Origin of the sequence: Streptomyces sp. NPDC005799 (assembly GCF_040630525.1) — a bacterium.
Classification (GTDB): domain Bacteria; phylum Actinomycetota; class Actinomycetes; order Streptomycetales; family Streptomycetaceae; genus Streptomyces; species Streptomyces griseorubiginosus_B.
On the sequence record NZ_JBEXXQ010000001.1, the window covers coordinates 1 to 57671 of the forward strand.

The 57671-nt window shown below is 70.6% G+C and carries 49 protein-coding genes and 1 tRNA gene (1 of these 50 running past the window's edge); 22 read left to right on the forward strand and 28 right to left on the reverse strand.

The features are described from left to right. Positions 1–73: 73 nt before the first annotated feature. The 4 genes from ABZ453_RS00005 to ABZ453_RS00020 form a co-directional block, all read right to left on the reverse strand. Positions 74–146: transfer RNA gene (locus ABZ453_RS00005), tRNA-His, on the reverse strand. Positions 147–261: 115 nt separating this feature from the next. Continuing rightward, positions 262–864 (reverse strand): oligoribonuclease, encoded by a 603-nt coding sequence (gene orn, locus ABZ453_RS00010; protein WP_208782675.1) that lies wholly within the window; start codon positions 862–864, stop codon positions 262–264. Positions 865–997: 133 nt separating this feature from the next. After that, complete coding sequence (locus tag ABZ453_RS00015; protein ID WP_359009914.1) at positions 998–2239, reverse strand: helix-turn-helix domain-containing protein; 1242 nt, start codon at positions 2237–2239, stop codon at positions 998–1000. Between the two features lie 378 nt (positions 2240–2617). Beyond that, on the reverse strand, positions 2618–2950 hold the full coding sequence (locus ABZ453_RS00020; protein ID WP_359009915.1) for a hypothetical protein: 333 nt from the start codon (positions 2948–2950) through the stop codon (positions 2618–2620). Between the two features lie 309 nt (positions 2951–3259). On the opposite strand from ABZ453_RS00020, the gene ABZ453_RS00025 reads away from it, so the two are divergent. Both ABZ453_RS00025 and ABZ453_RS00030 read left to right on the forward strand, forming a co-directional pair. Next, positions 3260–3787, forward strand: a complete 528-nt coding sequence (locus ABZ453_RS00025; RefSeq protein ID WP_359009917.1) for a universal stress protein — start codon at positions 3260–3262, stop codon at positions 3785–3787. A 150-nt stretch (positions 3788–3937) separates the two neighbouring features. Then, entirely contained in the window at positions 3938–4504 is a 567-nt protein-coding gene (locus ABZ453_RS00030; RefSeq protein ID WP_133040766.1) for a GPR1/FUN34/YaaH family transporter, read from the forward strand. 153 nt (positions 4505–4657) lie between these two features. Here ABZ453_RS00030 and glmS read toward each other — a convergent pair whose 3' ends face one another. Beyond that, on the reverse strand, positions 4658–6475 hold the full coding sequence (gene glmS, locus ABZ453_RS00035; RefSeq protein WP_359009919.1) for a glutamine--fructose-6-phosphate transaminase (isomerizing): 1818 nt from the start codon (positions 6473–6475) through the stop codon (positions 4658–4660). Between the two features lie 13 nt (positions 6476–6488). Beyond that, the gene (locus tag ABZ453_RS00040; RefSeq protein WP_133040768.1) at positions 6489–6746 is read right to left on the reverse strand and encodes a hypothetical protein; all 258 of its coding nucleotides are present in this window, start codon (positions 6744–6746) and stop codon (positions 6489–6491) included. Positions 6747–6921: 175 nt separating this feature from the next. Here ABZ453_RS00040 and ABZ453_RS00045 point away from each other — a divergent pair, with 175 nt between their 5' ends. Continuing rightward, positions 6922–8484, forward strand: coding sequence for a metallophosphoesterase family protein (locus tag ABZ453_RS00045; protein WP_359009922.1), 1563 nt, complete (start codon positions 6922–6924; stop codon positions 8482–8484). A gap of 68 nt (positions 8485–8552) precedes the next feature. Here the strand turns inward: ABZ453_RS00045 and ABZ453_RS00050 are convergent, their stop codons facing one another. Beyond that, on the reverse strand, positions 8553–9434 hold the full coding sequence (locus ABZ453_RS00050; protein WP_359009924.1) for a DUF4429 domain-containing protein: 882 nt from the start codon (positions 9432–9434) through the stop codon (positions 8553–8555). Between the two features lie 102 nt (positions 9435–9536). Here ABZ453_RS00050 and ABZ453_RS00055 point away from each other — a divergent pair, with 102 nt between their 5' ends. Further along, positions 9537–11108: a beta-N-acetylhexosaminidase gene (locus tag ABZ453_RS00055; protein WP_359009926.1), complete on the forward strand. Its 1572-nt coding sequence runs from the start codon at positions 9537–9539 to the stop codon at positions 11106–11108. A 73-nt stretch (positions 11109–11181) separates the two neighbouring features. Here the strand turns inward: ABZ453_RS00055 and ABZ453_RS00060 are convergent, their stop codons facing one another. From ABZ453_RS00060 to ABZ453_RS00105, 10 genes are all read right to left on the reverse strand, one after another. Further along, positions 11182–12951, reverse strand: a complete 1770-nt coding sequence (locus ABZ453_RS00060; RefSeq protein ID WP_359009928.1) for an IucA/IucC family siderophore biosynthesis protein — start codon at positions 12949–12951, stop codon at positions 11182–11184. Next, positions 12948–13490, reverse strand: coding sequence for a GNAT family N-acetyltransferase (locus tag ABZ453_RS00065; protein ID WP_359009930.1), 543 nt, complete (start codon positions 13488–13490; stop codon positions 12948–12950). Before ABZ453_RS00065 ends, ABZ453_RS00060 begins: the two co-directional genes overlap by 4 nt. Next, positions 13487–14764 (reverse strand): lysine N(6)-hydroxylase/L-ornithine N(5)-oxygenase family protein, encoded by a 1278-nt coding sequence (locus ABZ453_RS00070; protein ID WP_359009932.1) that lies wholly within the window; start codon positions 14762–14764, stop codon positions 13487–13489. Before ABZ453_RS00070 ends, ABZ453_RS00065 begins: the two co-directional genes overlap by 4 nt. Continuing rightward, positions 14748–16190: a lysine decarboxylase DesA gene (gene desA, locus ABZ453_RS00075; protein ID WP_359010560.1), complete on the reverse strand. Its 1443-nt coding sequence runs from the start codon at positions 16188–16190 to the stop codon at positions 14748–14750. The genes ABZ453_RS00070 and desA overlap by 17 nt, the downstream gene beginning before the upstream one ends. Positions 16191–16317: 127 nt before the next feature. Next, positions 16318–17151: a siderophore-interacting protein gene (locus ABZ453_RS00080; RefSeq protein WP_359009934.1), complete on the reverse strand. Its 834-nt coding sequence runs from the start codon at positions 17149–17151 to the stop codon at positions 16318–16320. A gap of 1 nt (position 17152) precedes the next feature. Beyond that, the gene (locus ABZ453_RS00085; protein ID WP_359009936.1) at positions 17153–18202 is read right to left on the reverse strand and encodes an ABC transporter substrate-binding protein; all 1050 of its coding nucleotides are present in this window, start codon (positions 18200–18202) and stop codon (positions 17153–17155) included. A 110-nt stretch (positions 18203–18312) separates the two neighbouring features. Next, positions 18313–19473, reverse strand: a complete 1161-nt coding sequence (locus tag ABZ453_RS00090; RefSeq protein ID WP_358593815.1) for an acyl-CoA dehydrogenase family protein — start codon at positions 19471–19473, stop codon at positions 18313–18315. Between the two features lie 8 nt (positions 19474–19481). Continuing rightward, a complete protein-coding gene (locus ABZ453_RS00095; RefSeq protein ID WP_359009938.1) occupies positions 19482–20414 on the reverse strand; it encodes a hydroxymethylglutaryl-CoA lyase in 933 nt (310 codons plus the stop codon). After that, positions 20411–22369: a biotin carboxylase N-terminal domain-containing protein gene (locus ABZ453_RS00100; protein ID WP_359009939.1), complete on the reverse strand. Its 1959-nt coding sequence runs from the start codon at positions 22367–22369 to the stop codon at positions 20411–20413. Before ABZ453_RS00100 ends, ABZ453_RS00095 begins: the two co-directional genes overlap by 4 nt. Positions 22370–22383: 14 nt before the next feature. Then, positions 22384–24000 carry a carboxyl transferase domain-containing protein gene (locus ABZ453_RS00105; protein ID WP_359009940.1) on the reverse strand — a complete coding sequence of 539 codons (1617 nt, stop codon included), beginning with the start codon at positions 23998–24000 and terminating at the stop codon, positions 22384–22386. Positions 24001–24096: 96 nt separating this feature from the next. On the opposite strand from ABZ453_RS00105, the gene ABZ453_RS00110 reads away from it, so the two are divergent. The 4 genes from ABZ453_RS00110 (at position 24097) to ABZ453_RS00125 (ending at position 27374) form a co-directional block, all read left to right on the forward strand. Continuing rightward, positions 24097–24693, forward strand: coding sequence for a TetR/AcrR family transcriptional regulator (locus ABZ453_RS00110; RefSeq protein ID WP_359009942.1), 597 nt, complete (start codon positions 24097–24099; stop codon positions 24691–24693). Between the two features lie 142 nt (positions 24694–24835). Further along, on the forward strand, positions 24836–25141 hold the full coding sequence (locus ABZ453_RS00115; protein WP_359009944.1) for a hypothetical protein: 306 nt from the start codon (positions 24836–24838) through the stop codon (positions 25139–25141). A gap of 173 nt (positions 25142–25314) precedes the next feature. Then, the gene (locus ABZ453_RS00120) at positions 25315–26472 is read left to right on the forward strand and encodes an acyl-CoA dehydrogenase family protein (protein WP_359009946.1); all 1158 of its coding nucleotides are present in this window, start codon (positions 25315–25317) and stop codon (positions 26470–26472) included. A gap of 35 nt (positions 26473–26507) precedes the next feature. Further along, positions 26508–27374, forward strand: coding sequence for an acyl-CoA thioesterase II (locus ABZ453_RS00125; protein WP_359009948.1), 867 nt, complete (start codon positions 26508–26510; stop codon positions 27372–27374). Between the two features lie 10 nt (positions 27375–27384). On the opposite strand, the gene ABZ453_RS00130 is transcribed toward ABZ453_RS00125, so the two are convergent. After that, positions 27385–28173, reverse strand: a complete 789-nt coding sequence (locus tag ABZ453_RS00130) for a phosphatase (RefSeq protein WP_359009950.1) — start codon at positions 28171–28173, stop codon at positions 27385–27387. A gap of 132 nt (positions 28174–28305) precedes the next feature. Beyond that, entirely contained in the window at positions 28306–29595 is a 1290-nt protein-coding gene (locus ABZ453_RS00135) for a transposase (protein ID WP_359009952.1), read from the reverse strand. Between the two features lie 28 nt (positions 29596–29623). On the opposite strand from ABZ453_RS00135, the gene ABZ453_RS00140 reads away from it, so the two are divergent. From ABZ453_RS00140 to ABZ453_RS00150, 3 genes are all read left to right on the forward strand, one after another. After that, positions 29624–29776 carry a YlcI/YnfO family protein gene (locus ABZ453_RS00140; RefSeq protein WP_359009954.1) on the forward strand — a complete coding sequence of 51 codons (153 nt, stop codon included), beginning with the start codon at positions 29624–29626 and terminating at the stop codon, positions 29774–29776. A gap of 245 nt (positions 29777–30021) precedes the next feature. Next, entirely contained in the window at positions 30022–30990 is a 969-nt protein-coding gene (speB, locus tag ABZ453_RS00145; protein WP_359009956.1) for an agmatinase, read from the forward strand. After that, on the forward strand, positions 30987–32669 hold the full coding sequence (locus ABZ453_RS00150) for a thiamine pyrophosphate-binding protein (RefSeq protein ID WP_359009958.1): 1683 nt from the start codon (positions 30987–30989) through the stop codon (positions 32667–32669). The genes speB and ABZ453_RS00150 overlap by 4 nt, the downstream gene beginning before the upstream one ends. An 80-nt stretch (positions 32670–32749) precedes the next feature. On the opposite strand, the gene ABZ453_RS00155 is transcribed toward ABZ453_RS00150, so the two are convergent. Then, a complete protein-coding gene (locus ABZ453_RS00155; RefSeq protein WP_359009960.1) occupies positions 32750–33556 on the reverse strand; it encodes an endonuclease in 807 nt (268 codons plus the stop codon). Positions 33557–33706: 150 nt separating this feature from the next. Further along, positions 33707–36025, reverse strand: a complete 2319-nt coding sequence (locus tag ABZ453_RS00160) for a glycosyltransferase family 39 protein (RefSeq protein ID WP_359009962.1) — start codon at positions 36023–36025, stop codon at positions 33707–33709. Positions 36026–36179: 154 nt separating this feature from the next. On the opposite strand from ABZ453_RS00160, the gene ABZ453_RS00165 reads away from it, so the two are divergent. The 5 genes from ABZ453_RS00165 to ABZ453_RS00185 all read left to right on the forward strand — a co-directional run bounded on the left by ABZ453_RS00165 (position 36180) and on the right by ABZ453_RS00185 (position 44356). Next, positions 36180–37040, forward strand: a complete 861-nt coding sequence (locus ABZ453_RS00165) for a serine hydrolase (RefSeq protein WP_359009964.1) — start codon at positions 36180–36182, stop codon at positions 37038–37040. A gap of 335 nt (positions 37041–37375) precedes the next feature. Continuing rightward, positions 37376–38428 (forward strand): esterase-like activity of phytase family protein, encoded by a 1053-nt coding sequence (locus tag ABZ453_RS00170; protein ID WP_359009966.1) that lies wholly within the window; start codon positions 37376–37378, stop codon positions 38426–38428. A 60-nt stretch (positions 38429–38488) separates the two neighbouring features. Continuing rightward, positions 38489–42193 carry an ABC transporter ATP-binding protein gene (locus tag ABZ453_RS00175; protein ID WP_359009968.1) on the forward strand — a complete coding sequence of 1235 codons (3705 nt, stop codon included), beginning with the start codon at positions 38489–38491 and terminating at the stop codon, positions 42191–42193. Positions 42194–42439: 246 nt separating this feature from the next. Continuing rightward, positions 42440–42829, forward strand: a complete 390-nt coding sequence (locus tag ABZ453_RS00180; RefSeq protein WP_359009969.1) for a hypothetical protein — start codon at positions 42440–42442, stop codon at positions 42827–42829. A 99-nt stretch (positions 42830–42928) separates the two neighbouring features. After that, positions 42929–44356 carry a S28 family serine protease gene (locus ABZ453_RS00185; protein ID WP_359009971.1) on the forward strand — a complete coding sequence of 476 codons (1428 nt, stop codon included), beginning with the start codon at positions 42929–42931 and terminating at the stop codon, positions 44354–44356. 25 nt (positions 44357–44381) lie between these two features. Here the strand turns inward: ABZ453_RS00185 and ABZ453_RS00190 are convergent, their stop codons facing one another. Beyond that, positions 44382–45017 carry a hypothetical protein gene (locus ABZ453_RS00190; RefSeq protein ID WP_359009973.1) on the reverse strand — a complete coding sequence of 212 codons (636 nt, stop codon included), beginning with the start codon at positions 45015–45017 and terminating at the stop codon, positions 44382–44384. A gap of 137 nt (positions 45018–45154) precedes the next feature. After that, positions 45155–46939 (reverse strand): glycoside hydrolase family 3 protein, encoded by a 1785-nt coding sequence (locus tag ABZ453_RS00195; protein WP_359009975.1) that lies wholly within the window; start codon positions 46937–46939, stop codon positions 45155–45157. A 518-nt stretch (positions 46940–47457) separates the two neighbouring features. Between ABZ453_RS00195 and aroA the strand changes: the two genes are divergently transcribed. From aroA to ABZ453_RS00215, 4 genes are all read left to right on the forward strand, one after another. Further along, positions 47458–48702, forward strand: a complete 1245-nt coding sequence (gene aroA / locus ABZ453_RS00200; RefSeq protein ID WP_359009977.1) for a 3-phosphoshikimate 1-carboxyvinyltransferase — start codon at positions 47458–47460, stop codon at positions 48700–48702. Then, positions 48692–49360: an HAD-IA family hydrolase gene (locus ABZ453_RS00205; protein ID WP_359009979.1), complete on the forward strand. Its 669-nt coding sequence runs from the start codon at positions 48692–48694 to the stop codon at positions 49358–49360. The genes aroA and ABZ453_RS00205 overlap by 11 nt, the downstream gene beginning before the upstream one ends. A 50-nt stretch (positions 49361–49410) precedes the next feature. Then, positions 49411–50046: a GNAT family protein gene (locus ABZ453_RS00210; protein ID WP_359009981.1), complete on the forward strand. Its 636-nt coding sequence runs from the start codon at positions 49411–49413 to the stop codon at positions 50044–50046. A 455-nt stretch (positions 50047–50501) separates the two neighbouring features. Continuing rightward, entirely contained in the window at positions 50502–51083 is a 582-nt protein-coding gene (locus tag ABZ453_RS00215) for an alpha/beta hydrolase (RefSeq protein WP_359009983.1), read from the forward strand. On the opposite strand, the gene ABZ453_RS00220 is transcribed toward ABZ453_RS00215, so the two are convergent. The 5 genes from ABZ453_RS00220 to ABZ453_RS00240 form a co-directional block, all read right to left on the reverse strand. Further along, the gene (locus ABZ453_RS00220) at positions 51064–51195 is read right to left on the reverse strand and encodes a hypothetical protein (RefSeq protein WP_359009985.1); all 132 of its coding nucleotides are present in this window, start codon (positions 51193–51195) and stop codon (positions 51064–51066) included. The two genes, ABZ453_RS00215 and ABZ453_RS00220, sit on opposite strands and share 20 nt — an antisense overlap. Positions 51196–51272: 77 nt before the next feature. Beyond that, positions 51273–52073, reverse strand: coding sequence for a sugar phosphate isomerase/epimerase family protein (locus ABZ453_RS00225; protein WP_359009987.1), 801 nt, complete (start codon positions 52071–52073; stop codon positions 51273–51275). A gap of 597 nt (positions 52074–52670) precedes the next feature. Further along, on the reverse strand, positions 52671–53603 hold the full coding sequence (locus ABZ453_RS00230; protein ID WP_359010562.1) for a helix-turn-helix domain-containing GNAT family N-acetyltransferase: 933 nt from the start codon (positions 53601–53603) through the stop codon (positions 52671–52673). A 155-nt stretch (positions 53604–53758) separates the two neighbouring features. Further along, a complete protein-coding gene (locus tag ABZ453_RS00235; RefSeq protein WP_359009989.1) occupies positions 53759–54556 on the reverse strand; it encodes a DUF4253 domain-containing protein in 798 nt (265 codons plus the stop codon). A 355-nt stretch (positions 54557–54911) separates the two neighbouring features. After that, positions 54912–55958 carry a LacI family DNA-binding transcriptional regulator gene (locus tag ABZ453_RS00240; protein WP_359009991.1) on the reverse strand — a complete coding sequence of 349 codons (1047 nt, stop codon included), beginning with the start codon at positions 55956–55958 and terminating at the stop codon, positions 54912–54914. Between the two features lie 291 nt (positions 55959–56249). Here ABZ453_RS00240 and ABZ453_RS00245 point away from each other — a divergent pair, with 291 nt between their 5' ends. Both ABZ453_RS00245 and ABZ453_RS00250 read left to right on the forward strand, forming a co-directional pair. After that, positions 56250–57401 (forward strand): Gfo/Idh/MocA family oxidoreductase, encoded by a 1152-nt coding sequence (locus ABZ453_RS00245; RefSeq protein ID WP_359009993.1) that lies wholly within the window; start codon positions 56250–56252, stop codon positions 57399–57401. Next, a protein-coding gene (locus ABZ453_RS00250; RefSeq protein ID WP_359009995.1) for a dihydrodipicolinate synthase family protein crosses the window boundary here: on the forward strand, positions 57398–57671 show its 5' portion. The gene runs 878 nt beyond the window's last position; 274 of the gene's 1152 nt are visible here — the first part of the coding sequence; the start codon lies at positions 57398–57400; its stop codon lies beyond the right edge, outside the window. The genes ABZ453_RS00245 and ABZ453_RS00250 overlap by 4 nt, the downstream gene beginning before the upstream one ends.

The window sequence follows — 57671 nt, forward strand, 5'->3', positions numbered from 1 at the left end:
CGTGGTTTGGCCAAAAAGATAAAAGAATCAAGGGGTTGGCCTGTTTTACCAGGTCAACCCCTTGATCATTCAGGGTGAGTGACGGGACTCGAACCCGCGACATCCTGGACCACAACCAGGTGCTCTACCAGCTGAGCTACACCCACCACGACCAGCGGTTGAGATCTGTGGTTTCCCCGACCGGCCGAGAAAAAGTGTACAGGGTCCGAAGGGGTGCTCGCGCACGGCTTTCGCAGGGGCCCTCCCTGGGCCCCGGGGACGCTACTGAGCAGGCAGGACGTGCTTCGCCGCGATCGTCCTCGCGGTGTCCGAGTCGGGGCCGGGCTGGGGTACGAAGATCGCCTCGCGGTAGTAGCGGAGCTCGGCGATCGACTCGCGGATGTCGGCGAGGGCGCGGTGGTTGCCGTTCTTCTCGGGGCTGTTGAAGTAGGCCCGCGGGTACCAGCGCCGGGCGAGTTCCTTGATGGAGCTGACGTCGACGATGCGGTAGTGGAGGTAGTCCTCGAGGGTGGGCATGTCGCGGAGGAGGAAACCGCGGTCGGTGCCGACCGAGTTGCCGCACAGGGGCGCCTTGCCCGGCTCCTTGACGTGTTCGCGGACATAGGTGAGGACCTGGTCCTCCGCGTCCGCCAGGGTCGTGCCGCCGGGGAGCTCGGCGAGCAGCCCGGACGCGGTGTGCATCTGACGCACCACCTCCGGCATCGTCTCCAGCGCCTGGTCCGGCGGCCGGATGACGATGTCGACTCCCTCGCCGAGTACGTTCAGCTCGGAGTCGGTGACGAGGGCGGCCACCTCGATGAGAGCGTCGTCGGACAGCGAGAGGCCGGTCATCTCGCAGTCGATCCACACCATGCGATCGTTCATGCGACCACCCTAAAGCGGGCGCTCGCTTTTGGGATGCCCGGTGCCGGGGTCGGCGTACCGGGGGAGAGGTACAGGGGGTGGGGCGCAGGGCCCCCGAACGCCGGGCGGGCTGGAATCCGCCCGGCGTTTCGAGTCAGGCTCCGCTGCGCTGGCCCGGCACGCTCGCCCGGCCGGTGACGTACATCTCGCGGCCGTTGTCCACCGACGCCGTCGCGGCGGTCGAGAGGGTCGCTCCCGAACCCACCGCGCTCGCCGCCGCGCGGCGGCTCTGCAGCGGGACCGGGCCCTCCGGGTGGAGGCTCGGACCCGGGGCCGCGGGACCCGGCGTCGGTTCCACGTCCGTAGGCTTGTCGCCCTGCGGGCGGCGGGCCCGGTACGCGGCGCGGTAGGCCGCCGGCGACGAGCCCAGCTGACGGCGGAAGTGGCCGCGCAGGGCCACCGGCGAGCGGAAGCCGCAGCGGCCCGCGACCTCGTCGACCGAGTAGTCGGAGGTCTCCAGGAGACGCTGGGCCTGGAGCACTCGTTGCGTGATCAGCCACTGGAGCGGGGCCGAACCCGTCAGCGAGCGGAAGCGGCGGTCGAAGGTGCGACGGCTCATGTACGCGCGTGCCGCCAGCGTCTCGACGTCGAACTGCTCGTGCAGGTGCTCCAGCGCCCAGGCGACGACCTCGGCGAGCGGGTCGGCGCCGATCTCCTCTGGTAAAGAGCGGTCCAGGTAGCGCTCCTGGCCTCCCGTCCGGCGCGGCGGGACGACGAGACGGCGGGCCAGGGCGCCGGCCGCCTCGTTGCCGTGGTCGGTGCGCACGATGTGGAGGCAGAGGTCGATTCCGGCCGCCGTACCGGCGGACGTCAGTACGTCTCCGTCGTCGACGAAGAGTTCCCTCGGATCCACATGCACCGACGGATAGCGCTTGGCCAGCGTCGGTGCGTACATCCAGTGCGTCGTCGCGGGACGGCCGTCCAGCAGGCCCGCCGCGGCCAGGACGAAGGCGCCGGTGCACAGCCCGACGATGCGGGCGCCTTCCTCGTGCGCCCGACGCAGTGCGTCGAGCGCCTCCTCCGGCGGCGGGGAGGTGATCGAACGCCAGGCCGGCACGACGACCGTCCCGGCGCGTGAGATCGCCTCCAGGCCATGTGGCGCGGTGAGTTCCAGGCCCCCTGTGGTCCGCAGCGGGCCTTCCTCGCCGGCCGCCACCAACAAGCGGTAGCGCGGCACGCCGGCGTCCTGGCGGTCAATCCCGAACACCGACAGCGGAATGGAACTCTCGAAGATGGGGCCGCCGCTGAACAGCAGCACCGCGACGATCTCCTTGCGGCGTCGCCCGGAAAGCTTCCGGGCCGCGGCTTCCGGCGCGGCAGTGGAGTCGTGGCTCATACTGCTAAGCCCCCCTCGGTGGTCGCGGCTCCTCGGTTGTGTCGCTCCTGCACGTTTCCCCTCGGTCCTGCACGAGTCCCCCGCCGTAAGACGTCAAGATCGAATCTACTGTGTCCCGTGGTGCCGGGGTGACCCAGTTCGGGAACCGGCACATTGTCGACATGGCAACTTGGCGTGAAGCATTCGATCACGAAGCGTTGCACTCGTGGGCCGTGCAGGGAAGTGCGCCTTGTCGCAGTGGCCAATCCACATAGGGTGCGCGGGGGCCCGTACCCCCTGTATGTGCAGGTCGAACGGGGGTTGGGGGGTGGTGCCGGGTGGCGACAAGCGGTCGTGTGAAGTTGGCTGAAAAGCGCCGGGCGCGTGCGCGGAAACCGGTCAGCCGACCGGTGTATTTCCACCAGTGTGACGAGCGCCTCTGTGCGCCCCCGTTCCGATCCGGTGCCGACGGCCGCGACGGGGCGCCCGCTCGTCGGTGAGCAGGCGTGCCGCGCCCCGCTCCGACTGGCGCAGCAGCAGCCGGCACGCGGCGGTGACGGCGGCGAGACCGAGGGCGGTGCCCGCGGCACCGGCGAGCGAGGTGCCGTACCAGAGGAGGACCACGGGGACCAGGACGCAGGAGAAGACCGCCCAGCGGACGACATCGGTCGCGGTGTCCTGGGGCGGGTCGGCCGCGCGGGGAGGGTCGGGGGTGCGGTGCGGTGCGGACATGCGTGCTCCCTGGGACGTGGATTACGGGGTTCAACGCGTGTTCGACCGGTCGGTCACTGTACGCCTGCCCCGGTCGGCCGCCGAGTAGGTGAATCCTGTGCGAACCGCCTGTACAGCGCAGCAACCATTGCGTTACGGGCGTCCCCTCGTGCATGCTCCCTGGAACCCCCACGGACCGTGGGCGGGAACTGGGCTAAGGAGGCGTGGCGCCGTACCCTTGGGGGTATGGGGCGGGAAAGATGATTCCCGGACACAGCTCCGCCGCACACTGTCGTCCCTCCCATAAAGGATCAAAACGCCGAGACAGCCATGGCCGGTCACGAATTCTTCGAACCCAGGGACCGCAAGCGGCCCGTCGCCGACCCCACGGCGGCCGAGCCCCTGGCGGCGGAAGAGCCACGCCATTCCTGCGATCCCGCCTTCAAGCACGGCGTGGTCGTCGGTTTCGACGGCTCCACGTCCAGTGAGCGCGCTCTGTCCTACGCCATCGGCATGGCCCATCGCTCCGGCTCGGGCCTGATCATCGTCCATGTAGCCAACCGGCTGCCGACCACGGTGTGGGCGGGCTGTGAGCCGCCGGTCTTCGTGGACGTGCCGGACCACCGCACCGAGGTGCTGGGACTCGAACTCGCCTGCGCCGACTATCTGGCCGAGGTGCCCTGGATCCTGGTCGAGCGCGGCGGTGACATCTGCCATGAACTCGAAGAGGTCGGGCGGGAGTACGAGGCCGACGCGATCGTCGTCGGATCGACGCACGGCATCGTGGGGCGCATCTTCGGCTCCGTCGCGGGGCGGCTCGCCAAGCGGGCGAAGCGGCCCGTCATCGTCATTCCCTGAGTGCCGGTCCGGTCTCCCGGCCCGCACTCCCGACTCACCGTCAACTCCCTGTGTGCAGCCAGAAACTACTCGTGCGTAGAGGTGTTTGTGCCCTTGTGAAGGGCATATACGGATCACCGCACAACTGCACATGCACGAAGGGAGCCCGCCGTGGACAAAGATGTCTCCGCCGGGAGCGCGACCACCACCGTGGTCGGCCGACTCGCCCTGGGAATCACCCTGTTGGCGTTCGGCCTCGGACACACCGACGTGATCAACGGGGTCTCGGCCGCTGACGCGGTGTCACTGGCCCACTATGTAGGCGGCGTCGCGCTGTTCGTCGCCGGTCTGTTCGCCTTCCGCGACCGTGACGCGGTGACAGGTACGGCCTACTCGGCGCTCGGCGCCCTGTGGTTCACCTGGGCCGTCACGGCCGGTAACGCGATGTCCGCCCACGCGGCAGGGCTGTTCCTGCTGCTGTTCGCCCTCGTCACCCTGACCCTGACCCTCGCCGGTGGGGACCAACTCGACCAGGGCGCCTACGGGTTGTTCTTCGTCTCCCTCGTGCTGCTCGCCATCGCGCAGTTCGCGACGAGCGGTTCACTCACGAAGGTCGGCGGCTGGTTCGCCGTGGCGGCGGGGGCCGTTGCCTGGTACGCGGCGACCGCCGCGCTCGCGCACTGGCCGACGGTGCTTCCGCGACGCGCTGCGGGCCGGGGTGTGACGGCCACCGGTTAGCTGCGCCGGCCGGGGGGTGGGCGACTTCCCCGGCGATATGGACGGACCCCCCGTGACTGGTGGCATCACGTGGGGGTCCGTTCTGTTGTGTGGCCTCTGCGGGGCGGTGGGGGCTTGTCGCGCAGTGCCCCGCGCCCCCAAAGACAAAAGCCTCTACTCAACCGTCACTGACTTTGCGAGGTTCCTTGGCTTGTCGATGTCGCGGCCCAGGGCCAAGGCCGTGTGGTAGGCCAGGAGTTGGAGGGGGATGCCCATCAGGATGGGGTCCAGTTCGTCCTCGTTCTTCGGGACGACGATCGTCTCGTCGGCCTTCTCCTGGCGCTGGTGGGCCACCGCCAGGATCCTGCCGCTGCGGGCCTTGATCTCCTCCATCGCGGCGCGGTTCTTCTCCAGGAGGTCGTCGTCGGGGACGATCGCGACCGTGGGGAGGGCCGGTTCGATGAGGGCCAGGGGGCCGTGCTTGAGCTCGGAGGCGGGGTAGGCCTCCGCGTGGATGTAGGAGACCTCCTTGAGCTTCAGGGAGGCCTCGCGGGCCACCGGGTAGCCGCGGACGCGGCCGATGAAGAGCATCGAGCGGGCGTCGGCGTACTGCTCGGCCAGCTTCTTGATCTCCGCCTCCTGCTTCAGGACCTCGGTGATCTGCGCAGGCAGCTTGCGCAGGCCCTCGATGATGCGCTTGCCGTCGCGCACCGAGAGGTCACGGGTACGGCCCAGGTGGAGGGCGAGGAGGGCGAAGGCGACCGTGGTGTTCGTGAAGCACTTGGTGGAGACGACGCAGACCTCCGGGCCCGCGTGGACGTAGATGCCCGCGTCCGCCTCGCGGGCGATCGCCGAGCCGACCACGTTCACGATGCCGAAGACCCGGGCGCCCTTGCGCTTGAGCTCCTGGACGGCGGCGAGGACGTCGTAGGTCTCGCCGGACTGGGAGACGGCCACGTACAGGGTGTCGGGGTCCACCACGGCGTTGCGGTAGCGGAACTCGGAGGCCGGCTCGGCGTCGGCGGGGATGCGGGCCAGCTCCTCGATCATCTGGGCGCCGATCATGCCCGCGTGGTAGCTGGTGCCGCAGCCGAGGATCTTCACCCGGCGGATCTGCCGGGCCTCGCGGGCGTCCAGGTTGAGGCCGCCGAGGTGCACGGTGGAGAAGCGGTCGTCGATCCGGCCGCGCAGGACGCGGTCGACCGCCTCGGCCTGCTCGTGGATCTCCTTGTGCATGTACGTGTCGTGGCCGCCCATGTCGTAGGAGGCCGCCTCCCACTCCACGGTGGTCGGCTCGGACGTCGTACGGGTGCCCTCGGTGGTGTAGGTGCGGAAGTCGTCGGCCTTGAGGGTGGCCATCTCGCCGTCGTCGAGGGTCACTATCTGCCGCGTGTGGGTGACGAGGGCGGCGATGTCGGAGGCGACGAACATCTCCTTCTCGCCGACGCCGAGGACGACCGGGGAGCCGTTTCGCGCCACCACGATGCGGTCGGGGAAGTCGGCGTGCAGCACGGCGATGCCGTACGTGCCCTCGATGACCCGGAGGGTCTCGCGGACCTTCTCCTCCAGGGTCTCGGCCTGGGAGCGGGCGATGAGGTGGGTGAGGACCTCGGTGTCGGTCTCGGAGAGGAACTGCACGCCGTCCGCCTCCAGCTTGCGGCGCAGGTCGGAGGCGTTGTCGATGATGCCGTTGTGGACGACGGCGACCTTGTTCTCCGCGTCCAGGTGCGGGTGGGCGTTGACGTCGGAGGGGGCGCCGTGGGTGGCCCAGCGGGTGTGGGCGATGCCGGTGGTGCCCTTGAAGCGGGCCGGGACCTTCGCCTCCAGGTCGCGCACGCGGCCCTTGGCCTTGACCATCCTCAGACCGGCGGCCTTCGGGGAGGTCACCACGATACCCGCCGAGTCGTAGCCGCGGTATTCGAGGCGCTGCAGGCCCTCCAGCAGGAGGGGAGCCACATCACGCTTCCCGATGTATCCGACGATTCCGCACATACAGATGAGTCCCTCAGCCGTAGACGATGCGGCGCAACTGCCTGAGCGTAAGCTCCGGCGGCGCGACCGCCCGGTATTTCAGGTCCGCCTCGATCCGTTCGAAGATCTCCGCGTTCACCAGGCCCTGGGCCTGCAGCTCGCGGTGGCGGCGACGGACGTACTCGGTGGTCGTCTCGTCGAAGTAGGCGAGCACGTCCTGGATCACCCGCAGCGCCTCGCCCCGGCTCAGGGGCGTGGACCGCGTCAGATGATCGACAAGTTCGTCGTGCACCCGGTAGATCCTGAGGTACCGGAGAGGGTTTCGCAAGAATCCTGCCCGATACCGGGCAAGCTGCTCCTGACGCTCTTTGGTGTTCTTATGAACCTCTGTTTGCGATCTGTCCATCCTGGGTCTTGTGGGCCGTTGCTCATGTGGACGAGTTTCAGTCGTCATGGACATACCTCGTATGGGAGTACCGGAGCAGCTGGCCGAGCGCATGAGCATGGCCGAGCAGCACGAGTACCTGCGCGCGAGATTCTCGCGGCGCAACCTGATGAGAGGCGGGGCCGTCACGATCGGCGCCGTCGCCGGTGGCGCGTTCGTGCCGGGTGCGGTCGCCCAGGCAGCCACGCCGACGCAGAGCCACACCTCGACCGAATACGTCGACGGCTCGCTCGTGGCCCCGTTCGGCCGGCACCTCGCGTTCGGCAACGACGCGAGCACCGAGATCACCGTCTCCTGGCAGGTCCCGGTCGCGGTGAAGAAGCCCTTCATCCGCATCGGCGCCCACCCGTGGGACCTCTCCCGCAAGATCGAAGCCGAGATCCGCACCCTCTACACCCCGGCCGGCGTCGGCGCGAGCGCTGACCACACGCAGTACTACGTGCACGCCAAGCTGACCCACCTGCGCCCGGGCCGGACCTACTACTACGGCGTCGGCCACCAGGGCTTCGACCCGGCCGAGCCGCACCTGCTCGGCACCCTGGGCACCTTCACCACCGCCCCCGACCGCAGCAAGCCGTTCACCTTCACGGCCTTCGGCGACCAGGGCGTCAGCTACCACGGCCTGGCCAACGACAGCCTGATCCTCGGCCAGAACCCGTCCTTCCACCTGCACGCCGGAGACATCGCCTACGCCGACCCGGCCGGGCAGGGCAAGACCGCCGACACCGGCTTCGACTCCCGCGTCTGGGACCAGTTCCTCGCGCAGACCGAGTCGGTCGCCAAGTCCGTGCCGTGGATGGTGAGTTACGGCAACCACGACATGGAGGCCTGGTACTCGCCCAACGGTTACGGCGGCGAGGAGGCCCGCTTCTCGCTCCCGGACAACGGGCCGGACAAGAAGAACCTGCCGGGTGTCTACTCCTTCGTCTACGGCAACACCGCGGTCATCTCGCTGGACCCGAACGACGTCTCCTTCGAGATCCCGGCCAACCTCGGCATCTCCGGCGGCACCCAGACCACGTGGTTCGAGGGGCAGCTGAAGAAGTTCCGGGCGTCGAAGGACATCGACTTCATCGTCGTGTTCTTCCACCACTGCGCCTACTGCACCTCCACCGCGCACGCCTCCGAGGGGGGCGTGCGACAGGAGTGGGTGCCGCTGTTCGAGAAGTACACGGTGGACCTGGTCATCAACGGCCACAACCACCAGTACGAGCGCACCGACGTGATCAAGGGCAACAAGGTCACCAAGAAGCTCCCGATCGGCGAGACCGCGTACCCCGAGACCGAGGGTGTCGTCTACGTGACGGCGGGCGCCGCGGGCCGCAGCCTGTACGCGTTCACCGCGCCGGACTCCTACGAGGGCCACCTGAACGAGGTCGACTCGGTCGCCTCCTTCATCAACACCAAGGACGGCAAGGTCAACGAGACCGTCGCCTGGTCCCGGGTGCGCTACCTCAACTACTCCTTCCTGCGCGTGGACGTCGAGCCCGCGCAGAAGGGGCGTTACGCGAAGCTGAAGGTGTCGGGCATCGCCGAGACCGGTGACCGCATCGACCACTTCACGGTGGCGCGCCGGGCCAAGTAGCTCCCGACGCATGGCAGTCCGTGTGCCCGGAAGGCGGGGCGCACACCCGGCAGGCGGTCCTCGTCGCGCTACATGCGCTTGAGGATCGCCTGTTTGGCCAGCTGGAACTCCTCGTCGGTGAGCACCCCGGTGCGGTGCAGCTCGCCGAGTTCCCGCAGCCGCCGCAGCAGCGCGTCGTGGTCGTGCTCGCGCTCCTCGGCGGGCCCGAGCCGCTTGGGCTCCGCGGGCGGTGCGTCCGCCACGGCCGCCGCCGACGGATGCGGCAGCCGGGCCTGTACGGCCGCGGCGACCAGCGCCATCAGCGGGTCCTTCTTGAAGCCCCACAGCTCCACCGAGTTGGGGTCGTACTTGGCCGGCGCCTTGGTCTGTCCGCCGCGTACGGTGAACCGCAGATGCCCGTTCTCCAGGCCCACCGCGGGCTGCCACTCCACGGCGAGGACGTCCGCGAGGGCCAGGACGCGGTTGCCGGCGGCGGCCTTGGCGTCCTCCGTCTTCCAGTTCCACTCCAGCCGTACCCGCTCGCCGTCGAAGCTCGCCGTGCCGTCCCCGGCGGAGACCGACAGCGGCACGGACGGACCCGGCAGCAGATACTCGTTCACCGGGTCGGAGGGGACCTCGTCCAGCAGCAGGGCGCTCCTGACCTCGTCCGTGAAGTACTCGGCGACGCCATAGCGGTCGGACTCGACGAGGAGTTGGTAGGGGTCGTTGGGCTCGGTGAGGCGTCCGCCGGAGGCGTGCAGGAGCGGGTCGGCGCCGTCGCGCAGCCGGAGTCTCAGCCGCCCCGACTTCTTGCCCTGCTCGAACGAGATCCCGGCCAACGCGCCGAGCGGGACGACGAGTTCACCCAGCGTACGGCGCAGCAGACTGACGTTGCGGTCCCGTCCGGGGGTCAGCCGCAGGGCGTCGCCGTCGAAGGCCCAGGTGCCGTCCTTCTGGATGATTTCCGCCATGGGGTGATTGTTTCACCGCTTCTGCGGGAGAGTGGTCTCTACCAATCCTGGCCCCTGTCGAAGGGAGCTCACGTGAGACGGCACCACAGAAGGGCACCGCGCATGGCCCGAGTTCTCGGATCCCTGCTGCTCGTGGCGGCCGCGGGCGCCTTCACCGCCGGCGCCGCGCCCGCACCCCCGGCGAAGGCGAGCCCGCTCGGCCGGGTGGTTCCGGCGCCCGCGTCGGTCACCCCGGGCGGATCGGCGTACCGCGTCACCCGGGACACCGCGATCCGCGTCCCCGACTCCGGCGCGGGCCGCCGTATCGGCACCTATCTCGCGGACATCCTGCGCCCGTCCACCGGCTACGCGCTGCCGGTGACGTCCCACGGACACCGCTCGGGCATCCAACTCCGGCTGGAGTCCGGCCCGTTCGGCACCGAGGGCTACCGGCTCGTCAGCGGGCGCGGCGGCGTCACCATCACCGCGGCCCGGCCCGCGGGCCTCTTCCACGGCGTGCAGACCCTGCGCCAACTGCTCCCGGCCGCGGTGGAGAAGGACTCGGTGCAGCCGGGGCCCTGGCTGGTCGCGGGCGGCACGATTGTGGACACCCCGCGCTACGCCTACCGGGGCGCGATGCTCGACGTCTCCCGTCACTTCTTCACGGTGGAGCAGGTCAAGCGCTACATCGACCAGCTCGCCCTCTACAAGATCAACGAACTGCACCTGCACCTCAGCGACGACCAGGGCTGGCGCATCGCCGTCAACTCCTGGCCGCGCCTGACCACCTACGGCGGCTCGACCGAGGTCGGCGGCGGCAAGGGCGGCTACTACACCAAGGCCGACTACCAGGAGATCGTCCGCTACGCGGCCTCCCGCTATCTGGAGGTCGTCCCCGAGATCGACATGCCCGGCCACACCAACGCGGCCCTCGCCTCCTACGCCGACCTGAACTGCGACGGAGTGGCACCCCCGCTCTACACCGGCACCGACGTCGGCTTCAGCTCGCTCTGCGTCGGCAAGGAGATCACATACGACTTCGTGGACGACGTGATCCGCGAGCTGGCGGCGATCACCCCGGGCCGCTATCTGCACATCGGCGGCGACGAGGCACAGTCCACCAGCCACGCGGACTACGTGAAGTTCATGGACCGGGTGCAGCCGATCGTCGCCAAGTACGGCAAGACGGTGATCGGCTGGCACCAGCTGACCGGCGCGCACCCGGCCAAGGGGGCCATCGCCCAGTACTGGGGCCTGGACGACACCGACGCGGCGGAGAAGGCACAGGTCGCGAAGGCGGCCCAGAACGGCACCGGGCTGATCCTCTCGCCCGCCGACCGGATCTACCTCGACATGAAGTACACCGAGGACACCCCGCTCGGACAGGACTGGGCCGGACTGGTGGACGTGAAGCGGGCGTACGACTGGGACCCGGGCAGCTACCTCCCCGGGGCACCGGCTTCGGCGATCAGGGGTGTCGAGGCGCCGCTGTGGACCGAGACCATCGTGACGGACGCCGACATCGACTACATGGCTTTCCCGAGGCTTGCGGGCGCCGCCGAGCTCGGCTGGTCACCGGCCGCCACGCACGACTGGGACGCCTACAAGGTGCGGCTCGCGGCGCAGGGCCCCCGGTGGGAGGCGCTCGGCATCGACTACTACCGCTCGCCGCAGGTCCCCTGGCCGGCGAAGTAGGGCCCCGCACAAGGGTCATGGGCTGAACGGGCACCCCGGAGGACCGTACTCCGGGGTGCCCGTCCGTTCCCGGTCAGAACCCGGCGATCGGGTTCTTCAGGTTGCCGACGAGCTGAAGCGCGCCGGAGGGGTCGGCCAGGTCCACCATCTGCCGGTTGTCGCGCAGCTGGAGCCGGTTGAGGCAGGACAGGGCGAACTCGGGGGCGAACAGGTCGTACCGCTCGAACTTCTCGGCGAGTTCCGGCACCGACTCCTGGTACTCGCGGGTGACCTCCGCGACCGTCCGCCAGAAGTCGTCCTCCTCCAGGATCCCCGCGGTGGCCAGGTCGGCCGCGAGGAAGCGGAAGAAGCAGTCGAAGACGTCCGTGAAGACGGACAGGAGTTTCTTGTCCTCGGGGACGTCGACCCGCAGCCGCTCGACCGTCGGCGGCAGCACCGCGTCCGGGTCCATCACGGCGATCTCCTCGGCTATGTCCTTGTAGACCGCCCGCTGCACGACACCGTCCTTCAGGACGAGGATCACGTTCTCGCCGTGCGGCATGTACACCAGGTCGTAGGCGTAGAAGCTGTGCAGCAACGGGGTGTAGTACGCCCGCAGATAGCGCCGCAGCCACTCCGTCGGCGGGAGGCCCGACCGCTCGATCAGGGCGCCCGCGAAACAGGCGCCCTCGTGGTCGACGTGGACGAGGGAGGCCATCGTCGCGAGCGACTCGCCGTCCCGGAGGGAGGCCACCGGGCTCTCCCGCCACAGCGCCGCGAGCATCTTGCGGTACGGCGAGTAGCGGTCGGTCGCCTTCTCGTACTCCAGATGCCGGTAGCCGACGGCGGCCCGCTCGCGGATGACGCCCAGTCCGGTCGACTTGAGCACCGGGTCGCCCTCGATCAGCTGGGCCAGCCAGTCGTTGATGGCCGGGGTCGCCTCCATGTACGCGGCCGAAAGACCGCGCATGAAGCCCATGTTGAGGACCGACAGAGCGGTCTTCACATAGTGCTTCTCGGGGTGGGAGGTGTTGAAGAAGGTCCGGATGGACTGCTGGGCCAGGTACTCGTCCTCGCCCTCGCCGAGACACACCAGGTGGCGGCGGGCGACCTCGGCGGCGAAGGTGACGGTGAGCTTGTTCCACCACTGCCAGGGGTGCACGGGGATGAGCAGGTAGTCCGCCGGGTCGAGACCCTGGTCGCGCAGGATGCCCTCGAAGCGCTCTACGGTCGCCGCGCCCAGTTCCTCCCGTACGAAGGACTCGTACTCGATGCCGACGCCCGCCGTGAACGCGGCACGCGACCGGTGGGCCGCCAGCCAGACGAGCCGGACCGGGCTCGCGGTCTCGGGCGCGTACGACAGGTACTCGTGGACGCCGAAGCCGAGCCGGCCGTTGTTGGCGACGAAGCAGGGGTGGCCCTCGGTCATCCCGGTCTCGATCGCCTGGAAGCCGGACCGGGCCAGCTCGGCGACCGGGATCTGCGGTTTGCTGAGTTTGTAGCAGGTGCCGGAGAGGGTGGAGGAGATCTCCTCGAGGTAGACCGGCAGGATCTCGTCCCTCAGGCCGAGGGAGTCCTTCAGCTCGATGAAGAAGTCCAGTGCGGCGAGCGGGAGTTCACTGCCCTCGCGGTGCCGGGTGATGGAGCCGGCGTCGACCTGCCAGTGGTCGAGGGCGCGGCGGGTGGCGGTGAAGCGGTAGCGGGTGAGGCCGTCGTCGCTGCGGACGACGTACGCGTCCCCGTCCCGCTCCGGTGTGATCAGCCGCTCGTGCGCGAACTCGGCGAGCGCCTTGCGCAGCAGGAGCCGGTTGGCCTTCTCCCAGCGCTCGGGGGAGAGATGGGCGACGGCGTCGGCGAGGGTCATACGAGCACCGCCTTCTCGAACCGCTCCCGGGTGCAGAAGCTCAGCAGTGCCTTCTTCTCCGGCTTCCGTATCTCCCGCTCGGGCACGAACCCGACGGCCGCGTTGAGCGCGTGGACGGCGGTGTTGGAGACGTCGGGCTCGACGACGACACGGTCCACCGCCGGATCCTCGAAGAGGTGCGCCATGACGGCGGTGATGACGGCACGGGTGAAGCCGTGCACGGGCGTGTCGGTCGGCGGGGTGAGGAAGTGCATACCGATGTCCCCCGGCAACGGCTCGTACAGTCCGACGAGTTCACGGTGGGCGGGGTCGTACTTCTCCATCAGGAAGACCGGTTCGCCGTCCCGGTCCAGGCCGAGCAGCGCGTGGTGGTGCTCGTCGGCCGCGATGTCCATGTAGGCGCGCTCGACGTCGACCAGGGTCGCCTCCTGCATCATCCAGAAGGCCGCCTTGGGGTGGGTGACCCAGGAGTGGAGGAGTTCGGCGTCCTTCAGGGGGTCGAGGGGACGGAAGGTGAAGGCGGCTGTTTCGGCGTTCATACGGCGAACTCCTGGAACGCGATCGTCTTCTCCACCGGGTAGTACTCGGTGCCGAGCAGCTCACGGATGATGTAGCTGTTGCGGTAGGCGCCCATGCCCAGGTCGGGGCTGGTGACGCTGTGGGTGTGGACGCCGGCGTTCTGCAGGAAGACGCCGCGGCCCGTGACGTCGATGGCGTAGTTGCGGGCGACGTCGAACCGGCCGTGCCCGTCGAAGCGGATTCGGTCGCGGACCGGCTCGAGGAAGGCCGGCGGCTGGTAGTGATAGCCGGTGGCCAGGACCAGACCCTCGGTCCGGATCTCGAAGTCCTTGTCCTGCTCGTCCTGATGGAAGCCCAGGCTGTAGACGCCGTTGTCGTAACCGGCGCTGGTGAGTGAGGAGTTCGTCAGCAGCCGCGTGGGAACGGGCCCTTGGATGTTCTTCTGGTAGAGCAGGTCGAAGATCGAGTCGATCAGGTCCGAGTTGATGCCCTTGAAGAGGCCCTTCTGCTGCTTCTCCAGCCGGTAGCGGGTTTCCTCGGGCAGGGCGCGGAAGTAGTCGATGTAGTCCGGGGACGTCATCTCCAGCGTCAGCTTGGTGTATTCGAGAGGAAAGAAGCGCGGGGAGCGCGTCACCCAGTTGAGCTGGTAGCCGTGAACGTCGATCTCGGCCAGCAGCTCGTAGTAGATCTCCGCGGCGCTCTGGCCGCTGCCCACGATCGTGATGGACCGCTTGTCCAGCAGCTCGGCCTTGCGGTGCATGTACTGGGCGTTGTGGAAGAGATCACCGGCCAGCCCTCTGCACACCTGCGGGACGAAGGGGACCGTACCCGTACCCAGGACCAGATGACGGGCCCGGAACGTGTCGCCGCTCTCCGTGCGCACGAGGTAGTGGCCGTCCTCGTACGTCACCTCGCTCACCGTCGTGTCGAAGCGGACGCTGCTCAGCTTGCTCGCCGCCCAGCGGCAGTAGTCGTCGTACTCGACCCGCAGCGGGTAGAAGTTCTCGCGGATGTAGAACGAGTACAGCCGTCCCTTCTCCTTGAGGTAGTTGAGGAAGGAGTACGGGGAGGTCGGGTCGGCGAGGGTGACCAGGTCCGACATGAACGGGGTCTGCAGGTGGGCGCCGTCCAGGAACATGCCCGCGTGCCACTCGAAGTCGGGCTTCGACTCCAGGAAGACGCCGTCGAGTTCGGCGATGGGCTCGGTCAGACAGGCCAGGCCCAGGTTGAAGGGGCCGAGCCCGATGCCCACGAAGTCGTGGGTGCGCGGGGCGGGTTCAGGAAGCGCGGTCAAGGGACTCTCCCAGGTACTGCTCGGCGTGGCCGGCGATCAGGTCGAGGACGGCGGCGATGTCGGACGCCTGTGTCTCGGGGTTGAGCAGGGTGAACTTCAGGTAGTGGCGGCCGCCCACCTTGGTGCCCGCGACCACCGCGTCCCCGGAGGCGAACAGGGCCTTGCGGGCGTGGAGGTTGGCCCGGTCGATCTCGGCGGGGTCGGTGACGGCGGCGGGGATGTAGCGGAAGACCAGCGTGGACAGGCTCGGGCGGACGACCACGTCGAAGCGGGGGTCGGCCGCGAGGTGCCGCCAGCCCTCCTCCGCCAGGTCGCACACCTCGTCGAAGAGTTCGCCGATGCCGTCGGCGCCCATGACCCTCAGCGTCATCCACAGCTTGAGGGCGTCGAAGCGGCGGGTGGTCTGCAGGGACTTGTCGACCTGGTTGGGGATGCGTTCCTGCACCATCCGGCGGGGGTTGAGGTACTCCGCGTGGTAGGTGGCGTGGCGCAGGGTCGAGCCGTCCCGGACCAGCACGGCGGAGGAACTCACCGGCTGGAAGAAGGACTTGTGGTAGTCGACGGTGACCGAGTCGGCGCGCTCGATGCCCGCGAGGCGGTCGCGGTACTTCAGGGAGGCGAGCAGCCCGCAGCCGTAGGCCGCGTCGACGTGGAGCCAGGTGCCGTACTGGGCGCACAGCTCGGCGATCTCGGGCAGCGGGTCGATGGAGCCGAAGTCGGTGGTGCCGGCGGTGGCGACGACGGCCATGGGGACGAGGCCGTCGCGGCGGCAGCGCTCCAGCTCGTGGGCGAGGGCGACGGTCTGCATGCGCTGGTCGTGGTCGACGGGGACCGAGACCACCGACTCCTGACCGAGGCCGAGCAGTTTCGCCGACTTCTTCACGCTGAAGTGGCTGACCTCGGAGGCGAAGACACGCAGTCTGGCGAGGGAGTCGCTCTTGGCCTCCTCCCTCGCCAGCAGCAGCGCCTGCAGGTTGGACTGGGTGCCGCCGGAGGTGAACACGCCGTCTCCGGCCGAGCCGAGGCCGATGCGTTCGGCCGTCCAGTCGATGAGCTTGCGTTCGATGAGGGTGCCGCCGGCCGACTGGTCCCAGGTGTCGAGGGAGGAGTTGACGGCCGACAGGACGGCCTCGCCGAGCACGGCCGGGATCACGACCGGGCAGTTGAGGTGGGCGAGGTAGCGGGGGTGGTGGAAGTAGACCGCGTCGCGGAGGTAGACGTCCTCCAGTTCGTCCAGGACCAGGCCGGCGTCACCCAGCGGCCGGTCCAGGTCGATGGCGTCGATCCGGGGGGCGAGGGCGTCGACGGTGACACCGGTGAACGGACGGTCGGTGGTGGCGAGTTTGGCCGCCACCCGCTCGACTCCTTCGGTCACGGAGCGGCGGTAGTGCTCCGCGGTCAGGTCATTGAGCAGGTGCGAGCGCATGTGGGGGTCCTCCGGTGGGGACAGTCCGAGCGGGTGGGTGAGGGGCGAAGTCACGGCTTCAAGGTCGAACTTAGGTTAGCCTAACCTAAGTTACAATCCCTTGATCCTGGCCCTCCCGTGACCGCCGTCACTCCTGCTCGCGCAGCTGCTCCTCGCTCAGGCCCTGGCGCCAGTAACCGACGAAGGTGACCCGCCGCCGGTCGATCCCGCGCTCCCCGACGAAGTGCCGGCGCAGCTGCTTCACGCACCCCGACTCGCCCGCGATCCAGACGTACGGCCTTTCGGCAGCGGGGAGTCGGGCGGCGCGCAGGGCGTCGAGGGCCATGGGGGACCCCTCGACGCCGTCCGTGTCCTGGACCAGCCAGGTGATCTCGGCGTCCGCCTCGGTCGCCAGGTCCTGGATGTTCCCGGCCTCGCGCACCTCCAGCCAGACGCGGGCGCGGGCGCCGGCCGGCAGGGACTCGAGGATCGCCGACACCGCGGGCAGGGCGGTCTCGTCGCCCCAGATCAGCGTCAGGTCGGTGTCCTCGGGCGGGCGGAAGCGGATCGCGCGGTTGTCCGCGACCGCCGGGCCGAGCAGCACGACCCGGTCACCGGCGGCGGCGCGCGCGGCCCAGGCGGACGCGGGCCCGGCCGGGGTGTGCAGCACGAAGTCGACGTCGATCTCGTCCGGGTCGCGGCGCAGGCTCCGCAGGGTGTACGAACGCATCACCGCCCGTACGTCGTCGGGGAGTTCACGCCACGCCTGCCACCAACTGTCGCCCAGCTCATAAGGGACGGCGGGCTCGCTCTGCCCGGGCTGGGGGAGGAAGAGGGACAGCGACTGGTCGCGTCCCTCGGAGCGGAAGTACCGCAGGTCGTCCCCGGCGAAGGTGACCCGGACCAGGGACGGGCCGAGCCGCCTCGTCCGTACGACCTGCAGCGGGAAGAAACGGAACGGGGCGGCCACGGCCGTAGTCATGTCAGCTGACCTTCTTCGCCTTCTCGATGGCCTCGGCGAGGCTCGTGAGCAACGGCACGCACTTGTCGTACGACAGGATCGGCTCGGGGTTGCGGGCGATGACCTGGCCGGCCTTCACGGCGGGCAGCTTCTTCCAGGTCGCCTCGGTGATGTCGGCTGGCTGGATGGCGGAGGTCCGGTTGTCCATCATGATGATGTCCGCCGGGTACTTGTCGACGTTCTCCCAGCTCAGCGACTCGTACCAGCCGCCGCCCTTCGCCTTGGCCTTCTCCGAGGGCTCGACGAAGTCCACGCCGAGGGCCTTGAAGTACTCCAGGTCGATGGAGAGGTCGGAGCCGGAGACGTAGAAGAGGTCCTGGCTCGCGGAACCGGCCATCACCTTGATGCCGGGCTTGGCCTTGGCGGCCGCGCGCAGCCGGGCCGCCGCGTCCTCGAACCGCTTCTTCGCCCCGGTCACCCTGCTGGACGCGGTGTCCGCGCCGAGGGACTTGGCGAGCGCGAGCATCCGCTGCAGCGGCTCGGTCAGCTGGCGGTCGTAGACGGAGATGCCGACGCCGGGCGCGCCGACGGCGAGGATCTTCTTCTTGGACTCGTCCGGGACGTACCAGAGCGTGCCCGCGTCGTCGAACATCGTGGAGATCAGGACGTCGGGCTGGAGGGCCGCGTACTTCTCGATGTTGAACTGGCCCCACTCGTTGCCCAGCACGGTGACCTTGCTGACGTCCATGTCGCCGGCCTGGACGTCGGCCTTGCCGTCCTTGGTCGTCGTCGGGCCGAAGACGCCCTTGGCCCGGATGCCGTAGTCGTACAGCGCGGCGGCGACGCCGACGAACGCCACGATGGCCGAGGGGACCTTGTCGGCCTTCGCGGTCTCGCCGCGGTCGTCCTTGAAGGACCAGGGGCCGGTCTCGGCGGCGGCCGTCCCGTCGCCGGAGCCACTGCTTTTCGCCTTGTCGTCCCCGCAGGCGGCGAGCGCGGCCCCGAGGCCGAGGGCGCCACCCGTGGCCAGGATGCCGCGGCGGGTCGGATGGGTGGCACGGGCAAAAGGCATGGGTATGGCTGCTTTCGAACGGGGCGGAGCGCCCGCCGGACACGTCTAAGTGAGGTTAGCCTAACCTCAGCTGATGTCCAGAGGGTGGTCGGCCCCGTCTCCCGGCCGGCCTACCCCGCGAGCCCCAACTCCCGTGCGATCAGCATCCGCTGGACCTCGCTGGTGCCCTCGCCGATCTCGAGGATCTTGGAGTCGCGCCACATACGGGCCACCGGGTACTCGTTCATGAAGCCGTAGCCGCCGTGGATCTGGGTCGCGTCACGGGCGTTGTCCACCGCGACCGTGGAGGAGTACAGCTTCGCCAGCGCCGCCTCCTTCTTGAAGGGCGCGCCGCTGACCAGCCGGGCGGCCGCGTCACGCCAGGCGAGGCGGGCCGTGTGGGCCTTCATCTCCATGTCGGCGATCTTGAACTGGATCGCCTGGTTGGCGCCGATCGGCCGCCCGAACGCGTGCCGCTCCTTGGCGTACTTCACCGACTCGTCCACGCAGCCCTGCGCCAGACCGGTGCCGAGGGCGGCGATCGCGATCCGGCCCTCGTCCAGGATGCGCAGGAACTGGGCGTAACCACGGCCCTGTTCGCCCAGCAGGTTGGCGGCGGGCACCCGGACGTCCTGGAAGGACAGCTCACGGGTGTCGGAGGCGTTCCAGCCGACCTTCGAGTACGGCGGCGCGACCGTGAAGCCCGGGGTGCCGGAGGGGACGATGATCGAGGAGATCAGCGGCTTGCCGTCGGGCTTGCGGCCGGTGACCGCGGTGACCGTGACCAACCCGGTGATGTCCGTGCCGGAGTTGGTGATGAAGCACTTGGTGCCGTTGATCACCCACTCGTCCGTCTCCGCGTCCAGCCGGGCCGTCGTGCGCGTCGCCCCCGCGTCCGAGCCGCCGTCCGGCTCGGTCAGGCCGAAGGCGCCCAGGATCTCGCCGGAGCACAGCCGGGGCAGCCAGGTCCGCTTCTGCTCCTCGGTGCCGAACAGATGCAGCGGCATCGCGCCAAGGGAGACACCGGCCTCCAGCGTGATGGCGACGGAGGAGTCGACACGGGCCAGCTCCTCCAGCGCCACGCCCAACGCCAGATAGTCGCCGCCCATGCCGCCGTACTCCTCCGGGAACGGCAGCCCGAACAGGCCCATGCGGCCCATCTCGCGGACGATCTCGTACGGGAACTCGTGCCGCTCGTAGAAATCGCCGATCTTGGGCGCCACCACCTCGTGCGCGAACTCCTCGACGGTGCGCCGGAGTTCCTCCAGCTCGGGGGAGAGTCGGTAGTCCATGGCTGTGATCACTGCTCCTGGTGGGAGAGGGCTCGGACGGTGCGGGACGGGCTGGGTCGGCCCAGGTGGTCGGCCATCCACACGCTGGTGGCGACGAGGCGGCCGAGGTCGACTCCGGTGTCGATGCCGAGACCTTGAAGCATCCACACGAGGTCTTCGGTGGCGAGGTTGCCGGTGGCGGACTTGGCGAACGGGCAGCCGCCGAGCCCGCCGGCGGAGGCGTCGACGGTGGTGACGCCGTGCCGCAGCGCGGCCAGGGTGTTGGCGAGGGCCTGGCCGTAGGTGTCGTGGAAGTGCACGCCGAGGGAGGCGGTGGGCACGCCGGCCTCGTTCAGCTCGGTCAGCAGGGCCGACACATGCCCCGGGGTCGCCACGCCGATCGTGTCGCCGAGGCTCAGCTCGTCGCACCCCATGTCGACCAGTGCCCGGCACACCCGTACGACCTGGGCGACCGGCACCGCCCCCTCCCACGGGTCGCCGAAGCACATGGAGAGATAGCCGCGGACGTGCCCGCCCTCGGCCTTCGCCCGCCCCACCACCGGCTCGAACATCGCCAGCGCCTCGTCCACCGTGCGGTTGAGGTTGGCCTTGGCGAAGGACTCGGTGGCGCTGGCGAAGACGGCGACCCGGCGGGCGCCGAGCGCGAGGGCGCGGTCCAGGCCGCGCTCGTTCGGCACGAGCACCGGCAGATCCACGGGCAGGTCCGAGATCCGCGGGAACAGCTGCTCCGCGTCCGCGAGTTGGGGCACCCACTTGGGGTGCACGAAGCTGGTCGCCTCGATCGTCGTCAGCCCCGCGTCGGCCAGGCGGCGCACGAACTCCGCCTTCACCTCCGTCGGCACCGTCGCCTTCTCGTTCTGCAGCCCGTCCCGCGCGCCGACCTCGTGGATCCGCACCCGCGGGGGCAGGTCCTGGTCCGGTACGACCATGGGGAGAGTCACTGGGCCTCCTCTGCCGAGCTCTCCAGCGGGGTGATGACCGCGAGCACCTGGTCCATGGCGACCGTGGTACCCGGCGTGACGTCCAGTTCGGCGACCGTGCCGGCGTGCGGGGCGGAGATGACGTGCTCCATCTTCATCGCCTCCACCACCAGCAGGCTCTGGCCGGCGCTCACCTCGTCCCCGACGGCCACCTTCACGACCGTGACCGTCCCCGGCATCGGTGCCGTCAGCGAGTCGGCGCCCGCGTGCGCCGCGTGCGTGAGGGACGCGGCCACGGGGTCGTGGTCCCGCACCTGCCAGGCATCGCCGTCCCGGCCGATCCACTCGCCGGCCCGGTGGAAGGTGTGCCGGACGCCGTCGAGGATCACCGAGACGGTGTCGTCGGTGACGGTGTGGGCGCCGCGCGGCACATGGGCGACGGGATCCTGGACCCGCAGGTGGAAGGCGAGCGGCTTGGCCACACCGCCCAGCCGCCAGCCGCTCGGCACCGAGAAGGGGTCCGTCCAGCCCTCCCCGCGCGGCCTCAGCGCCTGAAGACGTACGGCGGCGGCGGCCTCGTACACCTCCTCCGGTACCTCCGTGGAGACCAGGTCGTCCACCACGCGCTCCACCAGCCCGGTGTCCAACTCGCCCGCCACCACCGCCGGATGCGCGAGCAGCCGCCGCACGAACCCCGCGTTGGTCTGCACGCCCAGCGTGACCGTCCCGGCGAGGGCGGCCCGCAGCTTGCGCAGAGCGGTCTCGCGGTCCGGGCCGTACGCGATCACCTTGGACAGCATCGGGTCGTACAGCGAGCCGACCTCCGTGCCCTCGCTGAGCCCGGAGTCGGTGCGGACCCCGTCGCCCTGGGGCTCGGCCAGCCGCAACACCGTGCCGCCGGTGGGCAGGAAGCCGCGCGCCGGGTCCTCGGCGCACACACGGGCCTCGATCGCGTGCCCGGTCAGCGTGATGTCGTCCTGCCCGAAGGCCAGCCGCTCACCTGCCGCGACCCGCAGCTGCCACTCCACCAGGTCCAGGCCCGTGACCAGTTCGGTGACCGGGTGCTCCACCTGGAGGCGGGTGTTCATCTCCATGAAGAAGAACGAGGAGACGGGGGGTTCGGGGGGTGTCCCCCCGACAGGCGCAGTGCCGCCCGGCACGATGAACTCCACCGTGCCCGCGCCCCGGTAACCGCAGGAGCGGGCCGCCTGGACGGCCGCCTCACCCATCGCGGCCCGGCTCTCCTCGTCGAGCAGCACACTCGGCGCCTCCTCGACGACCTTCTGGTGCCGGCGCTGCAGCGAGCACTCGCGCTCGCCGAGGTGGACGACGTTCCCGTGGCCGTCCGCCAGCACCTGGATCTCGATGTGCCGGGGCCGGTCCACCCACCGCTCCACGAGCAGGGTGTCGTCGCCGAAGGAGGTCCGGGCCTCCCGGCGGGCGGCGGCGATCTCCTCGTCCAGCACGGCGAGGTCCCGCACCAGCCGCATGCCCTTGCCGCCACCGCCGGCCGACGGCTTGAGCAGCACGGGCGCACCCAACGCGCGGGCCGCCTCGGCCAGTTCGGGGTCGCGTCCGCCGGGCACGACCGGCACCCCGGCCGCCCGCACGGTCTCCTTGGCGCGGATCTTGTCGCCCATGAGGGCGATGGCCTCGGCGGGCGGTCCGATGAAGACCAGCCCCGCGTCGGCGCACGCGCGCGCGAAGGCCGCGTTCTCCGCGAGGAAGCCGTATCCCGGGTGGACCGCCTGGGCGCCGCTGCGGGAGGCGGCCTCCAGGAGCCGCTCGATGGACAGATAGCTCTCGGCGGCCGGTGCCGGGCCGAGCCGTACCGCCGTGTCGGCCTCCCGGACGTGCCGGGCGTCGGCGTCCGCGTCGGAGAAGACGGCCACCGAGCGCACGCCCAGCGAGCGGAGCGTCCGGATCACCCGGACGGCGATCTCGCCCCGGTTGGCCACCAGCACTGTGTCGAACATGGGTTCCCTCCCCGTCACATCCGGAAGACGCCGAACTGGGGGTCACCCAGGGGCGCGTTGGCACAGGCGGTCAGCGCGAGGCCCAGCACCTGCCGGGTCTCCAGCGGGTCGATCACGCCGTCGTCCCAGAGGCGGGCGGTGGCGTAGTAGGCGTTGCCCTGGCGCTCGTACTGCTGGCGGATCGGCGCCCTGAACGCCTCTTCCTCCTCCGCCGGCCATTCCTCGCCGCGCGCCTCCAACTGGTCCCGCTTGACCGTCGCGAGGACGGAGGAGGCCTGCTCGCCGCCCATGACGGAGATCTTGGCGCCGGGCCACATCCACAGGAAGCGGGGGGAGTAGGCCCGGCCGCACATCGAGTAGTTGCCCGCGCCGTACGAGCCGCCGACGACGACCGTCAGCTTGGGCACGCGCGTGCAGGCCACCGCCGTCACCATCTTGGCGCCGTGCTTGGCGATGCCGCCCGCCTCGTAGTCCCTGCCGACCATGAAGCCGGAGATGTTCTGCAGGAACAGCAGCGGGATGCCGCGCTGGTCGCACAGCTCGATGAAGTGGGCGCCCTTCTGGGCGGACTCGGAGAACAGGATGCCGTTGTTGGCGACGATGCCGACCGGGTGGCCGTGGATCCGGGCGAAGCCGGTCACCAGGGTCTGCCCGAACTCCGCCTTGAACTCCGCGAACCGCGAGCCGTCGACCACACGCGCGATGATCTCGCGGACGTCGTAGGGGGTGCGGGGATCCACGGGCACGGCGCCGTAGAGGCCGTAGGGGTCGACCTTGGGCTCGACGGACGGCACGACCTCCCAGGGCAGGGGTCCGCGCGCGGGGAGCGTCGAGACGATGTTCCGGACGATGCGCAGCGCGTGCGCGTCGTCCTCGGCCAGGTGGTCCGTCACACCGGAGACCCGGGAGTGCACCTCGCCGCCGCCCAGCTCCTCCGCCGTGACGACCTCGCCGGTGGCCGCCTTCACCAGAGGCGGGCCGCCCAGGAAGATGGTGCCCTGGTTGCGCACGATCACGGCCTCGTCGCTCATCGCCGGGACGTACGCCCCGCCCGCCGTGCACGAGCCGAGGACCGCGGCGATCTGAGGGATCCCGGCGCCGGACATCCGCGCCTGGTTGTAGAAGATCCGTCCGAAGTGCTCGCGGTCCGGGAACACCTCGTCCTGCATCGGCAGGAACGCGCCCCCGGAGTCGACCAGGTAGACGCACGGCAGCCGGTTCTCCAGGGCCACCTCCTGGGCGCGCAGGTGCTTCTTCACCGTCATCGGGTAGTACGTGCCGCCCTTGACGGTGGCGTCATTGGCGACGATCACGCACTCGCGCCCGCTCACCCGCCCGATCCCCGCGATCACACCGGCCGCCGGGGCCGCCCCCTCGTACATCCCGTCGGCGGCCAGGGGAGCCAGCTCCAGGAAGGGCGACCCCGGATCGAGGAGCGTGTCCACCCGGTCGCGCGGCAGCAGCTTGCCGCGCGCGGTGTGCCGCGCCCGCGCCTTCTCGCCGCCGCCGAGCCGGGCCGCGGCCAGCTTGCCGCGCAGCTCCTCGGCGAGCGCCCGGTGCGCCTCCTCGTTGGCCCGCCAGGCCTCCGACGCGGGGTCGGCCGCGCTGTGGAGCTCCGGTGCCTCGTGCATCCTTGCGGTCCCCTCACCCAGTGATCGCCTGTTAATGAGCGTTAACCATCTCCTCCAGGTTAACGACCGCTAACCTCCCTGTCTAGAATTGCCTCCATGGCCACCAGAACCGACGCCCCCACCCGCCGCGAGCAGATCCTCAAGGAGGCCGCGCGGCTGTTCGCCGAGCGCGGTTTCCACGGGGTCGGGGTCGACGAGATAGGCGCCGCCGTCGGCATCAGCGGCCCCGGTCTCTACCGTCACTTCGCGGGCAAGGACGCGATGCTCGCCGAGCTGCTGGTCGGCATCAGCGGGCAGCTCCTGACGGGGGCGAAACGGCGGCTGCAGGAGGCCGACGGGGTGGCCTCGGAGGCGGTCCTCGACTCGCTCATCGAGGGGCACATCGACTTCGCGCTCGACGACCGCCCCCTGATCACCCTGCACGACCGCGAGCTGGACCGCCTCCGGGACAGCGACCGCAAGCTGGTGCGCCAGCTCCAGCGGCAGTACGTGGAGCTGTGGGTGGAGGTGCTGCGCGAGGTCTACCCCGGGCTCGCGGAGCCGGCCGCCCGCTCGGCCGTGCACTCGGTCTTCGGGCTGCTCAACTCCACCCCGCACCTGGGCCGCCCCGGTTCGCTGCCGGGCCGGGACGCGACCGCGCAGCTGCTGCACCGGATGGCGAGGGGGGCGTTCGCGGCGGCCGGTACGCAGTGAGCGGTGCGTCCGTGTCCCCAAGGGCAACGGGTGCGTCGGTGTCCCCAGGGGCGGATGAGTCGTCGTACTCATGCCGGGCGGGCCGTCGGCGGGTGATCGTGGAGGCGTCGCCTCACCGACCCTGACTGCGAAGGGCTCTTCCATGGACCTGCTCCGCCCCTCCCTGGACAACTGGATCTCGCGGACCTACCTGGCCGTCGTGGCCCTCACGCTGGTCTTCGTCGGCGTCGACACCCTGTTCGTGTCCCACGCGGACGCCTCGATGTCCGCCGTCGTGCCCGTCCTCCTGACTGCGCCGGAGAGCCTGGTGCTCCTGCTGACCCCGGACGGCGTGGACGGCTGGGCCTTCGGTGTGGCCTACGTGGCGGTGATCGCCGTCTCGGCCCTGGCGAACGCCGCCTTCCTCGGCGCACTGCTCCGCCGCCTCCGGTCCTCAGCGACGGCGTGACGAGCGTTACGGTCCGACTCCTCTGGACGGGTGAACGTACTCGCCGGTACCGTAATCTTCTGAGCAAGCGCTTAGCCATCGGACCGCAACCATCAATTGAGCAACCCCGACGGCGAGCAACCAGGTACGCGAGAGCGGCGCCGGTTTAGGCGCAGAGAAGGGCGGTGGCGGCGGTGCGCCGTACGGTGTTCAACGAGGATCACGAGGCGTTCCGGGAGACCCTCCGGGCCTTCATCGAGGCAGAGGTCGTCCCGGTCTACGACGAGTGGTTCGCGGCCGGCCAGGCGCCGCGCGACTTCTACTACAAGCTCGCCGAGCTCGGCGTCTTCGGCATCCGCGTCGACGAGGAGTACGGCGGCGCAGGCATCGACTCGTACAAGTTCGAGGCCGTGATGTACGAGGAGACCGCGCGCGCGGGCGTCCAGTTCGGCGGCTCCGGCGTGCACGTGCTGCTCGGCCTGCCGTACATCAAGATGCTCGCCACCGACGAGCAGAAGAAGCGCTACCTGCCGAAGTTCGTCACCGGCGAGGAGATGTGGGCGCTGGCGATGACCGAGCCGGGCACCGGCTCCGACCTCGCGGGCATGAAGACCACCGCCAAGCTCTCCGAGGACGGCACGCACTACGTCCTCAATGGCGCCAAGACCTTCATCACCGGTGGCGTGCACGCCGACCGCGTCATCGTCTGCGCCCGCACCTCGGCGCCCACCGCTGAGGACCGCCGCTTCGGCATCTCCCTGTTCGCCGTGGACACCAAATCCGAGGGCTACTCCGTCGGCCGCAAGCTCGACAAGCTCGGCCTGAAGACCTCCGACACCGCCGAGCTGGCGTTCGTCGACGTGAAGGTCCCGGTCGAGGATCTGCTCGGCGAGGAGAACAAGGGCTTCTACTACCTCGGCCACAACCTCGCCTCCGAGCGCTGGGGCATCGCCTTCGGCGCCTACGCGCAGGCCAAGGCCGCCGTCCGGTTCGCCAAGCAGTACGTCCAGGAGCGCAGCGTCTTCGGCAAGCCGGTCGCCTCCTTCCAGAACACCAAGTTCGAACTGGCCGCCTGCCAGGCCGAGGTGGACGCCGCCGAGGCGGTCGCCGACCGCGCGCTCGAGGCCCTCGACGCCGGTGAGCTCACCCCGGCCGAGGCCGCCAGCGCCAAGCTGTTCTGCACCGAGGTCGCGCACCGCGTCATCGACCGCTGCCTGCAGCTGCACGGCGGCTACGGCTTCATGAACGAGTACCCGATCGCCCGCCTGTACGCGGACAACCGCGTCAACCGCATCTACGGCGGTACCAGCGAGATCATGAAGACGATCATCGCGAAGGACATGGGCCTGTAAGGCCCCCGCAATTACCGGCCCGTAGAAAAGGTGCCATGAACGAGGCACTCCAGGACCTCCTCGATCTGCTCGACCTCGAGCAGATCGAGGAGGACATCTTCCGCGGCCAGTCCCGGTCCGCCGTCGTCCCGCGCGTCTTCGGCGGACAGGTCGCCGCCCAGGCGCTGGTCGCGTGCGGGCGCACGGTCCCCGCGGACCGGCTCGCCCACTCCCTGCACGCGTACTTCCTGCGGCCCGGCGACCCGGGCGCGCCCATCGTCTACACCGTGGAGCGCATCCGCGACGGCCGCTCCTTCACCACCCGCCGGGTGGTCGCGGTCCAGCACGGCCGGCCGATCTTCTCCCTGTCGGCGTCCTTCCAGACCTACGAGGACGGCCTCGACCACCAGACCCCGATGCCGCCCGCGCCCGACCCGGTCACCCTGCCCACCTCGCAGGAGCGGCTGCGCGGCTACGACCACCTCGACCCGGGCATCGTGGAGAAGTTCCTGCAGGCCCGGGAGGCCATCGACCTGCGCTACGTCGAGGAGCCGCCGTACGGGAAGTACGGCGAGCCGCGCGAGCCGCACTCCCAGGTCTGGTTCCGCACCAACGGCAAGCTCGACGACGACCCGCTGCTCCATGTCGTCCTCGCCACCTACGTCTCCGACATGACCCTGCTCGACTCGGTCCTGCTCGCGCACGGCCGCGGCGGCTGGGCGGTGGGTGACGTGGTGGGGGCCTCCCTGGACCACGCCATGTGGTTCCACCGCCCGTTCCGCGCCGACGAGTGGCTCCTGTACGACCAGGAGTCCTCCTCGTCGTACGGTGGCCGTGGCCTCGGGCAGGCCCGCATCTACACGCAGGACGAGCGGCTGGCGATCTCGGTGATCCAGGAGGGCGTGGTCCGCGTCCCCCGCTGACGGCGGACCGTCAGGCCAGGCCCGCCTCCGCCAGCAGGAACGCGGTCATCGGGTCGTAGTGCCGGGGGCTGACCACATGGTCGTCGAGGGGGACCGTGACCTGCAGGGTTCCCTCCGACTCGCCGAGGAAGAGGGCGGGGTCGTTGCAGTCGGCGTAGCCGACCGAGTCGACCCCGTGCTGTCCGGCGTACCCCGCCCAGCCGTGGTCGGCGACCACCAGGTCGGGCAGCGGGCGTCCCTCCCGCTCCAGCGCCGTGAGGATCGCCTTCATCGGCTCCGGCGAGTGGGTGTGCCACAGCGAGGCGCCGTGCTCCAGCACCGCCACGTCCGCGAACTGCACGACGTACCCCTCGTCCGTCTGCAGTCCCTCCGGGATGACGACGATCTCGCAGCCGGCGCCGCGCAGGGCGTCCGCCGTGGCGCGGTGCACGTCGAGCAGGCCGCCCGGGTGGCCGGTGGCGAACAGCACCCGCTGCTGCCCCTCGGCCGCCTTGCGCAGCCGACCGGCCAGCCGCTCCAGGGCGGCCACCGTCAGCTCGGGGTCGATGGTGTCCTGGCCGTACCGGTATTCGGGGTCGTCGTTCACGCCGACCCGCTCCGCCATCACCGCGAGCACGTCCTGCTCGTCGCTCCAGCGGTCGCCGAGCTCCAGCCCGAGCCAGTAGTGGCGGTCGCCGTTCGCCAGCCTGCGGTAGTGGCTGAGATTGTTCTCGCGGGGCGTCGCGACGTCGCCCGCGATACGGGTCCGGACGAGGTGGTCGACGAGCTCGGCGCGGCTGGGAGTCCCGGGTATCGGCATGTCTCCCATTGTGAGGCAGCCGCCCGTGCCGGTCCCTGGTGTCCCGCACGCTGGGACGTGGGTCACGTACTCAGGGTCGGTGAGCCGTCGTACCTATCCGAGGTGTGCGCCCATTGACATCCTCCCTCTCTTTCAAAAAAGAGGGATTCCAACCCACGTGGGTTGAGGTTCACGGGCGCTCGAACGGCTGGTGGCCGCTGTCACCCCTCCGGTACCGGCTGTCTGCCGGGGGCGGGGGATCCCGCCCTGTCCTACCGCGACGTTGTTTGCTGCGTTCTCATCCGCGTTGCAGGTGAAGCCGCAGGATACGCAGACGAAGTCGGCTTGGCTCTTGCGCGACTTCTTCTCGATCCATCCGCAGGCACTGCAGCGCAGGGAGGTGTAGGGGGCAGGAACGTCCTCAACGCGGCCCGGGGCCTTGTGCTCAGTGCGTTGCCGGAGGAGGCCCCAGCCCTGAGCGAGGATCGACCGGTTGAGCCCGGCCTTCTGCTTGATGTTCTTGCCGGGTTGGTCGGCTGTCCCTCTGGCGGAGACGGTCATGTTCTTGATGTTCAACTTCTCGAATCGCACCAGGTCGTAGGTGCGGGCGAGCATGGTCGAGGACTTCTCGCACCAGTCCTTGCGCCGGTCGGCCTCGCGGGCCTTGAGCCTGGCAACCTTCGCGTACTCGGCGGTCTTCTGCGGGCTCTCCTTCTTTGCTCTGGCAGCGCGCCGCTGATGTTTGCGGATCTGTGCCCGCTCCTTGGCCGTGAGCTGTGGGCAGTTCAGCTTCCGTCCGTCCGACAACGCGGCAGTGATCCGCACGCCGCGGTCGATGCCGATGACCTCGCCCGAGCCCGGTGCCTCGATCGGCCCGGGGATGCCGGCGAACGCGATGTGCCATCGTCCGTGGCGGTAGGTGACGCGGAACGTCTTTGCTCTCGGCAGCTCGCTGCGGGTGAGACGAAACCGCACCCACCCGCAGCCGGGGACCTTCACCTGTGCCCATCGTCGGTTGAGTTTCTGCACCACCACCGAGCGGCTCATGACCTGCTTGCCGGTCTGTGGTTTGAGTTTTGCCGTGCCATCGTCGTTGAACTCCGGCACCCGATCCGTACCGATGACACGAAAGCCTTCATGGCGGTACTTCCTGCGCCAGGTCGGCTCACCGAATCCGCACGTGAACTTCGCGTCCTTGGCTCTGGCGAAGTCCTTGAGTGCCTGCTGCTGCACATCGGCGTTCCCGGCTCCGAGCCACGCGTTCTCCCGGCGGGCTTCGGTGAGTTGGCGGCACTGCTCGGCAAAACCAGGGGCAGCTCTCCGCCAGCGCTGCCAGTGAGAGTGCTGCTCGACGGCGAGATTCCACACATACCGGGCGTGCGTGCAGTGCGTGAGCATTTGCTGCTCCTGCTGCGACGTCGGGTACATACGGAACCTGGACATGGTCTCAATCTAGCTCAAGAATGGGACCATGAAGCATGTGAATCTCAGACTCCCTGACGATCTCCACGAAAAGGCTCGGGATGCGGCCGAAGCAGACGACCGTTCCCTGAACTCCTGGCTGGTCGCCGTTGTGCGACGCGCTGTCCAGGCCGACGAGGAGCCGAATGGCGCTCGGCGGTGATTCAGGCACCCCTGGGTGTGCCAGGCGTCGTGGACGTTTCCTTCACTCTGTCGCGCCCTGCTGTACAAAACGTCTAATTCTCGGCCGCTTTCCGTCTGTCTACTGTCGCAGGGGCCAGCTGTTCGCGGATGCGGGCGGATGCAGTCGACGCGACTGCCGAGATATCGAACCTTTATTCGAACCGGCGCGGGGCCCCAGTAGAGTCGTACATACGCGATGAAGCGTAGGAAAGAAGGCAATACCCCATGAGCAGCAACGAGACGCCCCGCGGCCCCGTCGACTCCTCCCGGATCCCGCGGTACGCCGGGCCCGCCACCTTCGCCCGGCTGCCCCGCCTCGACGAGGTCGGCCGTACCGATGTCGCCGTCGTCGGGGTGCCGTTCGACTCGGGTGTCTCCTACCGGCCGGGCGCCCGCTTCGGCGGCAACGCGATCCGCGAGGCGTCCCGGCTGCTGCGGCCCTACAACCCGGCGCAGGACGCGTCCCCGTTCGCCCTGGCGCAGGTCGCGGACGGCGGGGACATCGCCGTGAACCCCTTCAACATCAACGAGGCCGTCGAGACGATCGAGGCCGCCGCCGACGAACTCCTCGGCACCGGCGCCCGCTTGATGACCCTCGGCGGCGACCACACCATCGCGCTGCCGCTGCTGAGGTCCGTCGCCAAGAAGCACGGCCCGGTCGCGCTGCTGCACTTCGACGCCCATCTCGACACCTGGGACACGTACTTCGGCGCCGAGTACACGCACGGCACGCCGTTCCGCCGGGCGGTGGAGGAGGGCATCCTCGACACCTCGGCGCTCTCCCACGTCGGCATCCGCGGCCCCCTGTACGGCAAGCAGGACCTCACCGACGACGAGAAGATGGGCTTCGGCATCGTCACTTCGGCGGACGTCTACCGCCGTGGCGCCGACGAGGTGGCCGACCAGCTGCGGCAGCGCATCGGCGACCGTCCCCTCTACATCTCCATCGACATCGACTGCCTGGACCCGGCCCACGCGCCCGGCACCGGCACCCCCGAGGCGGGCGGCATGACCTCCCGCGAGCTGCTGGAGATCCTGCGCGCTCTGGCCTCCTGCCACCTCGTCTCCGCCGACGTCGTCGAGGTGGCCCCGGCGTACGATCACGCGGAGATCACGTCGGTGGCCGCGTCCCACACGGCGTACGAACTGACCACGATCATGACCCGCCAGATTGCCGAGGCCCGCGCGAAGTGACCCACGACCACGACCTGGAACTCCGCCCGACACCGGCCCAGACGGAGGCCGCGCTGAACCCTCCTCCCGGCCGCAACGGCGGGGACCTGGTCGTGGAGACGCTGGCCGGGCTCGGCGCGACGACCGTTTTCGGGCTGCCCGGTCAGCACGCGCTCGGCATGTTCGACGCGCTGCGCCGCTCCGACCTGCGGTACGTCGGTCTGCGGGTGGAGAACAACGCGGGGTTCGCGGCGGACGCGTACGGCCGGATCACCGGCGAGGCGGCCCCGCTGCTGCTGTCGACGGGCCCGGGCGCGCTGACCTCGCTCGCCGCGCTTCAGGAGGCGGCCGCGGCCTCGGCGCCCGTGCTGGCGATCAGCAGCCAGATCCCCACCGCCGGTCTGGGCGGCGGCCGCCACGGCTATCTGCACGAACTCCCCGACCAGGCGGCCTCGTTCCGGGGCGTGGTCAAGTCCGTCCACACCGTGCGCACCCAGTCCCAGATTCCGTCCGCGATCGCGGCGGCCTGGAAGTCGGCGCTGACGGCCCCGCACGGCCCGGTGTGGGTGGAGATCCCGCAGGACGTGCTGCTGGCCCGGACGCCGGTCCCGGTGGTCACGGCGGTGGACGCGACCCCGGACGACCTTCCCCCGCGCCCCGAACTCACCGCCGTGGCGGCCGACTTGCTGTCCCGGGCCGTCCGTCCGGCGATCATCGCGGGCGGGGGAGTCGTCCGCGCGGACGCGTCCGGCAAGCTCAGGCAGCTCGCGGAGACGCTTCAGGCGCCCGTCGTCACCACTCCCGGCGGCAAGGGCGCGTTCCCGTGGAAGCACCCCCTGTCCCTCCAGTCCTGGATCGAGGACCGGCACACCACGGACTTCCTCGAGGACGCCGACGTCGTGCTGGTGGTCGGCTCCGGCCTCGGTGAACTCTCCTCCAACTACCACACGTTCGCGCCCCGTGGCCGGCTGATCCAGATCGAGGCGGACCTCGGCAAGCTCGAGTCCAACCACCCGGCGCTGGGCATCCACGCGGACGCGCGCCTCGCGTTGCAGGCGTTGCTGGAGACGGTGTCCCCGAGGGAGGACGCCGGAGCGCCCGAGCGGGTCCGTACGGTCCTGGCGAAGGTCTCCGACCGTATCGCCGCCCAGGAACTCACCCTGGAACAGGACGTGTTGGCGTCGGTGCGCAAGGCGCTCCCCGCCGGCTCCCCGTCCTTCTGGGACATGACGATCCTGGCGTACTGGGCCTGGTCGGCGTTCGACGCCAAGGGCCCCAACCGCATGCACTCCGCGCAGGGCGCCGGCGGCCTCGGCTACGGCTTCCCGGCGGCCCTGGGCGCGGCGGCCGCGGACCCGACGACCCCGGTCCTCGCGGTCTCCGGGGACGGCGGAGCCCTGTACTCCGTCGCCGAGTTGGCGACCGCCCGCCAGTACGACCTGAACGTCACCTGGCTGATCGTCGACGACGGCGGCTACGGCATCCTCCGCGAGTACATGACGGACGCCTTCGGTGAGGCCACGGCGACGGAACTGACCCGCCCGGACTACGTGGCCCTCGCCGAGTCCTTCGGCGTCCCGGGGATCCGCACGACCCCCGAGACCCTCGAAACCGACCTGACGAAGGCCCTCAGGTCACCGGGCCCTTCGGTGGTCGTACTCCCGGCGGTGCTGCGGATGTTCGCGGCGACGCATCTGTGATGCGGCCATAAGACCCCGCTCGTGCGGCGCCGTCCTGCCGCGGAGGCACCCGTCCACGACGAGGCCCTGCGACGCACCCCCTACCAGATCGCGTCCACCCACTCCGGGTGGTCGATGAACGGGTTGCGGTTGTGCTGGTAGGTGTCGTAGATGACCTGGTTGCGGTTCTCCTCGAAGGCGCTCGGCGGGTCCTCGTCGTTCCACTGCTTGAGGACCGAGAGTTTGCCGATGTAGGGGTTGGAGCCGTTGTTGACCTTGTCGTCGGGCTCCAGGTCGGCGAAGCCGTCGTCGCCCTCGTAGCGGACGGCCATGTAGAGGATCATGCGGGCCACGTCGCCCTTGACGGCGTCGCGCGGCTCGAAGGAGTCCGAGTCGACCTTGCTGCCACCGCTGTTGGTGAAGGTGGACCCGCCCTCGTCGAAGTCGAGGTTGCCGCGCTTGCCGTTGACCGCCACGTCCTCGGGGCGAATGTGGTGCAGATCGGTGCCGGGGCCGGTCGAGGTGGTGAGGTCGCCGTGCGAGATCGCCCAGACGTGCTCGCGGTTCCAGTCGCCGCTGTCACCGCCGTTGAGGGACTTGCTGCGGGAGATGCCCGAGTACAGCAGGATCACGTTGTTGCTGTTGTTCGGGTCCTGGTCGGTCTTCTTCAGGGCGTCCCACAGCGCAGAGTACGACAGCTTCGTCACGCCCGAGCTGATGATCGTGTGCAGGGACGACTTCAGGCTCGTGCCGGTCTTGCCGATCGCGTTCTTGTAGTACGTCGAGTCGTACGCGGTCGTCGTGGCGGCGGCCGGGGTGGCCGTCAGCGCCGGGGCCGCGAGGCCCACCATCACGGCGGCGGTGGCCAACGCCACCGACTTCCATCGCTGTACGCGTGTCACCGGCATTAAGGTTGTCCCATCTACGCGGGTTGAATGGAGGCGGCAAGAGGGAGAGTGACATGGACATGAGGTCTTGTCGATGAACAGGACGTTAAAAAGGGAAGTAAAGAACGGCCCCCGACCAGGGGGTCGGGAGCCGTTCGGGGTTGGTCTGCGTCAGCTGACGTCGGACGGGTCCAGGCGGTAGAGCGACGCGGTGCTCGTGCTCGACGTGGAGGTCGAACTCTTGCTGTACGCGCTCGCCTTCACCGCCGTGCCGTGCTGCTTCACCCAGGTGGACACCTGCGTGCTGAGGGTGTTGCCGCCGCCGGGGCCGCCCATACCGCCGCCCATGCCGCCGCTGCCGATCTGGATGTAGTGCAACTCGCCCTTCTTCACGAGCTCCTTCAGCTTGGCCACCGTCATCGCGTTGTCGGAGCCGGTGAAGCCCCACATGGAGATGACCGGTTTCCGGGCGCTGAGCTCGATCTGCGCGGCGCTCTGCGAGTTGGAGACCGCGAGCAGCCACTTGGCGCCGTCCTGGTGCTTCTTCAGGTACGAGATGAGCTCGCCGTCCGCACCGCCCATACCGCCGGGCCCGCCGCCCGCGCCGCCGCCGAAGCCGCCGCGCTGTCCGGCCGTACCACCGCTCTCGGCGGTGCCGCCAGGTGCCGAACCGCCGTTGCCACCGGTGCCGCCCGGAGCCGTACCGCCCGCCGTGCCGGTGCCGCCCGGAGCCTGGCCGGTGCCGCCCGCCTGGGGGAGTTCGCCGTTTCCGCCGCCCGGCGTCATCTGCCCGCCGCCCGGCAGCTCACCGTTCTGGCCCTGCTGTCCGCCCGGGAAGCCGCCCTGCGCGTCACCGTCGGCCTGGTTGCCGCCGCCCGGCAGCTCGCCGCCCGCCTGGCCGTTGCCGCCCGGCGTCTCGCCGCGCCCCGGGAAGCCGCTCCCGCCGCGCATGCCGCCGGGGCCGCGTCCCATGCCGCCGCCCGTGGAGGGGCCGGCCGTGGGGTTCGTGCCGCCCATCATGCCGCCGGAGGAACCGAAGGCGGGCGACGCCGCGTACGCCGTCGGGCCCGCCAGTGCCGCGACCAGAGCCGCCGCCAGCGAGGCCATGAGCAGCCGGACTCGGTCGCCGGAGCGGAAGACCAGCATGCCCACGATGCCGGCCACCGTCAGGACGCCGATCGTCGGCCACAGCCAGGTGTTCCAGCCGGAGGCGCGGCGCAGCAGGGCGATGGCCCAGATGCCGGTGATACCGAAGGCGGCCGGGAGAACCCATACCCAGCGCTTGTCGCGGCGGAAGGCGTCCAGCAGCATCACGCCACCGCCGCCGCACAGCGCCGCGATGCCCGGGGCGAGCGCGGTGGTGTAGTAGGGGTGCATGGTGCCCTGGGCGGTCGCGAAGATCACGTAGTGCAGCAGCGTCCAGCCGCCCCACAGCACCAGCGCCATCCGCCGGAGGTCGGTGCGCGGGGCGCGCCCGCACAGCACCAGACCGCCGACCAGGGCGATCGCGGAGAAGGGCAGCAGCCAGGAGATCTGGCCGCCGAGGATGTCGTTGAACATCCGGCCGAGGCCCGAGGAGCCGGAGAAGCCGCCGCCCCCGCCTCCGCCGCCCCCGCCGTTGCCCTCGCCGCCGAAGACACGGCCGAGACCGTCGTAGCCCATGATCAGGTCCCAGGCGGAACCGTCCGTGGAGCCGCCGATGTAGGGCCGGTCGGAGGCCGGGACCAGGGAGACGGCGATCGCCCACCAGAAACTGGAGACAGCCAGGACGGCCGCGGCGAGCAGCAGGTTGACGATCCGCTTCGCCCAGGACGCCTTCGACGCGTACAGGTAGAGCGCGAAGACGGCGGGGAGAGCGATCCAGCCCGCGAGCAGCTTGGTGTTGAAGGCGAGACCGAAGCAGGCCGCCGAGCCGAGCAGCGGCAGCAGCCTGTCGTCACGGGTGGCGCGGAAGGCGAGGGCCGCGCCCGCGACCATGAGGAACACCAGGAGGGTGTCGGGGTTGTTGTCGCGGTTGATGGCGACGGTGATCGGGGTCAGCGCCAGCACCAGCGCGGCGACGGTCGCCGCGCCGTGACCCCACACCCGCTTCACGGTGGAGTGCAGGATCCAGATCGTGGCGAGGGCCGCCAGGATCTGAGGCGCCATCATCTGCCAGGTGCCGAAGCCGAAGAGACGGCACGACAGGCTCATGATCATGGTCGCGAACGGTGGTTTGTCGACGGTCAGGAAGTTGCCGGGGTCCAGCGAACCGAAGAACCAGGCCTTCCAGCTCTTCGTGCCGGCCCAGATGGCACCGCTGTAGAAGGTGTTCATGCTGGATCCGGACAGGTTCCAGGCGTACAGGACCGCCGCCAGGACCAGGATCGCGATCAGGGCGGGCAGCGACCAGCGCGGTGCCCGGTCCGGCGGCGCCGCGGGCGGGGCGGGCGGCGGCCAGTCGGCGGACACGGGCTCGGTGTGGGGGTGCGGATCGGTGGCAGATGTCACCCGGGCATCGTGCGGAGGGGGAGTGGGTGCGGGCTGTGCCGAAGCTGGCCCCCGGCTGTGAATCGGCCAAGGGGGCGGTAACGCCTTGGGCGCACTTTGCCCAACGGAGCCCGCGCGTACAACCTTTCGGGCAAAGCCGAGCGTCAACAGGGGCATGACACCAGGGAAATCAACCAGACGCGCCAGAGCGCTCGCCACGGGGGCCCTCGGGCTCGGCGTGCTCATACCCGGCGTGGCCGCCGCCTCGCCCGCCGCGGCCGCCACGACACCCACCGTCAGCTGCACGTCCGCCCGGGCGGGCCTGGCCACCAAGCTCCAGAAGGACATCACCGCCGCGCTCGCCGGCCGTCAGGGCACCGTCGCGGTCGGGCTCTACGACCGCTCCACCAACACCACGTGCTCGCTGCGGGCCACCTCCTCCTACGACTCCGCCAGTGTCGTCAAGGTGACCGTCCTCGCCACGCTGCTGTGGGACGCGAAGAAGCACAACCGGTATCTCACCGACACCGAGACCTCGTTGGCCAAGGCCATGATCACCAAGTCGGACAACGACGCGACCAGCAGGCTGTGGAAGCAGCTGGGCCTGACGAAGATCAAGGGCTTCCTGAGCGCCGCCGGCATGACGAAGACCGTCCCCGGCGCGAACGGCTACTGGGGTCTGACCCAGATCAACGTCACCGACGAGCAGAAGCTGCTCAAGCTGCTCACGGCGAAGAACGCGGTGCTCAGCGACAACGCCCGTGCCTACATCCTGAAGTTGATGGGCCAGGTCATCTCCTCGCAGCGCTGGGGCACGCCCTACGGCACCCCGTCCGGCGTCTCCTGGCACGTCAAGAACGGCTGGCTGCAGCGCTCCACGCACGGCTGGCGGGTGCACAGCGTCGGCACCTTCAACGGCGGCGGCCACGACTACATGATCACGGTGCTCACCTGGGGCAACAGCACCATGAACTACGGCATCTCCACCATCCAGGGCGTGGCGAAGGTCATCCACAAGGACCTGGCGGCGGCCTGACACGTTCCCGCCCGCCGCGTCTCCGCCCGGAGGGGGCGCTCCGGCGCTCCGCGACCAAGGCTCCCCACGCTTGCGTGAGGGACCTCGCGGGCCGCGCGGCCAGCCCGACGGCGGACGGCGGGAAGTGTCCGGCCGTCCTGCCACGAGTTGACGCCCTCCGTCGCCCACGGGTGGCGCGCATGCGCCTGAGAGCCGTACTCGCGACCGTTACGGTGGCCCTGGTGGCGGTGGCATCTCGCCTTGCCGGTGGGCGGCGGGATGTGTCCGGCCGCGCTGCGGTGAGTTGACGTCCGCTGGTCTCCCGCGTGTCACCGGCGGCGCCTACGGTGGCGCGCATGCGCCTGAGAGCCGTACTCGCGACCGTCACCGCGGCCCTGGCGGCGGCCACCACGCTGACCGCCGCCGGGCCCGCCCCGGCCACCCCGCGGACGAGCCACGCCTGTTCGCCCTCCGTCTCGATCGACCGCTTCTCCGACGCGCTGGACAAGACGACGTACGACGGCACGTTCGTCGGCAACTTCTCCGCGCTCGCGGTGGACAAGGACGGCTCGATCGCCGCCCTGGAGGACCGTTCCTCCCTCTTCGACCTGGACGCGAGGACGCTCCGGCCGAAGCGGGTCGTCCAGCTCGCCGACGAGAAGGGGGCCGCGCTGGACAGCGAGGGTCTCGTCGTCGACCGGGACGGCACCCGTCTGATCACCTCGGAGACCGAGCCGTCCGTGCGCCGTTACGGCACCGACGGCGGGATCCTCGACCGGCTCCCGGTCCCGTCCGACCTCCTCGTCGCCCCCGCCGGACGCGCCACGTCCAACCAGACCTTCGAGGGCCTGACCCTCCTGCCCGGCGGCCGCACCCTGCTCGCCTCGATGGAGAACGCGATCTCCGGCGACTCCACCGACATCGTCCGCTTCCAGACCTGGACCCGGATCAAGGGCGCCCCCTTCCGTCTCGCCGCCCAGTACGCCTACCGCGTCGACGCGGGCCTCGGCGTCCCCGAGGTCCAGGCCACCCCCGACGGCCGCCTCCTCGTCCTGGAGCGCGGCTTCACCGCCGGCGTCGGCAACACCGTCCGCCTCTACCTGGCCGACCCCCGCCACGCGACGGACACCAGCGGCATCGAGAACCTGACGGACCAGCCGGGTGTGCGGCTGATCAGGAAGACACTCCTCGCCGACATCGCCGACTGCCCGTCCCTCGGCGCCACCGCGAAGCAGCCCCAGCCGAACCCGCTCCTCGACAACATCGAGGGGATGACCGTGACGGGGTACTCGAAGGGCCGCCTGAAGGTGCTCCTGGTCAGCGACGACAACCAGAACGCGGCGCAGACCACCCGCTTCTACTACCTGCGGCTGCGCGTCCGACCCCTCCCATTTGTTGCGGAGGGATGAAATCCGCTTCGTCTCGTGTTGGTGCCTTCCGGTAGATCAGGACGATCGGAGGGCACCCGCGTGAGCGAGCAACGGGGATGGGCACGGCGACTGGCCGGATACGCGTGGCGGTATCCGAAGGACGTCGTGCTGGCCCTCGGGTCCTCCCTGGGGGGCATGGCCGTCACCGCGCTCGTCCCCCTCGTCACCAAGGTGATCATCGACGACGTGATCGGCGATCACAGCCGGGGCATGGCCCCCTGGGCCGGGGCGCTGGTCGGTGCCGCCGTCCTCGTCTACGTCTCCACCTACGTCCGCCGCTACTACGGCGGCCGTCTCGCCCTCGACGTTCAGCACGACCTGCGGACCGAGATGTTCGAGACGATCACCCGGCTCGACGGGCGACGGCAGGACGAGCTGTCCACCGGGCAGGTCGTGGGGCGCGCCACCAGCGACCTCCAGCTGATCCAGGGGCTGCTCTTCATGCTCCCCATGACCATCGGGAACGTCCTGCTCTTCCTGATCTCCCTGGTCATCATGGCCTGGCTGTCGCTGCCGCTCACCCTCGTCGCCCTCGCCGTCGCCCCGGCCCTGTGGTGGATCGCCAAGCGCAGCCGCTCCCGGCTGCACCCCGCCACCTGGTACGCGCAGGCCCAGGCCGCCGCCGTGGCCGGCGTGGTCGACGGAGCCGTCAGCGGCGTACGCGTGGTGAAGGGGTTCGGGCAGGAGGAGCAGGAGACCGGGAAGCTCCGGGAGGTCGGGCGGCGGCTGTTCGCCGGGCGGCTGCGGACCGTACGGCTGAACAGCACGTACACCCCCGCTCTCCAGGCCGTCCCCGCCCTCGGCCAGGTCGCCATGCTGGCGCTCGGCGGCTGGCTCGCCGTGCGCGGTCACATCACCCTCGGTACCTTCGTCGCCTTCTCCACCTACCTCGCCCAGCTCGTCGGCCCGGTCCGCATGCTGGCGTTCGTCCTCACCGTCGGACAGCAGGCCCGCGCCGGCACCGAGCGCGTCCTGGAGCTGATCGACACCCGGCCGACCATGACGGAGGGCACGAAGGAGCTGCCCGCCGACGCGCCCGCGACCGTCGAGTTCGACGGCGTCTCCTTCGGCTACGACCACGAGCGGCCCGTCCTGCAAGGACTGAGCTTCGAGATCCGCCCGGGGGAGACCCTCGCGGTCGTCGGTTCCTCCGGCTCCGGAAAGTCCACGGTCTCCCTCCTCCTCCCGCGCTTCTACGACGTCACGCACGGGGCCGTCCTGATCGGCGGGCACGACGTCCGCGAGCTGACCTTCGACTCGCTGCGGGCCGCGATCGGGCTGGTCCCCGAGGACTCCTTCCTCTTCTCCGACACCGTCCGCAACAACATCGCGTACGGCCGCCCGGACGCCACGGACGAGGAGGTCGAGGCCGCCGCCCGCGCCGCCCAGGCGGACCGCTTCATCAGGGAGCTGCCCAAGGGCTACGGCACCAAGGTCGGCGAGCACGGCCTCACCCTCTCCGGCGGCCAGCGCCAGCGGGTCGCCCTCGCCCGCGCGATCCTCACCGACCCCCGTCTCCTGGTCCTCGACGACGCCACCTCCGCCGTGGACGCCCGCGTCGAGCACGAGATCCACGAGGCGCTGAGGCACGTCATGCGGGGCCGTACGACCCTGCTCATCGCGCACCGCCGTTCCACCCTCAACCTCGCCGACCGCATCGCCGTCCTCGACGGCGGGCGCCTCGCCGACCTCGGCACGCACGAGGAGCTGCAGGAGCGGTCCGCGCTCTACCGCCGTCTGCTCACCGACCCCGACGAGCTCGGCGGTGTCTCGCCCGGCCACGCCCGGCCCGCCCAGCCCGCCGAGGACACTTCCGTGCGGGACGAGCTGGACGCCGAGTTCGACGCCGAGCGCGGGGTGACCCCGCGGCTGTGGACCGGCGACCGGCAGCCCAAGGACCACGCGCTGTCCGGGATGCCGGCCACCCCGGAACTCCTCGCGCAGGTCGAGGCGCTGCCGCCGGCGACCGACACCCCGGACATCGACGAGGCGCGGGCGGTCAGGCCCGAGGACTCCTACGGGCTGCGCAGGCTGCTGCGGGGCTTCGGACCGCCCCTGCTGATCAGCCTCGGGCTCGTCGCCGTCGACGCCGGGATGGGCCTGCTGCTGCCCGTGCTGATCCGGCACGGCATCGACAAGGGCGTCAACGCCCTGGCCCTCGGCGCGGTCTGGTCGGCCTCGCTGCTCGGGCTGCTCGCGGTCGCCGCGCAGTGGGCCGCGCAGGTGGGGGAGACCCGGATGACCGGCCGCACCGGCGAGCGGGTCCTGTACTCGCTGCGGCTGAAGATCTTCGCCCAGCTCCAGCGGCTCGGCCTCGACTACTACGAGCGGGAGCTGACCGGCCGGATCATGACCCGGATGACGACCGACGTCGACGCGCTGTCCACGTTCCTGCAGACCGGGCTGGTCACCGCGTTCGTCTCCGTCGTCACCTTCTTCGGCATCCTGGTCGCCCTGCTGGTGATCGATGTCCAGCTCGCGCTGGTCGTCTTCGCCACCCTGCCGCCGCTGGTCGTCGGCACGTACTTCTTCCGCCGGGCGAGCGTGAAGGCGTACGAACTCGCCCGTGAGCGCGTGTCGTTGGTGAACGCCGACCTCCAGGAGTCGGTCTCCGGGCTGCGGATCGTGCAGGCCTTCTCGCGCGAGCGGGACGGCGGGGCGCGGTTCACGGAGCTCAGCGACAGCTACCGCCGGGCGCGGGTGCGCGGGCAGTGGCTGATCTCGATCTACTTCCCGTTCGTGCAGCTGCTGTCGTCGGTGGCCGCGGCCGCCGTGCTGATCGCCGGTGCGGGACGGATCGACGACGCCACGCTCACGACCGGCGCGCTGGTCGCCTACCTGCTCTACATCGACCTGTTCTTCGCGCCGGTCCAGCAGCTCTCCCAGGTCTTCGACGGCTACCAGCAGGCCACCGTCTCCCTCGGGCGGATCCAGGAACTGCTGCGCGAGCCGACCTCCACCAAGGCCGCCGACGAGCCCCTCGAAGTCCGCTCGCTGCGCGGCGACATCGCCTTCGAGGACGTGCACTTCGCCTACGGCGACGACGAAGAGGCCCTGTCCGGCGTCGAGTTGACGATCCCGGAGGGCCAGACGGTCGCGTTCGTCGGCGAGACCGGCGCCGGCAAGTCGACGCTGGTGAAGCTCGTGGCGCGGTTCTACGACCCCACCGGCGGCCGGGTGACGGTCGACGGCACCGACCTCCGGGCCCTGGACATCACCTCCTACCGCCACCGGCTCGGTGTCGTCCCGCAGGAGGCGTACCTCTTCCAGGGCACCGTCCGCGACGCCATCGCCTACGGCCGCCCCGAGGCGACGGACGCCGAGGTCGAGGCGGCGGCCCGGGCGGTCGGCGCGCACGAGATGATCGCCACCCTCGACGGCGGCTACCTCCACGAGGTCGCCGAGCGCGGCCGCAACCTCTCCGCCGGCCAACGCCAGTTGATCGCGCTGGCCCGCGCGGAACTCGTCGACCCCGACATCCTGCTCCTCGACGAGGCGACCGCCGCGCTCGACCTGGCCACGGAGGCCCAGGTCAACCAAGCGACCGACCGCCTGGCGGGCCGCCGCACCACCCTCGTCGTAGCCCACCGCCTGACCACGGCAGCCCGCGCGGACCGGGTGGTGGTGATGGACCACGGGCGGGTGGTGGAGGACGGTACGCACGAGGAGCTGATCCGACTCGGCGGCCGCTACACAGAGCTGTGGCGCACGTTCGTCGGAGAGGACGAGCCTCTGGCCGCCTGACCGCCTGGCGGCGATGTTCCCCGAACTGCCCGCCCAGGTGAGCCGCCGGACGGAGTCCGGCCAGTCGTCCGAGGCCCGGGAGGCCCAGCCGGACGCGGAGGAGGCGGTCGGGGTCACGGGGTGGGGCTGTGCTGTCTGTTCGCTGTTGATTCGCTGTCGGTTCCCTGACGGGCGTGCAACCATCCGACATACGTCCGGCGTCCGTACACCCGTACGCTCTTTGTCGGTCGTAGGGGAGGGACGACAGTGGACTCTGGTGCGATACGGCGCCGGATCGCGCTCGGCATGGCCGTGGTGACCGCGTCCGGGGCACTCGCGCTCGCCGCGTCGGGCAGCGCGCACGCCGATCCGTACTGCTCCGGGCGCAAGGTGCGGGACCTGACGTTCTCCACCGGTGTCGTGCACGTCTACAAGGCCGACGGCTACGTCTGCGCCGTGACGTTCCCCAAGCACGCCTCCACCGCCAAGCGCTCCATGTCGGTCAGCGTGCAGGCCCGCGGCAACCGTCCGGTCGTCGACAGCGGACGGTACAGCCACCACGCCGGACCGGTCACGGTGCACGCCGGACACCGCTGCGTGCGGATCAAGGGCTCGGTGGAGGGCGGATCCGTGAGCTCGGGCTGGATCCTTTGCTGAGTCACGGGAAACCCACAAGTATTTCTTGAACTCCCCTGGTGCGTCCGCCCGTTGCGACGCTAGCGTCCGGCGGACATCTGTACTCACAGGGGAGGGTGCATGCGCAAGGCGCTCAGATGGCTGCTCGCGTTCGCCGTGCTCATAGGCACGTTGAGCACGGCGGGAGCGGCCACCGCCGCCCAGCCGGCGGCCACGGGGACGAAAGCGGCGACCGACATCAAGGACCGGTTGCTCGCCATCCCGGGCATGAGCCTGATCGAGGAGAAGCCGTACCACGGATACCGCTTCTTCGTCCTCAACTACACCCAGCCGGTCGACCACCGGCATCCGTCCAAGGGCACCTTCCAGCAGCGGATCACCGTACTGCACAAGGGGGTCGACCGCCCGACCGTCTTCTACACCGGCGGCTACAACGTCTCCACCACACCGAGCCGCCGCGAGCCGACCCAGATCGTGGACGGCAACCAGGTCTCCATGGAGTACCGCTTCTTCACCCCGTCCCGGCCGAACCCGGCCGACTGGTCCAAGCTGGACATCTGGCAGGCGGCGAGCGACCAGCACCGCGTCTTCAAGGCGCTGAAGTCGGTCTACCCCAAGCGCTGGATCTCCACGGGCGGTTCGAAGGGCGGCATGACCGCCACGTACTACGAGCGCTTCTACCCGCGCGACATGGACGGCGTGGTGGCCTACGTCGCCCCGAACGACGTCGTCGACAACGAGGACTCCGCCTACGACCGCTTCTTCACCGGCGTCGGCACCAAGGAGTGCCGCGACCGGCTGAACGCCGTGCAGCGCGAGGCGCTGGTGCGCCGGGAGCCGCTGGAGAAGAAGTACGCGGCGTACGCGGCCGAGAACGGCTACACGTTCACGACCATCGGCAGCCTGGACCGCGCCTACGAGGCCGTCGTCCTCGACTACGTCTGGGGCTTCTGGCAGTACAGCCTGCTCTCCGACTGCGCCACGATCCCGGCGGACGCCAAGCACGCCACCGACCAGGCCATCTGGGACTCCGTCGACACCATCTCCGGGTTCTCCTTCTACACCGACCAGGGCCTGGAGCCGTACACGCCGTACTACTACCAGGCCGGCACCCAGCTGGGCGCGCCGACGATCCACTTCCCGTACATCGAGAAGAAGTACGTCCGCTACGGCTACCAGGCGCCGCGGAACTTCGTGCCGCGGTCGATTCCGATGCGGTTCCAGCCGGGGGCCATGCGGGACGTCGACACCTGGGTGCGGCACCACGCCCACCACATGCTCTTCGTGTACGGCCAGAACGACCCGTGGGGAGCGGAGCGCTTCCGTGTCGGCAAGGGCGCGAAGGACGCGTACGTCTTCACCGCGCCGGGCCTCAACCACGGGGCGAACGTCGCCGGTCTGGTCCCGGACCAGAAGGCGCTGGCGACGCAGCGGATCCTGGACTGGGCGGGGGTGGCGGACGAGACACCGGTCGCCAAGCCGCTGGCCCGGTTCGACCGGAAGCTGGACGTGCGGGACGTGGAGCGCGAGCCCGCGCTGCGTCCCTGACGCCCGTGCCGCGCCCGGCCGTCGGTCAGACGCGCCGGGCGCAGCCCACCGGTTGCTCGCCGTCGAGGTGGACGTAGAGCGCCGTCGACGCGGGGCAGGACGCCCGTCTGGCGACCGCCCTGACCACCTTGTACTGCGGCTTCTTCGCGCCGCCGCCGTCGCACCTGGTCTCCCGGACCTGCCCGCTGCCCGAGCCGTAGACACAGTCGCCGACGATGGTGCGCGGTCCGCCCCCGCCGCCCGGATCACCGGGGTGCGGGGGCTCCAGGTTGCGCATACAGGCGTAGCCCTGCGGCACCGAACCGTCGCCGTCCTCGTCGGACGACGGGCTCTGCGCGCTGATGTGCAGCACGAAGTCCGTGGTCGCCGGGCACAGTGGTCCGTCGGCCACCGTGCCATCGTGACGCGCGACCACCCGCGCCGCCGCCCGCTCACTGGTGCACGGCACCTCGGTGAAGCTCGTCGTGCCGAACGAACTGCACTCGTCGACCCCGAGGAACACCGCCCCGTAGCCGGAGGGCCGTGTCGAGGCCGCCGCCGGTGTGACAGTGGGCCCGGCGTCCTCACCGGACGCGGACGACAGCGCCTGGCAGCCGGTCAGCACCGCGGCGACCAGCATCAGCAGAGCACAGACCACCCCCACCGAACATCTCTCACGCATCGCGTCCCCCCGGGCGCCTCCCCGCGCACCCCTGTCCAGCGTGACCCTCACAGGCTGGTCACGCCAGACGTGCTGGAGGTATTGGGTCCGTTGGGGGGTGTACGCCGGTTGTGCGGCGTATGCGGTCTACGCCCCTTCTAGTACGTCAGTCCGTGACCGATGGGGTACAGCACCCGCGCCGGATCGTCCGCCCGCTGCACCGGCACCGGCAGCCTCCCGCGCGGCGCCACCTTCCCGGCGATCACCCGCGCTGCCGCCCTCAGTTCGACGTCCGTCCAGGAGTAGGCGGCCAAGTAGGCCGGGACGGAGGGGAGTTGGGCCACGTCGTAGGGGTTGCGGACGGCGATCGCCACCACCGGCCTGCCCGTCGCTGCCAGTTGCTCGGCGAGGGTCTTCTGCGAACTGCCCGCGGTGACGTTGTACGTCGCCACGACCACCGCGTCCGCCGCCCGCGCCTCCACCACCGCCGAGGCGATGGTGGCGGAGGACGGCGCCGTGCCGGTGGACAGGGCCGACGCCGTGAAGCCGAGTCCCGTCAGGGCCCTCGCGAGCACACCCGTCGGCGGGCCCGTCGTACCGGACGGGGAGGCCGGATCGGCGCCCACGACCAGGAGTTTCGCGTGCGTACGGGGAGACAGCGGCAGCAGCGAACCCTGGTTGACCAGCAGCGTCGTCGTGCGCTCGGCGATGCGGTCGGCCACTGCGAGATGGGCCTTCGTGCCGACCACCCGGTCCACACCGGCCCGGCTGACATACGGCCGCTCGAACAGCTCGAGCCGCGCCTTCAGCCGCAGGATGCGCAGGATCGACTCGTCCAGCCGCGCCTCGGTGAGCTCCCCGTCCCGAACCGCCGTCAGGACGGCGTTCCAGGCGACGGACAGGTTCGGCGGGTTGAGCAGCTGGTCGACACCGGCCTTCAGCGCGAGCACCGGGACCCGGTCGTCCCCGTACTTCGTCCGCACGCCCTCCATGGCCAGGGAATCGGTCACCACGACCCCGTCGTAGCCGAGTTCGCCGCGCAGGACGCCGGTGAGGATGGGGTGGGAGAGGGTGGCCGGGTCACCGGAGTCGTCCAGGGCCGAGAACTGGATGTGCGCGGTCATGACGCAGTCGACGCCCGCCCTGATCGCCGCCCGGAAGGGGACGGCGTCCAGCTTCTCCCACAGCTCACGGCTGTGGGTGATCACCGGAAAGCCGTAGTGGCTGTCGACGGTCGTGTCGCCGTGCCCCGGGAAGTGCTTGGCGGTCGCCGCGACCGACGACCGCTGGTACCCGGCGACCTCGGCGGCGACCAGGCCGGCCGCCGCCTCCGGATCGGCGCCGAAGGAGCGGACGCCGATGACGGGGTTGGCCGGGTTGATGTTGACGTCGGCGTCGGGGGAGTAGTCCTGGTTGATGCCGATCGCGCGCAGCTCCGCACCCGAGATGCGGCCCAGCGTGCGGGCGTCCGCACGGGAGCCGCCCGCCCCGACGGCCATCGCGCCCGGGAAGAGGGTGGCGGGGCTGCCCACGCGGCAGACGATGCCGTGCTCCTGGTCGGTGGTGACGAGCACGGGCAGCCCGCGGGGGCCGCTGAGGGACGCCTTCTGGATGCCGTTGGACAGCTCGGCGATCTGGTGTGGGTCGCGGGTGTTGTTGGCCCAGGTGAAGTAGATGATGCCGCCGACGCGGTACTTCGCGATCAGCTCTGCGGCCGTGCGGACGCCGATCTCCTTCAGGTTGGCGTCGATGTCGGCCTGGTCGGGAGCGGTGGCGGAGTGGCCGTAGACCCGCATCACGAAGAGCTGGCCGACCTTTTCCGGCAGGGTCATACGGGAGATGAGGGAGCGGAGCTTCTTGTCGTCGGCGTGAGCGGTGCCGCCGACCGCGAGGGATGCGGTGACACCCATGGTCGCGGCGAGGACGGTACGTCTGGAGGGCACGTGCGCTCCTTCCGGAGATGATCCACTGAAGGAAACTTCCGTCCGGGAAGCAATATCCGGGAAGTTTCTGCCAGTCAAGGGAGCGCGCACGCCACCGGGAATCGGGCTGCCGAAAGGCTCCGCGAAGGGGCCGCCATCGGCGCTGTTGGAGGGGGGCGCGCCGATGGCGGCTGTGCTGCCGGCCGCAGTACGGCGGAGAGGGTAGGTCAGCGATCGCAGCCAGCAGCGAGGGCCGACACCGCACGGCGGAGACTCATCCGGCAACTTGCGGGTTGGACGAACCGTATTCGGGCCGGGTTCCCCCCTCCTCGGCGATTCCCGGAAGTCGGTGCCGGTGGGGCCCGCGGGACGGGCGAGCCGTCACCCCGGGCGGCCGCTCCCGCCAAAGACGTACGGCCCCTGCGACCGCCGGACGACAGGCCGCTCGCCCCGCGCCGTCGGTGACCGGCGGGCGACGGGAAGGGGTCCATCCCGTGGACGTGCGGGCGCCGCGCCCCCCGCGCGGTCGATCATGAGTCATGCCCGTTGTCACCATCCCCGGTTCCAAGTCCATCACCGCCCGCGCCCTGTTCCTGGCGGCAGCGGCCGACGGTGTCACCACCCTCGTGCGCCCGCTCCGCTCGGACGACACCGAGGGCTTCGCCGAGGGCCTGGTACGGCTCGGCCACCGCGTAGGCCGCACACCCGACGCCTGGCAGGTGGACGGCCGCCCGCAGGGCCCGGCGGTGAGCGAGGCGGACGTGTACTGCCGGGACGGCGCGACCACCGCCCGCTTCCTGCCGACGCTGGCCGCGGCGGGCCGGGGCACCTACCGCTTCGACGCCTCGCCGCAGATGCGCCGCCGCCCCCTGCTCCCGCTCACCCGCGCCCTGCGCGACCTCGGCGTGGACCTGCGGCACGAGGAGACGGAGGGCCACCACCCGCTGACCGTACGGGCGGCCGAGGTCGAGGGCGGCGAGGTCACCCTGGACGCCGGCCAGTCCTCGCAGTACCTGACCGCGCTCCTCCTGCTCGGCCCGCTGACCCGCAAGGGCCTGCGCATCCACGTCACCGACCTGGTCTCCGCGCCGTACGTGGACATCACGATCGCGATGATGCGGGCGTTCGGGGCCGAGGTGGGCCGGGAGGGGAACGTCTTCGTCGTCCCGTCGGGCGGCTATCGCGCCACGACCTACGCGATCGAGCCCGACGCCTCCACCGCGAGCTACTTCTTCGCGGCGGCCGCGGTGACTCCGGGCGCGGAGGTGACCGTGCCGGGGCTGGGGCGGGGCGCGCTCCAGGGCGACCTGGGGTTCGTGGAGGTCCTGCGGCGGATGGGCGCGGGGGTGTCCGTGGGGGCGGACACCACGACCGTCCGGGGCACGGGCGAACTGCGTGCCGTGACCGTGAACATGCGGGACATCTCCGACACCATGCCCACCCTGGCCGCCATCGCCCCCTTCGCCTCCGGTCCGGTCCGCATCGAGGACGTGGCGAACACCCGGGTGAAGGAGTGCGACCGGCTGGAGGCGTGCGCGGAGAACCTGCGGCGGCTCGGGATCGGCGTCGACACGGGCCCGGACTGGATCGAGATCCGTCCCGGCACACCCACGGGCGCGGAGATCAGGACGTACGGCGACCACCGCATCGTGATGTCCTTCGCGGTGACCGGCCTGCGCACGCCGGGTATTTCGTTCGACGACCCGGCCTGCGTACGGAAGACTTTTCCCGGCTTCCATGAGGCGTTCGCGGAGTTGAGGAGCGTGCTGGGGGATGAGCGGTGAACTGCGCGCCGTGCTCTTCGACTCGGGCGGTGTGCTGATCCGGCCCGTCGGGGGCCGCTGGAACCCGCGGGTGGACTTCGAGGAGACCGTCCTCCGTCACGACCCCACGGTCGCACCGGAGCGGTTCGCGGCGGCGATCGCGGCGGGCGAGGACTTCTTCGCCGCGTCGGCGTCGACGCCGGACTACGACGACTACCACCGGGTCCTGCTGCGCCACCTCGGTCTGGAGCCGACACCGGGTCTGCTGGCCGACCTCAGCCGGGAGATCCCCGTCACGTCGGTGGTGGAGCTGTGCCCGGGGGTGGCGGAGACACTGGACGAGCTGCGGCGCCGGGGTGTGCGGATGGCGGTGGTCTCGGACGCCTGGGCCGGACTGCCGGACATGCACGCCGCGTTGGGAATCGGCGACCACTTCGAGGCGTACGCGATCTCGGCGCTCCTCGGCTGCCGTAAACCCGACCCGCGCATGTACCGGCACGCGAGCGACACGCTGGGGCTGCGGCCCCAGGAGTGCCTGTTCGTGGACGACGACCCGGAGTTGGTCGCCGCGGCCGTCGAACTCGGGTACACGGGCCGGGTGATGACGCCCGGCGGAGCCGTACCGTCACCGGGGGCGCCGTCCGTCACCAGGCTGACCGAGATCCTCGACCTGTTCTGACCGTGCTGATGGTGCTGACTGATCTGACCGTTCTGAAGGGACGTCACCGAGTGGGTTACCTGCTGCAAGGGCCGCTGCTGGAGGGTGCGTTGGTGCGTCTGGAGCCGCTGGAGCACCGGCACGCGGCCGATCTGGCGGCGGCCGCGGAAGTGGACCGCGGCACCTACGACTACACCTGGGTGCCCAGGGCCCACGAGGTGGAGGGCTACATCGACGCGCAGCTGGCGCGGGCGGCCACGGGCCGGCTGGCACCGTACGCGCAGGTCTCCCTGGCCTCGGGGCGGGCGGTGGGCGCCACGTCGTACTGGGAGCCGCGCTGCTGGCGGTCGGAGGACCGGCTCGACGCCGTGGAGGTCGGCTTCACCTGGCTCGGCGCCGGCGCGCAGGGCACCGGCGTCAACGCCGAGGCCAAACTCCTGCTGTTCCGGCACGCCTTCGAGGAGTGGGGCGTGTCCCGGATCGACCTCAAGACCGACGCCCGCAACGAGCGCTCCCGCGCCGCGATCCAGAGCGTCGGGGCACGTTTCGAGGGCGTCCTGCGCAACTGGTCGCGCTCCTGGGCCCCGGGCGAGGAGGGCCGTCTGCGCGACTCCGCGATCTTCTCGATCACCGCACCGGAGTGGCCGGAACGCCGCAGCCGCCTGGAACAACGGATCACCCGCTTCACAACCCGGCCCGCCGGCTAGACCCGGCCCACCTCCTGGCCGCCCGGCCCGCCCGGCTCGCTTCTTGGTCGCCCTGGACTGCCGGGCCCGCCTCTTGGCCGCCCCGGACCGGCGGCTCGCTTCTTGGTCGACTCGGCCCGGCGGCTCGCCTCTTGGTCGACTCGGGCCGCCCGGCTTGTCTCCTGGTCGACTCTGACTGCCTGGCCCGTCTCTTGGTCGACTCGGCCCGGCAGCTCGCCTCTTGGTCGACTCGGGCCGCCGGGCCCGCTCCCTGGTCGACTCTGACTGCCGGGCCCGTCTCTTGGTCGACCCGGACCGCGGGCTCGCTTCTTGGCCGACCCGAACCGCCGGGCCCGCCTCCTGGCCGACTCGGCCCGCCTCCTGGCCGACCCGGCGTCCCGACCGGCCCGTCCCCTCCTGGCCGGCCCCGGAGCCGGCCTGGACCCCTGACCCGGTTCTCGGTCAGCATGATCTCCATGACCTCGCACTTTCTGATCCTCCACGGCTGGCAGAACCACCGGCCGCCCGCCCACTGGCAGCACTGGCTCGCCGACCGGCTCGACGGGCTCGGGCACCGCGTCACCTACCCCCAGCTCCCGGATCCCGACGACCCGAGCCTGGAGGTGTGGCTGTCGGAGTTGGGCAGGTATCTGGACGGGATGGACGGCGAGGAGAGGGTCGTGCTCGCCCACAGTGCCTCCGCCGTGCTGTGGCTGCACGCCGTCGCGCGCGGGATCGTGACGGACGGTGCCGTCGACCGGGTGCTGCTGGTGGCGCCGCCGTCCGCGTCCGTCCTCGCCCGGTATCCCGAGGTCGCCGAATTCACCCCGCCCGCCCTGGACTTCGCCCTTCCGACGCCCACCCGACTCGTCGCCGGGGACGACGATCCGTACTGCCCAGAAGGAGCACGTGAGCTCTACGGCGACCCGTTCGGCATCCCGACGGATCTCCTTCCGGGCGCCGCACACCTGGACCTGGACGCGGGCTACGGTTCCTGGCCGGCCGTACTGGAGTGGTGCCTGGACCCGGCGGCGAAGATCACCGTCCGTCCGGTGTGACCGCACCGCCGTCCCGCAGCTCGGGCGTTCTCACGGCAACCGCCAGCACGGCCAGCAGGCACATCAGGCCGCCGGTGAGCAGGGCGGTCGTGGCGGAGGTGCGGGCGGCCACGAGACCGGCGCGGAGGTTGCCTAGCCAGCGGCTCCCGGCCGCGGCCAGTGAATTACGCCGGCGTCACGCGGGCACGCTCACGCCGAGTCGTTGAGCAGCCGGGCCAGGTGCAAGCGGCCGGCGCCCAGCAGGTCCTCGAGCGGCGCGGCCTCCTCGTACCACCGCTTCTCGTACTCCCAGCACAGCCAGCCGTCCCAGCCGTGCCGGGACAGGACGTCCACGCACTCGGTGAGCGGCAGGACGCCCGCGCCGAGCCCGAGGGGGGTCTTGTCCTCGGCGGAGGCGATGTCCTTGACCTGGACGTAGCCGAGGTAGGGCGAGAGGGCGGCGTACGTCTCCGAGGGCTGCTCACCGCCGAGCCAGGTGTGCATGACGTCCCAGAGGGCGCCGACGTACCGGTGGCCGACCAGACCGAGGACCCGGATCGCGTCAGCGCCGGTGCGGTGCGAGTCGTGCGTCTCCAGCAGGATGCGGACGCCGAGGTCGGCGGCGTGCTCCGCGGCCGTACCGAGCCGCCGGGCGGCGATGGCGTCGGCGCGCTCGCGGGTCTGCTCGGGACCTCCGCCCGGGAAGACGCGGACGTAGGGGGCGCCGAGGTCGTGGGCGAGGTCGAGGAGGCGGCGGACCTCCTCGATCACGGGTCCGTCGTCGCCGGGCGCGGCGACCCGCGCGTAGCCCGCGAGCCCCAGGATCTCGATGCCGCCCGCCTTGAACTCGGCGGCCACGTCGGCCCGTTCGTCCGGGCCGATACCGGGGTGGACCGGCTCCTCCGGATGGGCGCGCAGTTCTACGCCGTGGTAGCCGTGGGTGGCCGCGAGCCGGACCACGTCCGGAATCGGCAGGCCGGGGACGCCGAGGGTGGAGAACGCCAGTCGCATGGTCCCTACTGTCACTCGTGTGTGCGCTACAGGTCCAGGCACCGTGCCCGACCGCTGACGCCCATCTACCCACCGCCCCGCACCTCTCACCCCACCGACCCCATCCGCCCGACCCCACCCCCACCCCACACCGCCCAGACCAGCCACCGCTCCGGCCGCTCGAGAGCCGCCCACTCGGGAGGCCCGGCACCTTCCCCACCCACAAGCCGCCCCCTCCGGCCCCGACCTGCGGAACCCCCCTCACTCCCCGGGCGCCCGCTTCCCCGCCCCGTCACTCCGACCGACCCCGCGCAGATGCGGCCGTCCCTGGCCCGTGGGCTCCGGCACCTCCCCGGACCGGCCCGCCTTCCCGCCCGCACCATTGCCGCGCACCGCAGTCCGGCCGCCAGTCCCAGCCGCTGATGACCTCGTTCGCCAGGGCCGCCCGCTTCCCCGCCCCGCGCCACTCCTGCGCGCCGTGCAGCTTCAACCGCCGGCCTGGCCCTTGAGGTCCGCCCGCTCTCCATGTGCTGCCGCTTCCCCACCCACAAGCCGCCCCCTCCGGCCCCGACCTGTGGAACCCCCCTCACCCCCCAGGCGCCCGCTTCCCCGCCCCCGTCACTCCTGCGCGCCATGCAGGTCCAGGCGCCAGTCCTGGCCGTTGAGGTCCTTGCCGAAGGAGCGGTGGGGTTTCTCGGCGGACAGGACGAAGCCGTGGCGCTGATAGATGCGGCGGGCGGCGGCGAGTACGTCGTTGGTCCACAGGACGAGCTCCCGGTAGCCCACGCCCCGCGCGAAGTCGATGACGGCCCCCACCAGCCGGTCGCCGATGCCGAGCCCCCGCGCCTCCGGCTCCACGAGCAGCAGCCGCAGCCGGGCCGTGCCGGGCGCGTCGTCCCGTACACACATCACGCACCCCACTGGCCGCCCGTCCAGCTCGGCGATCCACACCCGCTCCAGATGCGGGTCGTGGTCCTCGGCGAAGTCCGCGACGATCCGCGCGACCAGCCCCTCGTAGTCGGTGTTCCAGCCGAACTCGGCCGCGTACAGGGCCGCGTTGCGCGACACGATCCAGCCCAGGTCACCGGGGCCCGGCTCGCGCAGGACAACGTCCTCGCGGCGCGGCGGGCGCCCCTCGGAGAGGATCTCGCGGACGGCTCGCATCGCCTCCGCGAGTCGCGTCCGGTCGGCCGACGGCACGGTGGACAGCAGCGCGCCCACGGACTCGTTGGCCCGCTCGGCGAGCAGGTCGGCGGTCTCCCGGCCACGGGCGGTGAGGGTGATGCGCCGACGCCGGGGGTCGGTGTCGGAGGGCGCGCGTTCGATCAGCCCGGCCTCCTCGAACTTGTTCAGGATCCGGCTCAGATACCCCGCGTCCAACGACAGCTCGGCCCGCAGATCGGCCGCGTCGGTACGCGGTGCGTGCGCGAGCTCGTACAGGACGCGGGACTCGGTGAGGGTGTACGGGGCGTACAGCTGGCGGCTGTAGTCCAGGGCGCCGATGACGTTCGTGTAGAAGCGGTTGAAGGTGCGGATGTCCTGGACGGTCATGCTCATCGACCCCCGGATGGTTGACTCAGTCAGAGATACCGGCGAGCCGAGCCTAGAACACCCACTCCCCGACGGCTAGCCCCTTTCGGCGGCCCGGTACACGCTCAGACCGAGAGCCGGACGGAAAGTCATCGGTCGGACGGTGGCGTGCCGACTCAGTCCCACCAGAACCGCCACTCGGTCCGGCCGACCAGGCCGGCGGCGTACTCGGGGAACGGCGTGGGCGGGTCGTCGACGATGTTGTCGGCGGTGGACAGGACGTGCTCCAGCGCGAGCCGCTCGGCGTGCGGGAGGTCGAGGGGCGGGCGGGCGACCGAGACGTACAGGTCGCTGCCGACGGTGGCCACGACCCGGGCTCCGAACCGGTCCTCCCAACTGCGCAGCAGCGCGCAGAGCAGGGGCAGCGGAGCCTCGGCGGCCCAGCCGGTCACGGCCGGTACGTCGGCGCTGCGGCGGGCGGGGACGAGGACGAGGACGCACGCGTAGGCGTAGGGATCGGTGCGCAGGACGTCCTCGACGGTACGTGCCGCGGCCTGCGCCGGCCCGCAATCGCCGACCCCACCGCCGGGCACGGCCGCCGCGAGCCCCGGCCAGCTCTCGAAGGGCGGTCCCGGATCATGCGGCCAGGGCGCGACACCCTCCGGCAGGTCGTCATCGGCGTCGTCCTGGGCCGGGGCCGACCACGAGGGCAGCCGACGCCGCCGGTACTCCGCGAAGTCGGCGGCCAGGACGGGTTCCAGACGTACGGCGTCCACCTCGGCCAAGTCCAGCGGAGAGTCCAGCGCGTCGCGGTGGCAGAGGTACGGATACAGCCCGCTGACCTCGGCACGCTCCATCAGCCGCGGCCACAACTCGACGATGTCCCCGGGCAGTTCCGCGGAAACCCACACTTCGACAGCACCCAGCCGCACGAACCGCCCGCGCGGCAGCCCCTCGGGCAACGAAAAGACCATGCCGGGACGATAAACACCCCCACTGACAACGCCCCCACCAGGAAGACGCCGTGCGGCCTGCGGCCTGCGGCCTGCGGCGTGCGGCCTGCGGCGTGCGGCCTGCGGCGTGCGGCCTGCGGCGTGCGGCCTGCGGCGTGCGGCCTGCGGCCTGTGCCTTATGCCCTCTGCCTTCCGGACGACCCCCGACGACCCCCGCTGCCCCCCAGCCCCAACCCCCGCTGCCCCCCGCCCCAACCCCCGGTCCCCGCATGCCCCCCTGGCACCCCTGGCACCCAAGACGACCGCAGGCCACCACCCGGAGCCCTGCCTCATCCCGGCAGACTCCCGCAACCTTCCAGCAGCCCCCGGTAAAACCTCAGCCCCGAGGTCCCCCAGAAGACCCCCGCACCATCAGCTCGCCCCGAACCGTCGCGATCCCCCCGGGCGGCGGCTCCTCCCGCCCCATCGCGATCCGCCCCGCCCGCGCGCCCGCCTCGGCCAGCGGCAGGCGGACCGTCGTCAGGGCTGGCACCGCGTCCACGCTGAACGGCAGGTCGTCGAAGCCGGCGACCGAGACGTCCTCGGGGATGCGCAGTCCCGACTCGCGCAGCGCCGCGCACGCCCCCAGCGCGACGGAGTCGTTCGCGGCGACCACCGCCGTCAGGGACGGATCGCGCCGCAGCAGCTCCAGCGTCGCCTCGTAACCGGCCTGTCGGTCGTAGCGCCCCCACACCGTCCAGCGCGGGTCCTCCTCGATCCCGGCGGCGGCCAGCGCGGCCCGGTGGCCCTCCAGCCGGTGCCGGGTCGTCGTCCGCTCCTCCGGCCCCGCGATGTAGCCGAGCCGCCGGTGCCCGAGCCCGATCAGATGCTCGGTCAGCCGCTGCCCGCCCCCGCGGTTGTCGAAGGTCAGCGCGATCGCCCCGGTGTCCGGCGCCGGCGGCCGCCCGCACAGCACCACCCGGGTCCCGGCGTCCGTCAGTTTCCTCAGCTTCGCCGCCACCGCCGCCGCGTGCGGCTGGTTCTCCACGGCTCCACCGGTCAGCACCACGGCGGCCGCCCGCTGCCGCTGCAGCAGCGTCAGATACGTGAGTTCGCGCTCCGGCGAACCCCCCGTGTTGCAGACCACGGCCAGCCGCTCACCGCCCGCCCGTCCCCCGGGCCCGCCGATCTCCGACTGGATCGCACTCGCCATGATCCCGAAGAAGGGGTCCGCGATGTCGTTGACCAGGATGCCGACCAGGTCGGAGGTGGCCGCCGCGAGCGCGCTCGCCGGACCGTTGAGTACGTAGTCCAGCTCGTCGACCGCCTTCAGCACTCGCTCGCGGGTGGATGCCGCCACGGGATAGTTCCCGTTCAGCACGCGCGACACCGTCGCGGGCGAGACCTGCGCGCGCGCCGCCACGTCCGCCAGGGTCACCGTCATCTCGTCGTCCTCCGGTCGCGCATCTTCGTACGTCCACATACGTGCTCGTACACAGGCCACGTACGTGCTCGTAGACAGGCCGCGGGCGGCCATGGTTCCGAATGTTTTCGAGCAGACCTTACGGGTCAAGCTCCCGGTTGTTCGCCCCCTCGAACAACTCGACTGAGTCACGGTCTTGTCCAGACCACGATCAGAGGCTAGCTTCTTACCGTATAGAAAGCGCTTGCTGTAACGCTCACCAGTAGGAGACAGGGCGTACGCGGCGCATATCCCGCGTACGAAGGGAATGACGTGACACGCAAGACGGTGCGCATCGCCATGAACGGCGTGACCGGACGTATGGGCTACCGCCAGCATCTGGTCCGCTCCATCCTGGCCATCCGGGAACAGGGCGGCCTCGACCTCGGCGACGGCACCGTGCTGTGGCCGGAACCGATCCTCGTCGGCCGCCGCGAGCACGCCCTGCGCGCGCTCGCCGAACAGCACGGACTGGAGCACGTCTCCACGGACGTCGACGAGGTCCTCGCCGACCCGACGGTCGACATCTACTTCGACGCCCAGGTGACCTCCGCCCGCGAGGAGGCGATCAGGAAGGCGATCGCCGCGGGCAAGCACATCTACACCGAGAAGCCGACCGCGACCGGTCTGGAGGGCGCCCTGGAGCTGGCCCGGCTGGCCAAGGAAGCCGGCATCAAGCATGGCGTGGTCCAGGACAAGCTCTTCCTCCCCGGCCTGCTCAAGCTCAAGCGCCTGATCGACGGCGGCTTCTTCGGCCGGATCCTGTCCGTGCGCGGCGAGTTCGGCTACTGGGTCTTCGAGGGCGACTGGCAGTCCGCCCAGCGCCCCTCCTGGAACTACCGCGCGGAGGACGGCGGCGGCATCGTCGTCGACATGTTCCCGCACTGGGAGTACGTGCTGCACGAGCTGTTCGGCCGCGTGAAGTCCGTCCAGGCCGTCGCCACCACCCACATCCCCCAGCGCTGGGACGAGAACGGCAAGCCCTACGACGCGACGGCCGACGACGCCGCGTACGGGATCTTCGAACTCGAGGGCGGCGCGATCGCCCAGATCAACTCCTCCTGGGCCGTCCGCGTCAACCGCGACGAACTGGTCGAGTTCCAGGTCGACGGTACGGAGGGCTCGGCGGTCGCCGGCCTGCGCAACTGCCGCGTCCAGCACCGCAGCCTGACCCCCAAGCCGGTCTGGAACCCCGACATCCCGGCCACCTACTCCTTCCGCGACCAGTGGCAGGAAGTACCCGACAACGACGACTTCGACAACGGCTTCAAGGCCCAGTGGGAGCTGTTCCTCAAGCACGTCTACGCCGACGCCGACTACCACTGGGACCTCCTCGCCGGCGCCCGCGGCGTCCAGCTCGCCGAGCTGGGCCTGAGGTCCTCGGCCGAGGGCGCCCGTCTCGACGTACCGGAGATCTCCCTGTGACCATCCATCTCCCCGACGCCCAGGGCGAGTTGCGGGCGTACGAGCCTCGCCCCGAACCCCTCGCCCTCACCCCGGGTGCCCCCTTCACCTCGCGTACGGTCTTCTCCGCCGCGCACGTCGTGGCCGACCCCTTTGCCGACGTCAGCCCCGACTCCCCGGCCGCCGTCGACTGGGACGCCACCCTCGCCTTCCGCCGGCACCTGTGGTCGCACGGGCTCGGGGTCGCGGAGGCGATGGACACCGCCCAGCGGGGGATGGGCCTGGACTGGG

Excerpts from the sequence above, each read along its gene's own strand:
- orn (WP_208782675.1), bottom strand. The coding sequence starts at position 864 with ATGAACGATCGCATGGTGTGGATCGACTGCGAGATGACCGGCCTCTCG.
- ABZ453_RS00015 (WP_359009914.1), bottom strand. The coding sequence starts at position 2,239 with ATGAGCCACGACTCCACTGCCGCGCCGGAAGCCGCGGCCCGGAAGCTT.
- ABZ453_RS00020 (WP_359009915.1), bottom strand. The coding sequence starts at position 2,950 with ATGTCCGCACCGCACCGCACCCCCGACCCTCCCCGCGCGGCCGACCCG.
- ABZ453_RS00025 (WP_359009917.1), top strand. The coding sequence starts at position 3,260 with ATGGCCGGTCACGAATTCTTCGAACCCAGGGACCGCAAGCGGCCCGTC.
- glmS (WP_359009919.1), bottom strand. The coding sequence starts at position 6,475 with ATGTGCGGAATCGTCGGATACATCGGGAAGCGTGATGTGGCTCCCCTC.
- ABZ453_RS00045 (WP_359009922.1), top strand. The coding sequence starts at position 6,922 with ATGGGAGTACCGGAGCAGCTGGCCGAGCGCATGAGCATGGCCGAGCAG.
- ABZ453_RS00050 (WP_359009924.1), bottom strand. The coding sequence starts at position 9,434 with ATGGCGGAAATCATCCAGAAGGACGGCACCTGGGCCTTCGACGGCGAC.
- ABZ453_RS00055 (WP_359009926.1), top strand. The coding sequence starts at position 9,537 with ATGGCCCGAGTTCTCGGATCCCTGCTGCTCGTGGCGGCCGCGGGCGCC.
- ABZ453_RS00060 (WP_359009928.1), bottom strand. The coding sequence starts at position 12,951 with ATGACCCTCGCCGACGCCGTCGCCCATCTCTCCCCCGAGCGCTGGGAG.
- ABZ453_RS00065 (WP_359009930.1), bottom strand. The coding sequence starts at position 13,490 with ATGAACGCCGAAACAGCCGCCTTCACCTTCCGTCCCCTCGACCCCCTG.
- desA (WP_359010560.1), bottom strand. The coding sequence starts at position 16,190 with ATGCGCTCGCACCTGCTCAATGACCTGACCGCGGAGCACTACCGCCGC.
- ABZ453_RS00080 (WP_359009934.1), bottom strand. The coding sequence starts at position 17,151 with ATGACTACGGCCGTGGCCGCCCCGTTCCGTTTCTTCCCGCTGCAGGTC.
- ABZ453_RS00085 (WP_359009936.1), bottom strand. The coding sequence starts at position 18,202 with ATGCCTTTTGCCCGTGCCACCCATCCGACCCGCCGCGGCATCCTGGCC.
- ABZ453_RS00090 (WP_358593815.1), bottom strand. The coding sequence starts at position 19,473 with ATGGACTACCGACTCTCCCCCGAGCTGGAGGAACTCCGGCGCACCGTC.
- ABZ453_RS00100 (WP_359009939.1), bottom strand. The coding sequence starts at position 22,369 with ATGTTCGACACAGTGCTGGTGGCCAACCGGGGCGAGATCGCCGTCCGG.
- ABZ453_RS00105 (WP_359009940.1), bottom strand. The coding sequence starts at position 24,000 with ATGCACGAGGCACCGGAGCTCCACAGCGCGGCCGACCCCGCGTCGGAG.
- ABZ453_RS00110 (WP_359009942.1), top strand. The coding sequence starts at position 24,097 with ATGGCCACCAGAACCGACGCCCCCACCCGCCGCGAGCAGATCCTCAAG.
- ABZ453_RS00115 (WP_359009944.1), top strand. The coding sequence starts at position 24,836 with ATGGACCTGCTCCGCCCCTCCCTGGACAACTGGATCTCGCGGACCTAC.
- ABZ453_RS00125 (WP_359009948.1), top strand. The coding sequence starts at position 26,508 with ATGAACGAGGCACTCCAGGACCTCCTCGATCTGCTCGACCTCGAGCAG.
- ABZ453_RS00130 (WP_359009950.1), bottom strand. The coding sequence starts at position 28,173 with ATGCCGATACCCGGGACTCCCAGCCGCGCCGAGCTCGTCGACCACCTC.
- ABZ453_RS00135 (WP_359009952.1), bottom strand. The coding sequence starts at position 29,595 with ATGTCCAGGTTCCGTATGTACCCGACGTCGCAGCAGGAGCAGCAAATG.
- ABZ453_RS00140 (WP_359009954.1), top strand. The coding sequence starts at position 29,624 with ATGAAGCATGTGAATCTCAGACTCCCTGACGATCTCCACGAAAAGGCT.
- speB (WP_359009956.1), top strand. The coding sequence starts at position 30,022 with ATGAGCAGCAACGAGACGCCCCGCGGCCCCGTCGACTCCTCCCGGATC.
- ABZ453_RS00155 (WP_359009960.1), bottom strand. The coding sequence starts at position 33,556 with ATGCCGGTGACACGCGTACAGCGATGGAAGTCGGTGGCGTTGGCCACC.
- ABZ453_RS00165 (WP_359009964.1), top strand. The coding sequence starts at position 36,180 with ATGACACCAGGGAAATCAACCAGACGCGCCAGAGCGCTCGCCACGGGG.
- ABZ453_RS00170 (WP_359009966.1), top strand. The coding sequence starts at position 37,376 with ATGCGCCTGAGAGCCGTACTCGCGACCGTCACCGCGGCCCTGGCGGCG.
- ABZ453_RS00185 (WP_359009971.1), top strand. The coding sequence starts at position 42,929 with ATGCGCAAGGCGCTCAGATGGCTGCTCGCGTTCGCCGTGCTCATAGGC.
- ABZ453_RS00190 (WP_359009973.1), bottom strand. The coding sequence starts at position 45,017 with ATGCGTGAGAGATGTTCGGTGGGGGTGGTCTGTGCTCTGCTGATGCTG.
- aroA (WP_359009977.1), top strand. The coding sequence starts at position 47,458 with ATGCCCGTTGTCACCATCCCCGGTTCCAAGTCCATCACCGCCCGCGCC.
- ABZ453_RS00205 (WP_359009979.1), top strand. The coding sequence starts at position 48,692 with ATGAGCGGTGAACTGCGCGCCGTGCTCTTCGACTCGGGCGGTGTGCTG.
- ABZ453_RS00215 (WP_359009983.1), top strand. The coding sequence starts at position 50,502 with ATGACCTCGCACTTTCTGATCCTCCACGGCTGGCAGAACCACCGGCCG.
- ABZ453_RS00225 (WP_359009987.1), bottom strand. The coding sequence starts at position 52,073 with ATGCGACTGGCGTTCTCCACCCTCGGCGTCCCCGGCCTGCCGATTCCG.
- ABZ453_RS00230 (WP_359010562.1), bottom strand. The coding sequence starts at position 53,603 with ATGACCGTCCAGGACATCCGCACCTTCAACCGCTTCTACACGAACGTC.
- ABZ453_RS00235 (WP_359009989.1), bottom strand. The coding sequence starts at position 54,556 with ATGGTCTTTTCGTTGCCCGAGGGGCTGCCGCGCGGGCGGTTCGTGCGG.
- ABZ453_RS00240 (WP_359009991.1), bottom strand. The coding sequence starts at position 55,958 with ATGACGGTGACCCTGGCGGACGTGGCGGCGCGCGCGCAGGTCTCGCCC.